Annotated in this window: 48 protein-coding genes (2 of these 48 only partly in view); 31 read left to right on the top strand and 17 right to left on the bottom strand. The window is 74.9% G+C overall.

Annotated features, from left to right (window positions below):
- A protein-coding gene (locus ACH4B3_RS24080) for a hydroxyacid dehydrogenase (RefSeq protein ID WP_398465894.1) crosses the window boundary here: on the top strand, positions 1-674 show its 3' portion. It extends 334 nt beyond the left edge of the window; only the last 674 of its 1,008 coding nucleotides appear in the window; the start codon falls outside the window, past its left edge; the stop codon is at positions 672-674.
- A gap of 186 nt (positions 675-860) precedes the next feature.
- Positions 861-2,039, top strand: coding sequence for a CaiB/BaiF CoA transferase family protein (locus tag ACH4B3_RS24085; RefSeq protein ID WP_398465896.1), 1,179 nt, complete (start codon positions 861-863; stop codon positions 2,037-2,039).
- Positions 2,040-2,177: 138 nt separating this feature from the next.
- On the opposite strand, the gene ACH4B3_RS24090 is transcribed toward ACH4B3_RS24085, so the two are convergent.
- Positions 2,178-2,660, bottom strand: a complete 483-nt coding sequence (locus ACH4B3_RS24090) for an SRPBCC family protein (RefSeq protein ID WP_398465898.1) — start codon at positions 2,658-2,660, stop codon at positions 2,178-2,180.
- Positions 2,661-2,757: 97 nt separating this feature from the next.
- Between ACH4B3_RS24090 and ACH4B3_RS24095 the strand changes: the two genes are divergently transcribed.
- Entirely contained in the window at positions 2,758-3,381 is a 624-nt protein-coding gene (locus ACH4B3_RS24095) for a TetR/AcrR family transcriptional regulator (protein ID WP_398465900.1), read from the top strand.
- 51 nt (positions 3,382-3,432) lie between these two features.
- Here ACH4B3_RS24095 and ACH4B3_RS24100 read toward each other — a convergent pair whose 3' ends face one another.
- Positions 3,433-5,271, bottom strand: a complete 1,839-nt coding sequence (locus ACH4B3_RS24100; protein ID WP_398465902.1) for an ABC transporter ATP-binding protein — start codon at positions 5,269-5,271, stop codon at positions 3,433-3,435.
- Positions 5,272-5,379: 108 nt separating this feature from the next.
- On the opposite strand from ACH4B3_RS24100, the gene ACH4B3_RS24105 reads away from it, so the two are divergent.
- Together ACH4B3_RS24105 and ACH4B3_RS24110 are read left to right on the top strand one after the other, a co-directional pair.
- The gene (locus tag ACH4B3_RS24105; RefSeq protein ID WP_398465904.1) at positions 5,380-5,838 is read left to right on the top strand and encodes a MarR family transcriptional regulator; all 459 of its coding nucleotides are present in this window, start codon (positions 5,380-5,382) and stop codon (positions 5,836-5,838) included.
- A 214-nt stretch (positions 5,839-6,052) separates the two neighbouring features.
- The gene (locus tag ACH4B3_RS24110; protein ID WP_398465906.1) at positions 6,053-7,459 is read left to right on the top strand and encodes a Gfo/Idh/MocA family protein; all 1,407 of its coding nucleotides are present in this window, start codon (positions 6,053-6,055) and stop codon (positions 7,457-7,459) included.
- 244 nt (positions 7,460-7,703) lie between these two features.
- On the opposite strand, the gene ACH4B3_RS24115 is transcribed toward ACH4B3_RS24110, so the two are convergent.
- On the bottom strand, positions 7,704-7,934 hold the full coding sequence (locus ACH4B3_RS24115) for a hypothetical protein (protein WP_398465908.1): 231 nt from the start codon (positions 7,932-7,934) through the stop codon (positions 7,704-7,706).
- A 386-nt stretch (positions 7,935-8,320) separates the two neighbouring features.
- On the opposite strand from ACH4B3_RS24115, the gene ACH4B3_RS24120 reads away from it, so the two are divergent.
- Positions 8,321-9,163, top strand: coding sequence for an endonuclease I family protein (locus tag ACH4B3_RS24120; RefSeq protein ID WP_398465909.1), 843 nt, complete (start codon positions 8,321-8,323; stop codon positions 9,161-9,163).
- A 276-nt stretch (positions 9,164-9,439) separates the two neighbouring features.
- Here the strand turns inward: ACH4B3_RS24120 and ACH4B3_RS24125 are convergent, their stop codons facing one another.
- A complete protein-coding gene (locus tag ACH4B3_RS24125; protein ID WP_398465911.1) occupies positions 9,440-10,186 on the bottom strand; it encodes a hypothetical protein in 747 nt (248 codons plus the stop codon).
- 245 nt (positions 10,187-10,431) lie between these two features.
- On the opposite strand from ACH4B3_RS24125, the gene ACH4B3_RS24130 reads away from it, so the two are divergent.
- Together ACH4B3_RS24130 and ACH4B3_RS24135 are read left to right on the top strand one after the other, a co-directional pair.
- Positions 10,432-12,285, top strand: a complete 1,854-nt coding sequence (locus tag ACH4B3_RS24130; RefSeq protein WP_398466145.1) for an ABC transporter transmembrane domain-containing protein — start codon at positions 10,432-10,434, stop codon at positions 12,283-12,285.
- A complete protein-coding gene (locus ACH4B3_RS24135) occupies positions 12,282-14,063 on the top strand; it encodes an ABC transporter ATP-binding protein (protein WP_398465913.1) in 1,782 nt (593 codons plus the stop codon). Before ACH4B3_RS24130 ends, ACH4B3_RS24135 begins: the two co-directional genes overlap by 4 nt.
- Positions 14,064-14,163: 100 nt before the next feature.
- Here the strand turns inward: ACH4B3_RS24135 and ACH4B3_RS24140 are convergent, their stop codons facing one another.
- Positions 14,164-14,955, bottom strand: coding sequence for a metal-dependent hydrolase (locus ACH4B3_RS24140; protein ID WP_398465915.1), 792 nt, complete (start codon positions 14,953-14,955; stop codon positions 14,164-14,166).
- A gap of 136 nt (positions 14,956-15,091) precedes the next feature.
- Between ACH4B3_RS24140 and ACH4B3_RS24145 the strand changes: the two genes are divergently transcribed.
- Positions 15,092-17,608, top strand: coding sequence for a DEAD/DEAH box helicase (locus tag ACH4B3_RS24145; protein ID WP_398465917.1), 2,517 nt, complete (start codon positions 15,092-15,094; stop codon positions 17,606-17,608).
- Positions 17,609-17,755: 147 nt separating this feature from the next.
- On the top strand, positions 17,756-18,619 hold the full coding sequence (locus tag ACH4B3_RS24150) for an acyl-CoA thioesterase (protein WP_398465919.1): 864 nt from the start codon (positions 17,756-17,758) through the stop codon (positions 18,617-18,619).
- Between the two features lie 170 nt (positions 18,620-18,789).
- Here ACH4B3_RS24150 and ACH4B3_RS24155 read toward each other — a convergent pair whose 3' ends face one another.
- Positions 18,790-20,334: a S8 family serine peptidase gene (locus ACH4B3_RS24155; protein WP_398466147.1), complete on the bottom strand. Its 1,545-nt coding sequence runs from the start codon at positions 20,332-20,334 to the stop codon at positions 18,790-18,792.
- Between the two features lie 316 nt (positions 20,335-20,650).
- On the opposite strand from ACH4B3_RS24155, the gene ACH4B3_RS24160 reads away from it, so the two are divergent.
- From ACH4B3_RS24160 to ACH4B3_RS24170, 3 genes are all read left to right on the top strand, one after another.
- Positions 20,651-21,523 (top strand): leishmanolysin-related zinc metalloendopeptidase, encoded by an 873-nt coding sequence (locus ACH4B3_RS24160; RefSeq protein WP_398465920.1) that lies wholly within the window; start codon positions 20,651-20,653, stop codon positions 21,521-21,523.
- 150 nt (positions 21,524-21,673) lie between these two features.
- On the top strand, positions 21,674-22,162 hold the full coding sequence (locus ACH4B3_RS24165; RefSeq protein WP_398465922.1) for an isochorismatase family protein: 489 nt from the start codon (positions 21,674-21,676) through the stop codon (positions 22,160-22,162).
- A 237-nt stretch (positions 22,163-22,399) separates the two neighbouring features.
- Positions 22,400-22,804 (top strand): VOC family protein, encoded by a 405-nt coding sequence (locus ACH4B3_RS24170; protein ID WP_398465924.1) that lies wholly within the window; start codon positions 22,400-22,402, stop codon positions 22,802-22,804.
- Positions 22,805-22,995: 191 nt separating this feature from the next.
- On the opposite strand, the gene ACH4B3_RS24175 is transcribed toward ACH4B3_RS24170, so the two are convergent.
- Complete coding sequence (locus ACH4B3_RS24175; RefSeq protein ID WP_398465926.1) at positions 22,996-24,108, bottom strand: ABC transporter substrate-binding protein; 1,113 nt, start codon at positions 24,106-24,108, stop codon at positions 22,996-22,998.
- Between the two features lie 405 nt (positions 24,109-24,513).
- On the bottom strand, positions 24,514-24,924 hold the full coding sequence (locus tag ACH4B3_RS24180) for a roadblock/LC7 domain-containing protein (protein ID WP_398465928.1): 411 nt from the start codon (positions 24,922-24,924) through the stop codon (positions 24,514-24,516).
- Between the two features lie 130 nt (positions 24,925-25,054).
- Between ACH4B3_RS24180 and ACH4B3_RS24185 the strand changes: the two genes are divergently transcribed.
- Both ACH4B3_RS24185 and ACH4B3_RS24190 read left to right on the top strand, forming a co-directional pair.
- The gene (locus tag ACH4B3_RS24185; RefSeq protein ID WP_398465929.1) at positions 25,055-25,483 is read left to right on the top strand and encodes a PPOX class F420-dependent oxidoreductase; all 429 of its coding nucleotides are present in this window, start codon (positions 25,055-25,057) and stop codon (positions 25,481-25,483) included.
- Positions 25,484-25,787: 304 nt separating this feature from the next.
- Complete coding sequence (locus tag ACH4B3_RS24190) at positions 25,788-26,459, top strand: class I SAM-dependent methyltransferase (RefSeq protein ID WP_398465931.1); 672 nt, start codon at positions 25,788-25,790, stop codon at positions 26,457-26,459.
- Here the strand turns inward: ACH4B3_RS24190 and ACH4B3_RS24195 are convergent.
- Complete coding sequence (locus ACH4B3_RS24195; RefSeq protein WP_398465933.1) at positions 26,450-27,205, bottom strand: alpha/beta fold hydrolase; 756 nt, start codon at positions 27,203-27,205, stop codon at positions 26,450-26,452. The genes ACH4B3_RS24190 and ACH4B3_RS24195 overlap by 10 nt on opposite strands.
- Positions 27,206-27,303: 98 nt before the next feature.
- On the opposite strand from ACH4B3_RS24195, the gene ACH4B3_RS24200 reads away from it, so the two are divergent.
- Positions 27,304-27,840: a PadR family transcriptional regulator gene (locus ACH4B3_RS24200; protein WP_398465935.1), complete on the top strand. Its 537-nt coding sequence runs from the start codon at positions 27,304-27,306 to the stop codon at positions 27,838-27,840.
- A gap of 175 nt (positions 27,841-28,015) precedes the next feature.
- Here the strand turns inward: ACH4B3_RS24200 and ACH4B3_RS24205 are convergent, their stop codons facing one another.
- Positions 28,016-28,909 carry an NAD(P)-dependent oxidoreductase gene (locus ACH4B3_RS24205; protein ID WP_398465937.1) on the bottom strand — a complete coding sequence of 298 codons (894 nt, stop codon included), beginning with the start codon at positions 28,907-28,909 and terminating at the stop codon, positions 28,016-28,018.
- A 75-nt stretch (positions 28,910-28,984) separates the two neighbouring features.
- Here ACH4B3_RS24205 and ACH4B3_RS24210 point away from each other — a divergent pair, with 75 nt between their 5' ends.
- Positions 28,985-32,227 carry a BTAD domain-containing putative transcriptional regulator gene (locus tag ACH4B3_RS24210; protein WP_398465939.1) on the top strand — a complete coding sequence of 1,081 codons (3,243 nt, stop codon included), beginning with the start codon at positions 28,985-28,987 and terminating at the stop codon, positions 32,225-32,227.
- A gap of 51 nt (positions 32,228-32,278) precedes the next feature.
- Here the strand turns inward: ACH4B3_RS24210 and ACH4B3_RS24215 are convergent, their stop codons facing one another.
- Entirely contained in the window at positions 32,279-33,004 is a 726-nt protein-coding gene (locus ACH4B3_RS24215; protein WP_398465941.1) for a hypothetical protein, read from the bottom strand.
- A 193-nt stretch (positions 33,005-33,197) separates the two neighbouring features.
- On the opposite strand from ACH4B3_RS24215, the gene ACH4B3_RS24220 reads away from it, so the two are divergent.
- The 4 genes from ACH4B3_RS24220 (at position 33,198) to ACH4B3_RS24235 (ending at position 36,325) form a co-directional block, all read left to right on the top strand.
- On the top strand, positions 33,198-34,013 hold the full coding sequence (locus tag ACH4B3_RS24220; protein WP_398465942.1) for a hypothetical protein: 816 nt from the start codon (positions 33,198-33,200) through the stop codon (positions 34,011-34,013).
- 139 nt (positions 34,014-34,152) lie between these two features.
- The gene (locus tag ACH4B3_RS24225) at positions 34,153-34,650 is read left to right on the top strand and encodes an SAM-dependent methyltransferase (RefSeq protein WP_398465944.1); all 498 of its coding nucleotides are present in this window, start codon (positions 34,153-34,155) and stop codon (positions 34,648-34,650) included.
- A 103-nt stretch (positions 34,651-34,753) separates the two neighbouring features.
- Positions 34,754-35,500 (top strand): SDR family NAD(P)-dependent oxidoreductase, encoded by a 747-nt coding sequence (locus ACH4B3_RS24230; RefSeq protein ID WP_398465946.1) that lies wholly within the window; start codon positions 34,754-34,756, stop codon positions 35,498-35,500.
- A 63-nt stretch (positions 35,501-35,563) separates the two neighbouring features.
- Positions 35,564-36,325: an aminotransferase class IV gene (locus ACH4B3_RS24235; protein WP_398465948.1), complete on the top strand. Its 762-nt coding sequence runs from the start codon at positions 35,564-35,566 to the stop codon at positions 36,323-36,325.
- A 157-nt stretch (positions 36,326-36,482) separates the two neighbouring features.
- On the opposite strand, the gene ACH4B3_RS24240 is transcribed toward ACH4B3_RS24235, so the two are convergent.
- The gene (locus ACH4B3_RS24240; RefSeq protein WP_398465950.1) at positions 36,483-36,914 is read right to left on the bottom strand and encodes a GNAT family N-acetyltransferase; all 432 of its coding nucleotides are present in this window, start codon (positions 36,912-36,914) and stop codon (positions 36,483-36,485) included.
- 272 nt (positions 36,915-37,186) lie between these two features.
- Here ACH4B3_RS24240 and ACH4B3_RS24245 point away from each other — a divergent pair, with 272 nt between their 5' ends.
- From ACH4B3_RS24245 to xylB, 3 genes are all read left to right on the top strand, one after another.
- A complete protein-coding gene (locus ACH4B3_RS24245) occupies positions 37,187-40,096 on the top strand; it encodes a DEAD/DEAH box helicase (protein ID WP_398465951.1) in 2,910 nt (969 codons plus the stop codon).
- Positions 40,093-41,436 carry an SWF or SNF family helicase gene (locus ACH4B3_RS24250; RefSeq protein WP_398465953.1) on the top strand — a complete coding sequence of 448 codons (1,344 nt, stop codon included), beginning with the start codon at positions 40,093-40,095 and terminating at the stop codon, positions 41,434-41,436. The genes ACH4B3_RS24245 and ACH4B3_RS24250 overlap by 4 nt, the downstream gene beginning before the upstream one ends.
- Positions 41,437-41,666: 230 nt before the next feature.
- On the top strand, positions 41,667-43,118 hold the full coding sequence (gene xylB / locus ACH4B3_RS24255) for a xylulokinase (protein WP_398465955.1): 1,452 nt from the start codon (positions 41,667-41,669) through the stop codon (positions 43,116-43,118).
- Positions 43,119-43,153: 35 nt separating this feature from the next.
- Here the strand turns inward: xylB and ACH4B3_RS24260 are convergent, their stop codons facing one another.
- Together ACH4B3_RS24260 and ACH4B3_RS24265 are read right to left on the bottom strand one after the other, a co-directional pair.
- A complete protein-coding gene (locus ACH4B3_RS24260) occupies positions 43,154-43,645 on the bottom strand; it encodes a GNAT family N-acetyltransferase (protein ID WP_398465957.1) in 492 nt (163 codons plus the stop codon).
- A gap of 63 nt (positions 43,646-43,708) precedes the next feature.
- Positions 43,709-44,563, bottom strand: coding sequence for a phosphatidylinositol-specific phospholipase C/glycerophosphodiester phosphodiesterase family protein (locus tag ACH4B3_RS24265; protein ID WP_398465959.1), 855 nt, complete (start codon positions 44,561-44,563; stop codon positions 43,709-43,711).
- A 218-nt stretch (positions 44,564-44,781) separates the two neighbouring features.
- Here ACH4B3_RS24265 and ACH4B3_RS24270 point away from each other — a divergent pair, with 218 nt between their 5' ends.
- The 3 genes from ACH4B3_RS24270 to ACH4B3_RS24280 all read left to right on the top strand — a co-directional run bounded on the left by ACH4B3_RS24270 (position 44,782) and on the right by ACH4B3_RS24280 (position 49,111).
- A complete protein-coding gene (locus ACH4B3_RS24270; RefSeq protein ID WP_398465961.1) occupies positions 44,782-46,056 on the top strand; it encodes a phosphodiester glycosidase family protein in 1,275 nt (424 codons plus the stop codon).
- A gap of 119 nt (positions 46,057-46,175) precedes the next feature.
- Positions 46,176-47,588, top strand: a complete 1,413-nt coding sequence (locus ACH4B3_RS24275) for a family 2B encapsulin nanocompartment shell protein (RefSeq protein ID WP_398465963.1) — start codon at positions 46,176-46,178, stop codon at positions 47,586-47,588.
- 134 nt (positions 47,589-47,722) lie between these two features.
- Entirely contained in the window at positions 47,723-49,111 is a 1,389-nt protein-coding gene (locus tag ACH4B3_RS24280; RefSeq protein ID WP_398465965.1) for a family 2B encapsulin nanocompartment shell protein, read from the top strand.
- Between the two features lie 45 nt (positions 49,112-49,156).
- On the opposite strand, the gene ACH4B3_RS24285 is transcribed toward ACH4B3_RS24280, so the two are convergent.
- A complete protein-coding gene (locus ACH4B3_RS24285) occupies positions 49,157-49,351 on the bottom strand; it encodes a hypothetical protein (RefSeq protein WP_398465967.1) in 195 nt (64 codons plus the stop codon).
- Positions 49,352-49,733: 382 nt separating this feature from the next.
- Positions 49,734-50,735 (bottom strand): NADPH:quinone oxidoreductase family protein, encoded by a 1,002-nt coding sequence (locus tag ACH4B3_RS24290; RefSeq protein ID WP_398465969.1) that lies wholly within the window; start codon positions 50,733-50,735, stop codon positions 49,734-49,736.
- Positions 50,736-51,103: 368 nt separating this feature from the next.
- Between ACH4B3_RS24290 and egtA the strand changes: the two genes are divergently transcribed.
- The 4 genes from egtA to egtD are packed head-to-tail and all read left to right on the top strand — an operon-like array spanning position 51,104 to position 55,557.
- Positions 51,104-52,390 (top strand): ergothioneine biosynthesis glutamate--cysteine ligase EgtA, encoded by a 1,287-nt coding sequence (gene egtA, locus ACH4B3_RS24295; RefSeq protein ID WP_398465971.1) that lies wholly within the window; start codon positions 51,104-51,106, stop codon positions 52,388-52,390.
- A complete protein-coding gene (egtB, locus tag ACH4B3_RS24300) occupies positions 52,387-53,748 on the top strand; it encodes an ergothioneine biosynthesis protein EgtB (protein ID WP_398465973.1) in 1,362 nt (453 codons plus the stop codon). Before egtA ends, egtB begins: the two co-directional genes overlap by 4 nt.
- A gap of 55 nt (positions 53,749-53,803) precedes the next feature.
- Positions 53,804-54,559, top strand: a complete 756-nt coding sequence (egtC, locus tag ACH4B3_RS24305) for an ergothioneine biosynthesis protein EgtC (RefSeq protein ID WP_398465975.1) — start codon at positions 53,804-53,806, stop codon at positions 54,557-54,559.
- Positions 54,556-55,557, top strand: a complete 1,002-nt coding sequence (gene egtD / locus ACH4B3_RS24310; RefSeq protein WP_398465977.1) for an L-histidine N(alpha)-methyltransferase — start codon at positions 54,556-54,558, stop codon at positions 55,555-55,557. The genes egtC and egtD overlap by 4 nt, the downstream gene beginning before the upstream one ends.
- A gap of 196 nt (positions 55,558-55,753) precedes the next feature.
- On the opposite strand, the gene ACH4B3_RS24315 is transcribed toward egtD, so the two are convergent.
- Positions 55,754-56,074: the 3' portion of a hypothetical protein gene (locus ACH4B3_RS24315; RefSeq protein WP_398465979.1), read on the bottom strand. It continues 48 nt past the right edge of the window; only the last 321 of its 369 coding nucleotides appear in the window; its start codon lies beyond the right edge, outside the window; the stop codon is at positions 55,754-55,756.

Genomic DNA, 56,074 nt, shown 5'->3' on the forward strand with positions numbered 1-56,074 from the left:
TGCCGGTCGCCGAGTACGCCCTCGCGGCGATCCTGCTGTGCGGCAAGGACGCGCTGCGGATGCGGGGGACGTACGCGGCCGAAAACCGGCTGCCGGACCCCGCGGCGACCGGTCGGCTGGGGAACCTGGGCCGCCGGGTCGGGATCGTGGGCGCCTCCCGGATCGGGCGGCGGGTGATCGAACTGCTGCGGCCGTTCGACGTGGAGGTCTCCGTGTACGACCCGCATCTGCCGCGGCCGGAGGCCCGCGGGCTCGGCGTGCGCCCGCTGCCGCTGGACGAACTGGTCGCCACCAGCGAGGTGCTGAGCCTGCACGCGCCGCTGCTGCCGGAGACCCGGCATCTGCTGGACGCGCGCCGCCTGGCACTGCTGCCGGACGGCGCCGCCGTGGTGAACACCGCCCGCGGCGCGCTGGTGGACACCGCCGCGCTCACCCGGGAACTGGAGTCCGGCCGCCTCTCGGCGGTGCTCGACGTCACCGACCCCGAGCCGCTGCCCGCCGGATCGCCGCTGTACCGGCTGCCCAACGTGCTGCTCACCCCGCACATCGCGGGGGCGCTCGGCAACGAGCTGCGGCGGCTGGGGCTCGCGGTGACCGAGGAGGTGGAGCGGCTGGTGGCCGGGGAACCGCTGCGGCACCGGGTGCTGCCCGGCGATCTGGACCGGATCGCCTGACCGGGCGGGCGGGGCCGGCGGCCCTCTTGACCGGGGGTGGCATGATCGTGCTGAGCGGACCGGCCGCCTCGTATCGCACCATGAGGAGCTCACCGTGTGGTCCTTCCACGGTCATCGGGACGGCGACGTCCACCGGCGAACGGGACCGGTCCGCCCCCGTGGCGGCCGGCCGGGCGTGGAGGCGGCGTGCAACCGCTGACCGGTGTCACGGTGGTCGCCCTGGAGCAGGCCGTCGCCGCCCCCTACGCCACCCGCCAGCTCGCCGACCTCGGCGCGCGGGTGATCAAGGTGGAGCGCCCCGGCGGCGGTGACTTCGCCCGGGACTACGACCGTACGGTCAAGGGCATGTCGGCCTACTTCGTGTGGGTCAACCGGGGCAAGGAGAGCGTCGTGCTCGATCTGCGCCGGGACGCGGACCGGGCGCTGCTGGACGCGGTCCTCGCCCGGGCCGACGTGTTCGTGCAGAACCTCCGGCCGGGCGCCTGCGAGCGGCTCGGGCTCGGCGCCGAGGCGCTGCGCGCCCGCCACCCGCGGCTGATCACCTGCGCGATAACCGGCTACGGCGCCACCGGCCCGTACCGCGACAAGAAGGCCTACGACCTGCTGGTGCAGTGCGAGACCGGCCTGGTGTCCATCACCGGGGGGCCCGAGGCGCCGGCCCGCGCCGGCATCTCGATCGCCGACATCGCGGGCGGCATGTACGCCTACAGCGGCATCCTCTCCGCGCTGTACGAACGCACCCGCACCGGACGGGGGTCGGCGCTGTCGGTCTCCCTGCTCGACGCGCTCGGCGAGTGGATGGGCCACCCGTACTACACGCAGGCCTACGGGGGCGCTCCGGTCCGGCGCAGCGGCGCCCGGCACCCGTCGATCTCCCCGTACGGGGCGTACCGCTGCGGGGACGGCGCCCGGGTCTTCCTCAGCGTGCAGAACGACCGCGAGTGGGTGGCCCTGTGCGAGCGGGTGCTGCGCCGCCCGGAGCTGGCCCGGGACCCGCGGTTCGCGGAGAACCCGCTGCGGCACGCGCACGACGAGGAGCTGACCCGGGTCCTGGAGGAGTGTTTCGCCGGGCACACCGCGGACGGGCTGATCGCGCTGCTGGACGGGGTGGGGATCGCCAGTGCGCGGCTGCGGACGGTCGGTGAGTTCGCCGACCACCCGCAGCTCGCGGCGCGCGACCGGTGGCAGGACTTCGGCTCGCCGGTGGGGCCGCTGCGCGGTCTGCTGCCGCCGGTCGAGGTGCGCGGGCGGCAGGCGCCGATGCGGCCGGTGCCGGGCCTGGGCGAGCACACCGAGGCGATCCGCGCGGAGTTCGGCGGGCCGGGGCGCGCGCCGCAGCGCGGTGACGGTCCCAACGGAAGCTGAACAAGCCCGTGGCGCCACGTCAGGTCATGGCGCCACCGGCGCCGGAGGGGCGGCCGGACCGGGCCGGGCGCGTGTGTCACCGCGCGCCCGCGCCGCATTCCCCGGTGATGCGGCGCGGGCGCGGGCGGGTCGCGGGGCTCAGCGGACGAGCCGGCGCAGCAGCGTCACGTACCGGCCGCGAACCGCCGGCCGGGCCACCGCGCCGGTGCAGGCCAGTTCGGCCCGGTCCAGGCTCTCCTCCAGGCACGCGTCGTGCAGCGGGCGCCAGACCAGCGGCCAGCCGAGGCGGGCCGGGCCCCGGGCGCGCATGGCCAGGGTGTGGCGGAGCAGGGTGTGCCCCTCGTCCACGGCGAGGACGGTGAACTCGTGGAACCCGTCGAAGCCGCGCGGGCCGGTGAAGGTGAAACGCACCCGGGTGGCGGGGGTGTAGGCGGTGACGGTGTAGCGGACCGGTCCGTGGCCGCCGACCGCGCCTTCGCCCAGCGGGCGGTCGAAGCGCATGGGCGGCCAGCCGTGGTGCGGCCAGAGCCGGTCGTCGTCGCCCGACAGCGAGTCGAGCAGCGCGCCCACCCGGCCGGCCGTCGCGGCCAGCAGGCGCTCGTGCACGTTGTGGACGGCCATGTCGGTCTCCTCCGCGTTGTTCCGGCATCATTCCAGAGGCTTCTCTCCAATATTCTAGAGGAGTGCCTCCAATACTGTCCCGGGTACCCTCCACTCCATGGCCAGACCCGCCCGGTTCGACATCGACCAGCTGCTCGACGCCGCCGTGCGGCTGGGCGCGGCGGCCGGACCGGCCGGGGTGACGATGTCCGCCGTGGCGACCGAGGTCGGCGCCCCGAGCGGCTCGGTGTACCACCGCTTCCCGGGCCGTCCGGCACTCCTCGCCGAGGTGTGGCTGCGCACCGTCGAGCGGTTCCAGGGAGGCTACTTCCGGGCCCTGGAGGCCGAGCCGGACCCGCTGCGGGCCGGGTGCGCGGCGGCGCGGCACGTCGTCGCCTGGAGCCGGGCCCACCCCGAGGAAGCCGCCCTGCTGCTGCACGGCGCCCGGAACTTCGGCCGCGCCACCTGGTCCGAGGAGCACCGCGAGCGGGCGGACCGGGGCAATCAGCGAGTGCTGGACTCCGTCGCCGCGCTCGGCAGCGCGCTGGGCGCGCACCGGCCCAAGGACGCCGAGCGGGTCGCCCTCGCCGTCATCGAGCTGCCCCTCTCCCTGGTGCGCCGGCACCTGGGACCGGGCACGCCGCTCCCGCCGCACGCCGAGGACCTGGTGGCGGAGTGCGCCGCGGAACTGCTCGCCCCGCACCCCGGCGGCCCGGCCCCGCAGGCGCCGGGCCGGGACTGAGGCCGCGGCCGGACCGGGACCGAGGCGGCGGCCGGACCGCCGCCGGAGGGGTCACCCGACGGGGTCGGGGGCGCGCAGCGGATCGGCCGCCGACACGCCGCGGGCGTCGCGCCGCACCAGGGCGGCGTAGCGCCCGCCCCGGCGCAGCAGCTCGTCGTGGGTGCCCTGTTCGGCGATCCGGCCGCCGTCCAGCACGACGATCCGGTCGGCCTGGCGCACCGTGGAGAGCCGGTGCGCGATGGTGATGGTGGTCCGGCCCGCCGAGAGGGCGTCGATGGCCTGCTGGACGGCGTGTTCGGTACGGGTGTCCAGAGCGCTGGTGGCCTCGTCGAGGATGAGGACCGGCGGGTCGCGCAGGATGGTCCGGGCGATGGCCAGCCGCTGCTTCTCGCCGCCGGAGAAGCGGTGGCCGCGCTCGCCGACGAGGGTGTCGTAGCCGTCGGGCAGCGAGGCGATGTGGTCGTGTATCTGGGCCGCCCGGGCCGCCTCGACGATCTCCTCCTCGGTCGCGTCGGGCTTGGCGAACCGCAGGTTGTCGGCGACCGACGCGTGGAAGAGGTAGGTCTCCTGGGAGACCACTCCGACACCGCGGGCGAGGGAGTCGAAGTCCAGGTCGCGCACGTCGACGCCGTCGAGCAGGACCCGGCCGCCGGTCACGTCGTACAGCCGCGGCACCAGGTGGCCCAGCGTGCTCTTGCCGGACCCGGTGGGGCCGACGACGGCGAGGCTGCCGCCCGCCGGGACGGTCAGGTCGATGCCGCCGAGGGTGGGGCGCACCCCGGTCGCGCCCGGATCGTAGGCGAAGTCGACGTTCTCGAAGCGGACCTCACCGCGGATCTTCGCCAGCCGGACCGGCTCCGCGGGTTCGGTGATGTCCACCGGCATGTCGAGGTACTCGAAGATGCGCTGGAACAGGGCGAGGCTGGTCTGCATCTGCACTCCGGTGGAGAGCAGGCTCACGGTCGGCCGGAACAGCCCCTGCTGGAGCGAGACGAAGGCGACCAGGGTGCCGAGGGAGACGGCGGGGCCACCGGCCTGCAGGGCCAGCCCCGCGGTCCAGTAGATGAGGGCGGGCATCGCCGCCATCACCACGCCGATGGTGGCCATCCGCCAGCGGCCCGCCATGCTGGCGCGCACCTCCAGCCCGACCAGCCGGTCCGACTCCCGGGCGAACGCCTCGGTGAGCGAGTCGGAGCGGCCCATGGTCCGGCCGAGCAGGATGCCGCTCACCGACAGCGACTCGGTGACCATGGCCGACATCGCCGCCATCTGCTTCTGCCGCTGCGAGGTGATCTTCTTCCGCTCCTGTCCGACCCGGCGGCTGATCCACACGAACAGCGGCAGCAGGAGCAGCGAGACGACGGTGAGCCGCCAGTCCAGGGCGAGCATCGCGACGACGGTGGCGACCACACTGGTCAGATTGGAGACCAGCGAGGTGGCGGTGGAGGTGACGGTGGCCTGCATGCCGCCGATGTCGTTGGCGATCCGGGACTGCACCTCGCCGGTGCGGGTCCGGGTGAAGAAGGCCAGCGGCATGCGTTGCAGGCGGTCGTACACCGCGGTACGCAGGTCGTGCATCACCCGCTGTCCGACGGTGGTGGAGATCAGGGTCTGCACCACACCGAACACACCGCCCAGCACGGCGGCCGCGATCATGCCGAGGGCGAGCAGGCTCAGCAGCCCGGTGCGGCCCTGCGGGATGGCGGTGTCCAGGATCTCGCGGAGCAGGAACGGTGAGGCCACCGAGACCAGCGAGGCGGCGGCGACCAGCAGCCCGACCAGGGCCAGCCGGCCGCGGTAGGGACGGAACAGGCGCAGGATCCGGCGCAGCTGGGCCGGTTGTTCGGAGTCGGCGGGCGGCGGGGTCCACTCGGGTCCGTCGTGATGCATGGGCCCCTTCCGGGTCGGCGGGCGGCGGATAGGCGGATGGCGGTCCTGACGAGCCTAGCTCATTGTTACCTATACTCACAATGAACGTGGTCCTGATAGAGTCGGGTCATGTCCTCGCCCGCCCCGGCCGCCGACGCCTCCGGCCACCTCGCCGAACAGCTGCTCCGCCTGACCCGCCGGCTCCACCGCGCCCAGCGCCGGTACCTCGAACCACTGGGTGTCACGCCGGCCCAGGCACGGCTGCTGCGGACCGTCGCCCACCTCGACGGCGACGGCCGGCCGCCGCGGATGGCGGACCTCGCCCAGCGGCTGGAGGTCGTCCCGCGCGCGGTCACCACGCTGGTGGACGCCCTGGAGCAGCACGGCTCGGTGCGCCGGGAGCCGGATCCGGCCAACCGCCGGGTGATCCGCATCGAGCTGACCGACACCGGCCGGGAGACCCTGCGTGCCCTGCGGGACGCCCGCCGGGCCGCCGCCGAGGACGTCCTGGCGCCGCTCACCGGGGAGCAGCGACTGCTGCTGGGCGGACTGCTGGACGCGCTGGCCGGCGACCCGGGCGCCTGCTGACGTCAGACGCACCGGGCACCTGCCGACACCACAGGCACCTGCCGGCGACCCGGGCGCCTGCTGACACCACCGGAACCGCGGGCGGAACCGCGGTTCCGTCCAACCATTCGTGACGAGAGTCCAAACGGCTCTCTTGTGCCCCCTCGGCCCCACCCGTCAGGGTCTGACGTCGAATCACCACCGGCCGGATACGTCAGTCTTCCCGGGAGGATCGATGCACGAGGCAACACCGCAGCAGCCGAGCCGCCGTTCCGTGCTGTGGGGCGCGAGCGCCGCCGGAGCCGGGATCGGCCTGGGCGCGCTCGGCTCGGAGACCGCCGCCGCCGCGCCGGGCCCCCGCACCGCCCCGGCGGCCCCCGCCGCTCCCCCGCGGCAGGGCGCCACCATGATCGGCGTGCCCTTCGAACGGCGCGAGACGGTACGCGTGGGCATCATCGGTCTCGGCCAGCGCGGCGGCAGCATGATCGACCTGTTCCTGGCGCTGCCCGGGGTGCGGGTCACCGCGCTGTGCGACCCGGTCCGGGAGAAGACCGCGGCCGCCGCGGCCAAGGTCACCGCCGCCGGACAGCCCGCCCCGGCCGTCTACACCAAGGGCGAGCACGACTTCGTGAAGCTCTGCGAACGCGGGGACGTGGACTTCGTCTACGTCGCCACGCCCTGGGACTGGCACTTCGAGATGTGCCGGACCGCCATGACGCACGGCAAGCACGTCGGCGTGGAGTGTCCGCTCGCCCTCGAACTGGGCCAGCTGTGGGAGCTGGTCGACGTCTCGGAGCGGACCCGGCGCCACTGCCTGCAACTGGAGAACTGCTGCTACGGCAGGAACGAGATGCGCGTGCTGCGGATGGCGCACGCCGGGCTCTTCGGCGACCTGCTGCACGGCGCCGGCGCGTACATCCACGACCTGCGCGGGCTGATGTTCGACCCGGACTACTACGAGGGCCCCTGGCGCCGCCTGTGGCACACCCGGCTCAAGGGCGACCTGTACCCCAACCACGGGTTCGGCCCGGTGGCCAACTACATGGACGTCAACCGCGGGGACCGCGCGGTGCGGATCTCCACGTTCGGCTCCCCCGCGCTCGGCCTGGCCGCCTACCGCGAGCAGCACATGCCGCCCGGCCACCCGAGCTGGAAGGAGACCTACATCGAGAGCGACATGTCGATCAGTCTGGTGCAGACGGCGAAGGGCCGGGTGATCCGGCTGGAGCACGCCGTGTCCAACCCGCACCCCTACAGCCGTCTCAACGCCCTGGGCGGCACCAAGGGCGTCTTCGAGGACTATCCGGCCCGGATCTATCTGGAGCCGGAGATGAACGACGACACCTGGGGCGACTTCGGGGCCTACGCGCAGTGGGACCACTGGCTGTGGAAGGAGCACAGCAACCCGCCCGGCGGCCACGGCGGCATGGACTACATCATGCTGTTCCGCCTGGTCCAGTGCATGCGGCTGGGGCTGGTGCCCGACTTCGACGTCTACGACGCCGCGACCTGGACCGCCCCGGTGCCGCTGAGCCATCTGTCGATCAAGGCGAAGGGCGCCCCGCAGGAGATCCCGGACTTCACCCGGGGGCTGTGGCGCAAGGAGCGGCCCGGGGTGGACTCCGCAAGGCCCGCCGGCTGACGCGGGGACGGGGCCGGCCGGCTGCCGCGGAAGCGGGGCCGGCCGGCGACCGGCGCGCGGGCCGCACCGGGCCCGGCTCCCGACGTCCGGCCCCGCGCCGCGTCCGGGCTGCCGTCGGTTGATTCGGGCCGTCTGCTTCGCCCCGCCGATCGTTGGATCGGCGGGGCGAATTGCTGCGAATCTCGAAGGCCCGCGACTTGGCGGCAGACCTGGCACGAGCGGTGGCCCGGGCGATCCGCCACCTCTACCTCAGCGCCGGTATCGCCCGCGATCGCGCCCACATCCTCGCCTTGAAGGCCCGCAACGGCTCGGTGGCCCAGTCGATGCGCCGGCTGTGGAGGAGTCGGTTCCAACCGCCCTGGCGGTAGAGCAGCACCCAGGGCCCCGGGCTGGGCGACATGCCGCGGTCCGGCGGTCCCAGGGCGGTCACCGACGGGCGGGTCGACGGGGTGGTGCGAGGGACCCCGAAGGTCATCGAAGCCGCTGTTCAGCGGCCTGGCCCAGCGGCACCGTGCGGTGTTCACGTACCGGATCGCGGTCTTCTCCCACCCAGACCGAAGGCCTGGGTGGGGTGGAAGGCCAGGCGTCCGAGAGCAGCCACCCGGCCGGGCCCTCGTCGCTCTTCCGGTCGGCTGAGGCCGGGTGGCGGAACGGCGGAGACCCGTCGCGGGGCGTCGGCACAGGCGGACGCGGCTTGCCGGGCACGGGGTCGTCACACGATGGTTGCGACATGTACACGTCGTACCGTGCGGATCGTGTCATGCTCCGGGTGTTCGAGTGACCGTCACTTCGCGTGCCCGCCGCTTCGATCGCGATGGCGAGGGGTGCGCGCCGGCTGTGGAGAGAGGACACCCCCCACATATGTCCGTCTTCCGTGCACATCATGGGAAGCCGCTGTCCGTGATCGCCGTGGTGGCGGCGATCGGCGGGCTTACCGCCCCGGCCACCGCGATCGCCACCGGATCTCCCTCCCCGGCCCCTGTGGCTGACCGCACGCCCGCTGGGACGGGTGCGTATGACGACACGTACTACAGGGACGCCATCGGCAAGACCGGGCCGGAGCTGAAGCAGGCCCTGCACACCATCATCAGCGACCAGACCAAGCTCTCCTACGACGACGTGTGGGAGGCCCTGAAGGTCACCGACGAAGACCCGAGCAACCCGGCGAACGTGATCCTGCTGTACACCGGCCGGTCGCAGAGCAAGGAGTCCAACGGGACCGGGGACGACGACTGGAACCGCGAGCACGTGTGGGCCAAGTCCCATGGAGACTTCGGCACCGCCACCGGCCCCGGCACCGACATCCACCACCTACGCCCCACCGATCTGACGGTCAACAGCACCCGCGGCAGTAAGGACTTCGACGCCGGCGGCGACGAGCTCCAGGAGGCGCCGGGCAACTACACCGACGATGACTCCTTCGAACCACGGGACGCGGTCAAGGGCGACGTCGCCCGCATGATCCTCTACATGGCCGTCCGCTACGACGGCGACGACGGCTTCCCGGACCTCGAACCCAACGACCAGGTCGGCAACGGGAGCGCTCCGCACATCGGCCGTCTGTCGGTACTGAAGAAGTGGAACGACGAAGACCCACCGGACGACTTCGAGAGCAAGCGCAACCAGGTCATCTTCGACCAGTACCAGCACAACCGGAACCCGTTCATCGACCACCCCGAATGGGTCAACGAGATCTGGAAGTAGCCCACTCCCCCATCGGGGACTCCTCCCGGGGGCCGGGCCGCGGGGGTCCGTCTCGGACAGGAAGCTCCGCACGGTCAACGCCACCGCCGGCACCCGGCTGCCTGCGTCACGCCGGCCACCCAGACCGAGACCTCGGGACGCCTTGGCCCCTCCGGACAGGGCGTCCCTTACGACAAGGTGGACCGTCAAGACCGCACCCGAGTCCTGACGACCGACGTCACGCGAGGCCCCGAATCAACCAACGGCATCCGTCCGGGCTGCCGGGACCGGCCCCGCTCACGCCGCCAGATGCTTCCGGTCGCCCATCACCACCACCGGGTGGAGGGCCGGGTCGAGCGTGGTGAGCAGGTACTCCATCGCGGACTTGGGCAGGCTCACACAGGCCGACGTGCCGCTGCCGTGGTCCAGGTGCAGCCAGATGCTGCCGCCCTTCCGCCGCCCCTCGGGGCGTGTCGGGTCCAGCGGGCTGTGCCCCTTCACCCGGTTGTAGTCGATGGCGATGACGTAGTCGAAGTCGTGCCAGTGGGTCCTGGGCCAGTAGTGCGGCGCGGCGAAGGCGGGGTCCGCGGTGTACGGCAGCCGGGCGCCGGGGTCGGGCAGCACGCCGCCGGCGTCGCTCAGGGTGAAGACCCCGACCGGGCTGCGCTTGTCGTCCTCCCGGTGCCGGGGAGTCCAGCCGCGCTTGCCGTTGTGGCCGGCCCACTGCCGGGTCCGCTGCCAGGTGTCACCCCGTTTGGTGTAGAGCACCACGGTCGCCTCGGCGGAGTTCACCCCCTTGCCGTAGACGGCCACCACCTGGCGGGATCCGGCCGGGATCCGGGAGTGCAGGGCGTCACCCACACCGGGGATGCGGGTGGTGCCCGCGGTGCGGGAACCACCGGGCGCGGCCTCGGGGGTGGCGGTTCGGCTCCGGCCGCCACCCGGGTCGCCCTGGTCGCCGGAGCCGCCGCAACCGGCGATCAGCAGGGCGGCCACCGTGGACAGGGCGGCCGTTCGCAGGGACGAGGTGCCGGACATACGCATGCCCACCATCGTCGCACTCCCGGCCGGCCGCCGTCCGGGCGGCCGTGGCCTGATCCCGCTTCGGCGCCGTAAAACCAGTTGAGTCGGGCCTCCTGACGAGGTGAACCTTGCACGGCCCGGCCGCGCGGGGCCCCGCTCACGGCTCACGCGCCATGCCGCCCTGCCCGTCCACCGCCGTTCGCCACCGGCCCCGCGCCGGCCGGCCCTCCCGTCCCCCGCCCGTGAACTCCAAGCCCTGGGACGTCATGCAGATTCACCAACTCCCCTACCCCGACCCCGGCCGGCCCGACGTACGGTCCGGCTCCCGTCTGCTGGTCTGGCTGATCAGAGGCCAGCTGCGCGGCCAGCTCACGGCCCTGCTGTGGGGGCTGGTGCACCTGACGGCGGTCGCGTCCTTCCCGGTCGCCGTCGGGCTCGCCGTCCAGGCGGTGGTGGACCGCTCCGGGACACGGCTGGCCCTGGTCGGCGGGCTGATGCTGCTGCTCGGGGTGTTGTCCGCGCTCGGCGACACCATGCTGCACCGCGCGTCGGTGACCAACTGGATCACCTGCGCCGCCCGGGTCCAGCAGCTGCTGGCCCGGAAGACCGCCGAGCTGGGGTCCACGCTGACCCGGCGGGTGGCGGCCGGGGAGGTCGTGGCGGTGTCGACCGCTGACGTGGAGAAGATCGGCTGGTTCGTCGAGGCGCTGTCCCGCTTCACCGCGGCGCTGGTCACCGCGGTGACGGTGTGTGTGGCCCTGGCCCTCTACCAGCCCGCGCTGGGGGGCGTGGTGGCGCTCGCCGTGCCGGCGCTGGCCCTGGCCGTGCTGCCGCTGCTGCCGCGGGCCACCCGGCGCGCCGACGAGCAGCGGGAGAAGGCGGGCCGGGCGACCGAGCTGGCCTCCGACACCGTCGCCGGGCTGCGCGTGCTGCGCGGCATCGGTGGTGAGGAGCTGTTCCTGGACCGGTACCGGCGGGCGTCCCAGGAGGTGCGAACCGCGGCGGTGCGCAGCGCCCGCAGCTGGGCGCTGATCGCCGCGGTGCAGGTGGCGCTGCCGGGTCTGCTGATGATCGGCGTGGTGGGATACGGGGCGGTACTGGCCCGGGACGGCCGGATCGCGGTCGGCGAACTGGTCACCGTGTACGGCGCGGTCACCTTCCTGCTCTTCCCGCTCCGGCACTTCGAGGAGATCGCCCAGGCGTACTCCTTCTCGCGCCCGTCGGCGCGGCGTGCGGCGCGGGTGCTGGCCCTGCGGCGGACGGCGCCGGCGGCCGGGCAGACGGGGGCCGGCGCGGCGGACGGCGTGCCGCCGGACGGCGATCTGCACGACCCGGGCAGCGGGCTGCTCGCGCCCGCCGGGCTGCTCACCGCGGTGGTGTGCGGCGATCCGGACGCGGCGGGGCGGCTGGCGGAACGGCTCGGCGGGCACGCCGCCACCGGCGGCCTGGAGCCGGCCGCCCCGTCCGTGCGGCTCGGCGGGGTGGCGCTGGACGAGCTGCCGCTGGAGACGGCGCGCACCGCGGTGCTGGTGCAGGACAAGGACCCGGTGCTGCTGTCCGGGACGCTCGCCGAACTGCTGGACGTCCCCCGCTCCGGCGCGGTGCCGGTGGCCGCCGCCCTGGCGGCCGCCCAGTGCGGCGACGTGCTGGACGCCCTGGGCCGGACCGCCCCGGCGGCGGACGGGGCGGCGTCCGACCCGATGGCCGCCCGGATCACCGAGCGCGGGCGGTCGCTGTCCGGGGGGCAGCGGCAGCGGCTGGCGCTGGCCCGCTCGCTCGTCACCGACCCGCGGGTGCTGGTGCTGGACGAGCCCACCTCGGCGGTGGACTCGCACACCGAGGCGCGGATCGCGGAAGGGCTGGCCCGGCTCCGCGAGGGGCGCACCACGGTCGTGTTCACCGCCAGCCCGCCGCTGCTGGACCGCGCCGACCGGGTGGTGTTCGTCCGGGACGGGCTGGCGGCGGGCGCGGGGACGCACCGGGAGCTGCTGCGCTCGGCCCCCGGCTACCGGGCGGTCGTCACCCGGGAGACCGACCCGCCGGACGGTACCGGCGGCCCGGACCGGCCGGGCGCCCGGAGCCGGAGCGACCGCGGCGAGAAGATCGGGGAATCGGCATGATCGGTGTGGCACGACCGGAGTACGACCCTGCGGCGCCCGACTCCGCCACCACCCTGCCGGTCGCCGGCCCGGCGACGGTCCGGGCCTACGTGCGGGAGCTGCTGCGCCGCCACCGGGCCGCGTTCGCGGTCCTGGTGGCGGTGAACACCACGGCGGTGGTGGCGTCGATGGTGGGCCCGTACCTGCTGGGCGGGCTGGTGCAGGACATGGCGGACGGCGCCGAGGACCTCCACGTCGGCCGCACCGTCGCGCTGTTCGCGGTGGCGCTCGCCGTCCAGACCGTCTTCGTGCGGGAGGTGCGGCTGCGCGGCGCGATGCTCGGCGAGCGGATCCTCGCCGACCTGCGGGAGGACTTCCTGGTGCGGTCGGTCCGGTTGCCGCCGGGGGTGCTGGAGCGGGCCGGCACCGGGGACCTGCTGTCCCGGATCACCACCGACGTGGACCGGCTCGCGGAGGCGATGCGGGAGGCGGTGCCGCAGCTGGCCATCGGCGTGGTGTGGGCCGGTCTGCTGCTGGGCGCGCTGACCGCGACCGCGCCGGAGCTGGCGCCGGCGGTGCTGGTCGCGGTGCCCGGTCTGGTGCTCGGCTGCCGCTGGTACTTCCGCCGGGCGCCGAGCGCGTACCGCGCCGAGTCGGCGGGCTACGCCGCGGTGGCCGCCGCGATCACCGAGACCGTGGACGCCGGGCACACCGTCGAGACGCACCGGCTGGGGCGGCGCCGGGTCGCGCTGTCCGACCGGCGGGTGCGGGAATGGGTCCAGTGGGAGCGGTACACCCTGTGGCTGCGCTGTGTGCTCTTCCCGGTGGTCAACGGCAGCTACACGGTGATCACCGGCTCGGTGCTGGTGATCGGCGGCGGTTTCGTGCTGCGGGGCTGGATCACGGTGGGCGAGCTGACCACCGGGGCGCTGCTGGCCCAGATGCTGGTGGAGCCGATCGGCCTGATCCTGCGCTGGTACGACGAGCTGCAGATCGCCCAGGTCTCGCTGGCGCGGCTGGTGGGGGTCAGGGAGATCGAGCCCGGCGGCGGCGACGGCACGGTGGTGCCGGACGGCCGGGACGTCCGGGCCGACCGGGTGCGGTTCGGGTACCGGCCGGGCGGCGACGTGCTGCACGGGGTGACCGTGCGGGTGCCGCCCGGCACCCGGATGGCACTGGTCGGGCCGTCCGGGGCGGGCAAGTCCACCCTGGGCAGGCTGCTCGCCGGGATCTACGCGCCGCGCACCGGCGAGGTGACGCTGGGCGGCGCGGAACTCTCCCGGATGCCGGCGGAGCAGGTGCGCCGCCATGTGGCGCTGGTCAACCAGGAGCACCATGTGTTCGTGGGTTCGCTCCGCGACAACCTGCTGCTGGCCCGCACCTCGGCCCGGGACGCCGAGCTGTGGGCGGCGCTGGCGGCGGTGGACGCCGACGGCTGGGCGCGGGCGCTGGCCGGGGGGCTGGACACCGAGGTCGGGTCGGGCGGGACGTCGCTGACGCCCGCGCAGGCGCAGCAGATCGCGCTGGCCCGGCTGGTCCTCGCCGATCCGCACACGCTCGTCCTGGACGAGGCCACCTCGCTGCTCGACCCGCGCGCCGCCCGGCAGCTGGAGCGGTCCCTGGCGCGGGTGCTGGAGGGGCGGACGGTGGTGGCGATCGCGCACCGGCTGCACACCGCGCACGACGCGGACGTGATCGCGGTGGTGGCGGACGGCCGGATCAGCGAACTGGGCAGCCATGCGGAACTGGTCGCGGCGGACGGGGCGTACGCGGCGCTGTGGCGGTCCTGGCAGCAGTGAGGCGGCACCCGCCGGGCCTCGGGCGGCACCCGGCCCCGGCGGGTGCGCCCGACGACCGGCCGGGGGCGCCCGGCCGGGTCACGGCGACCGCCCGGCCGGGTCACAGATAGCCGAGCGCGCCCAGTCCGCCGAGTGCGCCGAGCACCATGAAGACGGGGGTGAGCAGTTTCAGCTCCACCCAGCTGCCCGCGCGGAACCGCAGGCCGCGGGGCGGCCCGACCGGGTACCAGCGCTTGCGGCCGATCGGGATGGGCCACAGGATCGGGCAGCCGGAGACGGTCAGGGCGTCGCCGATGTCGTGCACCAGCGCGCCGAGCACGATGGGCAGGCCGAGCCAGAGGTACTCCTGCCCGGCGCCGCTGAACAGCCAGTCCGATCCGTTGCCCGGCTCGTTCAGGACGTCGGCGAGGATCCAGGCGCTGGTGGCGCCGAGCAGCCACACCAGGACGTCGCTGGAAACCCGTGCCATGCGCCACAGCAGGCCCTCGACGGCGAGCACCATGTGCACGAAGAGGATGCCGAGCACCGCCCAGCGGCCTCCGGTGACGGCCAGCAGCGAGGCTCCGGCGCCGATCATCACCGCCCACACCCAGGTGTGGGTGAGCGTGCGGTGACCACCGGAGCGGCGCGGGTCGCCCTGCTTCCTGGTCGCCTTGTAGACCGCGTGCGACAGTTTGTCGATCACCTCGCACAGGGCGCGCGAGATGGGTCCGAAGGCCCGCGATATCGTCGCCGACCTGTGGTCCAGGTCGGGTGCGAGGGCCGCCCCGGCACAGATCAGCGCGCCGACGACGAGCACCGGCCAGGGCATCCGGTGGCCGGTCGCCCCGGCCGCCGCGCCCACCCCCAGCCACGCGGCCGCCCCGGACAGCGAGTGCGCCGGTCCCATCATGGTGTCTTCCCCGCCCCTGGTCGTCCCGCTGCCGTGCGGGAGTTGCCTGTCTCGGCCCGGCACAGCCTAACGGCGGACGATCTTCGTCCGCGCAGCCAGGTCCCGGGCGAGGCGGAAGACCAGGCAGTATAGGAGCGTGAACACTCTTATCGATCAGCTGCCCAGCGACGCCGACCCCGATGCGCTCTTCGAGGCGTTCTCGACCTGGGTCGAGGAGCGGGGGATCTCCCTGTACCCCGCGCAGGAGGAAGCGCTGATCGAAGTGGTGTCGGGGGCGAACGTCATCCTGTCGACGCCCACCGGCTCCGGCAAGAGCCTGGTGGCGGCCGGCGCGCACTTCACCGCCCTCGCGAACGACCAGGTGACCTTCTACACCGCGCCCATCAAGGCGCTGGTGTCGGAGAAGTTCTTCGAGCTGTGCAAGATGTTCGGCACCGAGAACGTCGGCATGCTCACCGGCGACGCCTCGGTCAACGCGGACGCGCCGGTCATCTGCTGCACCGCCGAGGTGCTGGCGTCCATCGCGCTGCGCGACGGCAGGGACGCCGACATCGGCCAGGTCGTGATGGACGAGTTCCACTTCTACGCCGAGCCGGACCGCGGCTGGGCGTGGCAGATCCCGCTGCTGGAACTGCCGCAGGCGCAGTTCATCCTGATGTCGGCCACTTTGGGCGATGTGTCGCGGTTCAAGGAGGACCTGACCCGGCGGACCGGCCGGCCCACCGCGGTGGTCCGCTCCGCGACCCGTCCGGTCCCGCTCAGCTACGAGTACCGCACCACACCGCTCACCGAGACGCTCACCGAGCTGCTGGAGACGCGCCAGGCGCCGGTGTACATCGTGCACTTCACCCAGGCGGCCGCGGTGGAGCGGGCCCAGGCGCTGATGAGCATCAACATGTGCACCCGCGCCGAGAAGGACGAGATCGCCGAGCTCATCGGCAACTTCCGGTTCACCACCAAGTTCGGCCGCAACCTGTCCCGTTACGTGCGGCACGGCATCGGGGTGCACCACGCCGGCATGCTGCCGAAGTACCGGCGGCTGGTGGAGAAGCTGGCGCAGGCCGGGTTGCTGAAGGTCATCTGCGGCACGGACACCCTGGGCGTGGGGGTCAACGTGCCGATCCGCACGGTGCTGTTCACCGCGCTGACGAAGTACGACGGGCAGCGGGTGCGGACCCTGCGGGCCCGGGAGTTCCACCAGATCGCCGGGCGGGCGGGACGGGCCGGCTTCGACACCGCCGGATTCGTCGTGGCCCAGGCGCCGGAGCACGTCGTCGAGAACGAGAAGGCCCTCGCGAAGGCCGGCGACGACCCGAAGAAGCGCCGCAAGGTGGTGCGCAAGAAGGCCCCCGAGGGGTTCGTCAACTGGGGCCAGAACACCTTCGAGAAGCTCATCGCCTCCGAACCGGAGCCGCTGACCTCGCGGTTCCGGGTGACCCACGCCATGCTGCTGTCGGTCATCGCCCGCCCGGGCAACGCGTTCGAGGCGATGCGGCGGCTGCTGGAGGACAACCACGAGCCGCGCCGGAACCAGCTGCGGCACATCCGGCGCGCCATCGCCATCTACCGCTCGCTGCTGGGCGGCGGCATCGTGGAGCAGCTGGCCTCCCCGGACGCGGAGGGCCGCACGGTACGGCTGACGGTCGACCTCCAGCAGGACTTCGCCCTCAACCAGCCGCTGTCCACCTTCGCCCTGGCCGCCTTCGAGCTGCTGGACCCGGAGTCGCCGTCCTACGCGCTGGACATGGTGTCGGTCGTGGAGTCCACCCTGGACGACCCCCGGCAGATCCTGGCCGCGCAGCAGAACAAGGCGCGCGGCGAGGCGGTGGCCGCGATGAAGTCGGACGGGGTGGAGTACGAGGAGCGGATGGAGCGGCTCCAGGAGGTGTCCTACCCCAAGCCGCTGGAGGAGCTGCTGTTCCACGCGTACGGGCTGTACCGCAGGAGCCACCCGTGGGTGGGCGACCACCCGCTCTCCCCCAAGTCCGTGATCCGGGACATGTACGAGCGGGCGATGACCTTCACGGAGTTCACCTCGTTCTACGACCTGGCGCGCACCGAGGGCATCGTGCTGCGCTATCTGGCCGGCGCCTACAAGGCGCTGGACCACAACGTCCCGGACGACCTGAAGTCGGACGACTTCGAGGACCTGATCGCCTGGCTGGGCGAGATGGTGCGCCAGGTGGACTCCAGCCTGCTGGACGAGTGGGAGCAGCTGGCCAACCCCGAGGAGGAGTCGGCGGAGCAGGCCCAGGAGCGGGCCGACCAGGTCAAGCCGGTCACCGCCAACGCCCGGGCGTTCCGGGTGCTGGTGCGCAACGCGATGTTCCGCCGGGTGGAGCTGGCCGCCCTGGACAAGGTGGCGGAGCTGGGCGAGATGGACCAGGAGGCGGGCTGGGACGAGGCGCGCTGGTCCGAGGCGATGGACGGGTACTGGGAGGAGTACGAGGACCTGGGCACCGGTCCGGAGGCGCGCGGCCCGAAGCTGCTGCGCATCGAGGAGCAGCCGGAGCACGGGCTGTGGCAGGTCCGGCAGACCTTCGCCGATCCCAAGGGCGACCACGACTGGGGGATCTCCGCCGAGGTGGACCTGGCCGCCTCCGACGAGGAGGGCCGCGCGGTCGTGCGGCTCACCGGGGTCGGTCCGCTGTAGCCGTCGCGCCCCGGGCACCGGGGCGACGGGGCGTCCGGGGCGGCGGCGCCTCGACGGCCGCGGTCGTCCCGGCTCCCGGAACGGGTCGGCGGTAGTCTCCCGAACGCCCCCACGGCGAGCACCACCACCGGCAGAAAGGCACCAGCCATGACCACTCCCGCCGAGCGTCTGGTCGATCTGCTCGACCTCGAACGGATCGAGCAGAACATCTTCCGCGGGCACAGTCCCGACGAGTCGTTGCAGCGGGTGTTCGGCGGGCAGGTGGCGGGTCAGGCGCTGGTCGCGGCCGGACGGACCACCGACGGGCAGCGGCCGGTGCACTCGCTGCACGCCTACTTCCTGCGGCCGGGGATCCCCGGGGTGCCGATCGTGTACCAGGTGGAGCGGGTGCGGGACGGGAAGTCGTTCACCACCCGGCGGGTGGTGGCGGTCCAGGAGGGCCGCACCATCTTCAACCTGACGGCCTCCTTCCACCAGGCGGAACCGGGCATCGAGCAGCAGGTGCCGATGCCGGACGTGCCGGCCCCGGAGAGTCTGCCGCGGATCGGGGAGGAGCTGCGCGCGCACCTCGGCGAGCTGCCCGAGGCGTTGCAGCGCATGGAGCGGCGCCAGGCCTTCGACATCCGCTACGTGGAGCGGCTGCGGTGGTCCGCGGCGGAGCTGGCGGGGGCCGAGCCGCGCAGCGGGGTGTGGATGCGGGCGGTCGGCCCGCTCGGTGACGATCCGCTGGTGCACACCTGTGCGCTCACCTACGCCAGCGACATGACCCTGCTGGACGCGGTGCGCATCCCCGTCGAGCCGCTGTGGGGGCCGCGCGGGTTCGACATGGCGTCACTGGACCACGCGATGTGGTTCCACCGCCCGTTCCGCGCCGACGAGTGGTTCCTCTACCAGCAGGAGTCCCCGGTCGCCACCGGCGGCCGCGGGCTGGCCCGCGGGCTGATCTTCGACCGGGACGGGCGGCTGCTGGTGTCCGTGGTGCAGGAGGGCTTGTTCCGCAAGCTCTCCTGACCCGCGGCCCGCCGCCGGCCACCGGCCGGACCGGGCGGTGACCGGCGCCGCGCCCGGCCGTGGACGCGGCGGCCCGGGGCCCGGCGGGGGCCGCCGGGGCGCCCGGCGGCCGTCCCGCCACCGGTGGGCCCCGGCGAGGCCCGGACCGCCGCGGCACCCGGGCGGTGCGGTCACGGCAGGCTGTCGGCGAGCGCCACGGCCCGGTCGGCGTTCACCCGGCCGAAGCCGTAGTCGTCGTGGTGGCCGGCCGCGTCGTAGACCACTCCCGGTCCGCCGACCTTGTCGGCCGAATCATGCAGCACGGCACGGAGTTGGTCGCGGGTCAGCCCGGGGTTCACCGACAGCGCCAGGGCGGCGCACCCGGCGGCGCAGGGCGCCGCGTAGCTGGTGCCGGTGTCGGTGCCGTAGCCGCCGCCGGAGGTGGTGCTGAAGACGTCGACACCGGGGGCGATCAGCTCGACCTCCGGTCCGCGTGCCGCGTTGTCCTCCCGGTCCCGGTTGGTCGACCGCACCACCGCGATCACGTCCGGGTGGGAGACCACCTCGTCCAGGCTGATGTCGACGTTCTCGCCGTTGCTCGCCGCCCAGAAGACCGGCAGTCCCCTGCCCTGCCGGCCGCGGGTGGCTGCGGCCTCCAGGGCACGGTCCAGGACGCTGCTCAGATCCCACTCCGCGCCGTTCGGGCCCAGGCTGCTGACCAGGATGTCCGCGCCGTCCGCCGGGTCGGCGCCGGGCACCAGCGTCGAGGGGTCGGCCGCGTAGCCCACGGCCCGGGCGAGCGTCGTCTGGGTGCCGACCTGGTCGTCCAGGCACGCCACCAGCATCAGCTCGCAGTCGGGGGCGGCGCCCACACCGCCCAGCCCGTTGCCCCGCCGGGCCCCGGCCATCCCGGCACAGAAGGTGCCGTGGTTCCCGCCGGGCATCCCGGCGGTGTTCTGGGTGAACGTCGTGCCGACCACTCCGTCGCTGAAGAAGCCGGACCCCCCGCCCACGCCGTCGGCCAGGTCCTCGTGGTCCGGGTCGAAGCCGTTGTCGATGACGGCGAGCCGGATGCCGTCCCCGAAGGTGCGGTCCCAGGCCGGCTCGATGTGGACGTCGGCCCCCGCGGTACCGCCGGCGGCGCCGGTGTTCTTCCACTGCCACTGCTTCTTGTACCGGGGGTCGGAGGGCTTGAACCGCGCGGGGACGTGCTCGATGAACGACGGTTCGGCGAAGACGAAGCGGTCGTTCCCGTGCAGCCGCACGGACGCCGCCAGGGCGTCCTCCGCCGCGGCGCGCACCTCGTAGAGGTTGTCCGCGAAGCCGAGCTTGTTGACGACGCCCAGCCCGGCCGCCGCGAGCTCGCGCTCGGCCTCCTCCTCGGAGAGCGCCGACTCCAGTTGAACGGTCAACACATCCGTCGCGACACCGATCCTTCCGTTGGGCCGCCGGATGACCTTGCCGGTCGCCTCCGCCCCGGAGATCCCCTCGCCGGTGGCCAGCGCCTCCCGGGTCTGCCGGTCCGGGGTGACGAACACCCATCGCGCACGGGCGAACGCGTCGGTGGTCTCGTCGTCGACCCCGGCCTCGCGTATCGCCCGCCGGGCGCTGGTGCCCAGCCGCTCCGCCTCGGTGGTCCTCCTGTCCTGGTCGTCCGCCCCTAGCCTGACCGCGACGACATCGTCGAGTTCTTCCGCCTCGACGAGACGGCCACGCTGGTAGTACTGCCGTGACATCGCCACTCGCCTCTTCTCGCCGGCACGCCGGCTCCGGCCGGGGACGGCCCGGCCCGAGTCCGCACCGGAGGAGTGTGAAATCCCCTTTATCCCAGTTTCTCCGCACCCCCCACCCCACATCAAGCCCTCTCGCGCCCCGGAACCACCCCCGGCGCCCCCACGGAAGATGCCCGCTGCACGCAACGTGGTGCACCGCGGGGGGGGAGGGCCAAGCAGGCGAACGTTCAACCACACAGGGGCACTTGGCCTGGACCACCAAGGTGTCTACCGTGGATAAGAGGGACAAACCCGGCTACCTGCGATGGGAGTAGTAGCCATGGGTAGGCAATCCACCTATGCCTTCGAGACGTACCGCGCGGTCGCGGACAGCGCCCGCGCCGCGGAGCTCGCGGCGACCACCTCCCCGTTCCAGATCGAGGTGCGGTTCGTCCGCGGACTGACGAACAGCCAGAAGAGCGTCTTCGCCAAGGCGGCGAGGCGCTGGACCCGCGTCATCGTGGGTGACCTGGAGACCGTGGTCATCAACGACTTCAGCGGTGAGGTCGTGATCGACGACCTGCTGATCGATGCCGAGGGCGTGCCGATGGACGGCGTCAACAACATCCCGAACATCCTGGGGGAGGCCGGCCCGACCCGGCTCCGCAGGGACGACGCGGCCAGCGGAGCGGGGCTCCCGGCGAAGGGCCGGATGAGGTTCGACAGCGCCGACCTGGCCCAGATGGAGGAGGAGGGCACGCTGCTCGACGTCATCACCCACGAGATGGGACACGTCCTCGGGATCGGAACCATCTGGCCCATGCTCGGGCTCCTGAAGGACTTCCCCGGCCCCGACCCGACCTTCGTCGGCCCCGGCGCCATGGCGGAGTTCGGCGACCTGCTCGGGGAAGAGCCCGGCCCGGTCCCGGTGGCGAACGTCGGCGGCCCGGGAAGCGCGGGCGGCCACTGGCGCGAGAGCGTCTTCGACAACGAGCTGATGTCGCCGAACATCAACGGCCGGGGCAACCCCCTCAGCCGGCTGACGGCGGCGAGCCTGGGCGATCTCGGGTACATCGTCGACCTGGCGGCCGCCGAGGACTACGAACTGCCCGACCTGCTCGCGATCGCGCGCTCGGGCGAGTCCCGGCCGTCGGTGCCGCAGCACGTGGTGCTCCCGACCATCCCGACCCGCATCCCGGCGGAGCGGCCCTGACCGGTCCGGCCCGGGCCGCCTCCGGGCGCGGACGTCACCGGCGGGCCGGCGAGCCGGCGTCGGGCGCGGCCCGGTGCGCACCCCGGCTCCGGTGAGCCGTGTTCCGCCGTCCCGGGCCCCGCACGCGCGGCGGCCCCTTACGATCACCCCATGAATCCGGCGCTGATCCTGATCGACCTGATGCCCCGCATCGTCGCCCTGCCCCTGGCACCGCACTCGGGTGAGGAGGTCGAGCGGCGCTGCCGCCGGCTGGCCGGCGCGTTCCGGGCGAAGAGCCTGCCGGTGGCCGTGGTCCGGGTGGAGCGCCCGGGCGTCCCGGAACAGCCGCCCGGCAGCGACCTGGTCGACCAACTGCTGCACCCGGACGACATCGCGGTCGTCAAGCGGACCATCGGCGCCTTCCACGGAACCGACCTGGACGCGCGGCTGCGTGCCCGGGGCGTGGACACCGTCGTCGTCGCGGGTCTGGTCACCACGATGGGCGTGGAGTCCACCGCCCGGGCCGCCGTCGACCACGGCTACCAGGTCGAGTTCGTCGCGGACGCCATGTCCGGCTTCGCGGCCGACGAGCACGATTTCACCGTCGAGCGCGTCTTCCCCCGGCTCGGCAGCGTCCGGCACACCGCCAACTACGTCTGAACCCGCGTCCGGAGCGGCCGCGGCGCCCCGGCGGAGCCGGCCCGGCGCCGGCGGCCGTCGCCCCGCCACGCCCGGTGCGGCGCGTCGGTGAGCGGTTGCGGTCGGCACCGGCGACCGGGGCGGCCTCGACGCCATCAGCGGGGTTGCCTAGGATCATGGACACGGCATCGCGTGTCGGTCACCGACCGGGTGAGGCATGGAGGTGCCCGTGAGTTTGCCTTACGGAGGCATTCACACATGTCAGTCGAGTTGAACCACACCATCATCCATGCCCGGGACAACCGGGAGTCGGCCGAGTTCCTGGCGCACATCCTGGGGCTCGAGGTCGGCGCCGAGTGGGGCCCGTTCATTCCGGTGACCACCGCCAACGGGGTCACCCTGGACTTCGCCGCCATCCCGCCGGAGTCGATCACCATGCAGCACTACGCGTTCCTCCTCTCCGACGAGGAGTTCGACGCGTCCTTCGCGCGCATCCGGCAGGCCGGGATCGACTACTACGCCGATCCGCATCTGAAGCAGCCCGGAGAGATCAACCACCACTACGGTGGGCGCGGCCTGTACTTCATGGATCCGGCCGGGCACGGCATGGAGATCATCACGCGGCCCTACGACAGCCACGAGGAGCCGCCGACCGCATCGTGAGGCGGTGGCGGGCCAGGGTGCGCCCTGGCCCGCCACCCCGCGGCGGAGTCCGGCCGCCGTGCTTCCCCGCGGAGTCCGGCCGCCGGGTGGCCGCGGCCGACCCCGGCGGCGCGGCCGCTCCGGCACCCGCGCCGGGGCCGGTGAGCGGTCCCGGTGCGGACGGATCCGGGCGGTCCGGGCTCCGCGCCCGCTCAGCCGGTGTGGCGGACCCGGAAGTGATCGGGTCGCTCCGGATCCCGGTCGACGACCTGTACCGGCGGCCCGGCCCATTGCCAGGCACTGACACCCGGCGTACGGGAGAACCGGACCTCCCCGCGGGTTCCTTCGACCGCGACGCGGGGCCAGGACGCGGCGATGCCCGCCCGGTCCGTGCCGTGGGCCCGCAGCACATCGGCGAGGACGGCGATCGTGTCGTAGCCCTCGAAGGCCACGAAGGAGGGCGCTCCGGCCAGCCGCTCCCGCAGGTCCGTCGCCACTCGTGCCCCCAGGGGGGTGGGGCTCTCGGGCAGGTAGCGCAGGAAGGGGACGCCGGCGCCGTCGCCGCCCAGCAGGTCCGCCCATTCGGCGAACTCCGGTTGACCGGCCGGGGCACCGATCGTGACCTCGGCGAGGCGCCGGTCGCGGCGCACGGACCTGACGATCGGCACGGCCGGCTCCGGGTGGCCGACCAGGAGGAGAAGGGCCGTCGCGCGATGGGCGACGAGTTCGTCGCACACGGCCTCCGGGGTCAGCGCGCCCATGTCGAGTTCGACGACGGTGCCGCCGCGGGGATCGAGATGGTCCCGCAGGATACGGGTCCCGGATTCCCAGTAGACACTCGGCTGGGCGGCGACGGCGATGCGGCGGTGGCCCTCGCCGAGGAGGAAGTCCGCATAGATCCGCCAGCCGCGGGACTGCGGCGGGCAGAGGCGCGCGACCCATTCCGTCGGCTGCTCGGTGAGCGCGTCGAGCACCGCCGAGGAGCAGAGGAACGGCACGCCGAGTGCGTCGGCCCGGGCGGCGGCGGCGCGCGCGACGACGCTGTGGTACTCCCCCGCCACGGCGGCCACGCCCAGGCGGGCCAGTTCGTCCACGGCCGCCGCGGCCTTCCCGGGATCGGCCGCGGTGTCCCGGACCACCAGTTCCAGTGGCCTTCCGCCGATCCCGCCGGCGTCGTTGACGTCGCGGACGGCCAGTTCGAGGCCGGCGAGCAGGTGCCGGCCGGCCTCGGCCCAGCCCGGCCGGGTCAGCGGTGCGAGGGCGCCGATCAGGACGGCCGAACCGTCGGTCCGCTCGGCTGCCGGTGGCGATGGTGGCGTGTTCATGGGTGGGCGTCTCCCGTGTGGCGAATCGGTTGCGGTTCGCCCGGATCGCCAAGTGGCAAGGCCCGGTCGTACGCGTTCGTCTCATCTCGCCGCGGCGGGCGCACCCGGGTGACCATGCCGGACATTGCATCCACCACCGCCGCCGGCGGGCAACCGATTATTCGTCCGCCACGCTACCGGGGCTTCAGGAGACCGCCGTTCGTCCGTTCGTCCGGGATCGCCTGCGGGCGGCCACCGCATCGCCGCCGGTGCCCGCGGCGCCCGGGAGGCCGTCCCGGCGCGTCCGGCGGCGGGGCCCCGGCCTCCCGGGCGTGCCGTGCCCGGTAGGCAGTCTCCGGTCGCTCCGGGTACCGCCTCCCGCACCACCGGAGCCGTGGACCCCCGCGGCCGGGTGGGGCGGCCCGCTCACAGGTGGCTGGTCGTACCGCCCTGCTGCCTGGCCTCGACACCCAGGTGCTCGCCCACCCGGTTCACCATCAGCGCCATCTCGTAGGCGATCTGGCCCACATCGCTCTCCGGGCCGCCGAGCACGCACAGACAGCTGCCGTCGCCCGCGGCGGTCACGAAGAGCACCCCCTCCTCGTACTCCACCATGGTCTGCCGCACCTGGCCGGTGCGGAAGTGCGCTCCCGACCCCTTGGCGAGGCTGTGCAGACCGGACGACACGGCGGCGAGGTGCTCGGCGTCCTGCCGCGCCAGCGAGGCGGACGCCCCGGTCACCAGCCCGTCGTTGGACAGCACCAAGGCGTGCCGTACGTGCTCGATCCGCTCCGTCAGGTCGTCCAGCAGCCAGTCGAGCCCCTTGCTGGGTGTCATACCGTTCGCCTCCCCGTCCCCGGCCGTCTCCCCGCAGCACTGCGGACCAGCCTTTCTCACTGGCGCCCGCCGGGCAACCCGACAGGCCCGTCGCCCTCGACTTGTCGGCGGGTTGACGCAGGATGGAGACATGGCGAAGAAAATGACCAAGGACGAGTGGCAGGCGTTCGTCTCGGAGGGTACGCGTACCGCGAAGCTGTCGACCGTCCGAGCCGACGGAAGTCCGCACATCGCTCCGGTGTGGTTCCTCCTCGACGGGGACGACGTGGTCTTCAATACGGGCCACAACACCGTCAAGGGGAGGAATCTGGCACGGGACGGCCGAGTCGCGCTCTGCGTCGACGACGACCGGCCGCCGTTTGCGTTCGTAACGCTGCGGGGCCGCGCGGAGCTCAGCGACGACCTGGCCGCCGTGCGGTCCTGGGCCACCCGGATCGCCGCCCGCTACATGGGCGAGGACCGCGCACAGGAGTTCGGGGACCGCAACGGCGTGCCCGGCGAACTGCTGGTCAGGGTGCGGATCGAGCAGGCGGTCGCGATGGCGGAGGTCAGCGACTAGGCACGGTTCACCCCCGGAGCCACCGGATCCGGTCCGACGGCGGTTATTCGGCCGAAATGCATCGCCCACCGATCGGGCCGGCCCGGCGGAAACGCCGGCGGCCGGCCGGTGACCGCGGCCGGCGGTGGCGCCGCGCGGCCACCGCGGGCCGGTCGCCGGGCGGACCGGGCCCCCGCGGCGGACCCGGCCGCCGCCCGGCTCGTAGGCTTCCGGTCACCGGCGACGCCGGGCCCGGCGGGCGGGAGCCGCGCACCCGGCGTGGCGGTGGCGCCGCCACCGGCCGTACCACCCCCGAAGGAGTGCAGTGAGCAGCGAGCGTTCCCCCCGGCAGGACGGCGGGCGGGCCGACGACCCGGCCGGGGTCAGGGAGTTCTTCACCGCGCGTGCCGCCGGCTGGGACGCCCGGTTCCCCGACGACGGGCCCGGTTACGCCTCGGCGGTCGCCGACCTCGGGCTTCGGGCCGGCGACGCGGTGCTCGACGCGGGGTGCGGGACGGGCCGGGCGCTGCCGGCGCTGCGCGCCGCGGTGGGCCCGGGCGGCACCGTCCTCGGCGCCGACCTCACGCCCGCCATGCTCGACGCCGCGGTGCGGGCCGGCCGGCGCGCCGACGGGGTGCTGCTGACCGCGGACGTGTCCCGGCTGCCGCTGCGCGACGGGGCGCTGGACGCGGTGTTCGCCGCCGGGCTGGTGTCGCACCTGCCCGATCCCGCGGCCGGGCTGCGGGAGCTGGCCCGCTGCACACGGCCCGGAGGCCGGCTCGCGCTCTTCCATCCGGTCGGCCGGGCGGCTCTGGCGGCCCGGCAGGGGCGTCAGCTCGCCCCCGGGGACCTGCGGGCCGAGCCCAACCTGGGCCCGTTGCTGGCGGACACGGGCTGGGCCCTGGTCTCCTACACCGACCGGGACACGCGGTTCCTGGCCCTGGCGGAGCGTGCGGGCGGGGCGCGGCACCCGGGGCGGGCCGGCGGTCAGGGCTGAGCGGCGATCGCGGCGGCGTACGCCGCCGGGTTGTCGAACATGATGTTGTGTCCCGCCCGGTCCACGGTGACCACCCGCACCCCGGCGGCCTCCAGTTCCTCCCGCCCGTCCGGTTGCGCGCTGTGCGCGCCCACCAGATAGGTGCGCGGCACCGCGAGACCGACCAGCATCCGGCGCATGGTGGGCCGGGTGCCGCGGACCAGCGCGCGGGCGCTGCGGTGGAGGGCGATGGGGTCGGCCAGCCGCATGGTCGCCCGCCACACCGGGCCGACCCGCTCCAGGGTGCGCTCCCGTCCGCCGGCGAGGAACTCCTCCTCGGTGTGGCCGGCGATCCCGCTGCTGCCCGCCGTGACCGGCGGATCCGGGTCGAGGTTCGCCTCGGCGAGGACCAGCCGGGACACCAGGTCGGGGCGGCGATGGGCGAGGACGATGGCGACCGCGCCGCCCATGCTGTGGCCGATGATCTCGCTGCCTCCGGCGCCGGCCGCGTCCAGTACCCGGGCGAGCGCGTCCGCGTGGTCTTCGAGGGTGTAGCCGAAGTCCCGCGGGCGGTCGCTGAGTCCGTGGCCGGGCAGGTCGACGAAGAGTGAGCGGCGGCCCACGAGCCGGGGGTCGGCCGCGATGTGCGCGTGGTACGGGGCGCTGGCGGCGCCCAGGCCGTGCACATAGACCCGGGCCGGCCCCTCCCCCGCCGTCTCGGTCCAGGCGATGAGATCCCCGGCGGGGGTGAACGCGGTCTGCTGCATGGCCTCTCCAGCGCCTCGGTGGGTCGTTCCGGCCACATTACATCGCATACGATGTATTGCCGATACGAGGTACACCGTGAGTGCGGCAGAATGCGGGCATGCTGGAACTCGCCATCCTCGGTTTCCTCTGTGACGCCCCGCTGCACGGCTATGAGCTGCGCAAGCGCATCACCGCGCTGACCGGGCACGTCAAACCGGTGGCGGAGAGCACCCTCTACCCCGCCATCAAACGGCTGGAGCGCGCGGGGCTGCTGGCCCGGGAGACGCAGCCGGGCGCCGGGGCGGCCCCCCGGCACGTGCTGACCCTGACCGCGGCCGGGCGCACCGAGCTGCACCGCCGCCTCGCCGAGCCCGCGCGGACCGACATCACCGACGAGAACCGCTGGTTCACCGTGCTGGCGTTCCTCCGGCACCTGGCGGACCCCGGCGCCCAGGCGGCCGTACTGGAAAGGCGGCTGGCGTTCCTGCGGGAACCCGCGAGCTTCTTCTACGAGGGCGACCGGCCGCTGCGGGCGGAGGAGGTCACCGACCCGTTCCGCCGGGGCGTGCTCTCCATCGCGCGGGCCACCAGCACCGCGGAACTGGCCTGGCTGCGGGACACCCTGGAGTCGCTGCGCGCCGCGGCGGACGGCTGACCCCGCCGCCGCGGCGATCACCCGGTCACCCGGTCCGGTACCGGACGGCCGGCCTGCCGGCGAACCCTGCGGTGGGGCGGCCCGCGCGGGGCGCGGGCGGACGGCCGGCGTCTCCCGGCCGCCGGGGCCGGCGGTGGGCGGCCCTCCCCGCCACCCCGCCGGCCGCGGCGTTCGGCTACGCCTTGCCCCGGAAGACCTCGATCAGGCCGGCGTAACCGGCCCCGGCGTGGCCGGCCTCGATGGCCCGCTCGGTGAGGGCCTGGATCCGGGCCGGCCACTCGGTGTCGATGCCCGCCGCCGCGCTCTCCCGCACCAGGTACTTCATGGTGGCCAGGTGCGTCTCCAGGGAGACGTCGTCGGCCGGGTACTCGCCGCGGTCCAGCTGTTCGGCGTAGGCCCCGATGAACTGGGTGACGCTGCCCACCCACTGGTTGGCGAACGGAGCGAACGCGGTCGCGTCGACCCCGGCCGCGCCCAGCAGCGCGGCGCCGTGCAGGAACGCGTTGAGGGTGCCCCACATCAGGCCGAGCAGGGCCACGTCGTAGAGGGACGCCAGGCCGGGGTCCTCGCCGAAGAAGGTGGCGCTGCCCAGCCGGTCCAGGCTGTCGCGGTGCTGCGCGAACACCTCCGGCGCTCCGCTGAACAGCAAGAACGCCTCCGGTCGGCCGATGACCTCGGGGATCGCCATGATCGCGCCGTCCAGGTAGTCGCCGGTCCAGGTGGACAGCTCGCGCGCCTCCTCGGAGGTGCCCGAGGTCAGGTTGACCAGGGCCCGGCCGGCCAGGTCGGCCCGGTGCGGCCCGAGTGCGGCCCGTACCGCGGCGGCGTCGGTGAGGCAGACCACGACCAGCGGGCTCGCCCGCACCGCGTCGGCCACGGACGGTGCGAGCACGGCCCCCCGGGCCACCAACTCGTCCGCCCTGGCGGCGGTGCGGTTCCACACCGTCGTCGGGTGGCCCGCCTCGAGGAAGGCGGCGGCGAGGGCCTTGCCCATCAGGCCGAGGCCGATGACCGTGACGGGGGCGTTGCGGGGGTCGGTGGTGACTGCGGTGTTCGGTGTGTTCGTCATGGGAGGACTGTGCGCGAGGGGGGTTGTGGCCGGTCTCCGGAAAGGTTGCGGCCGGGTTGTGGGTACCGTGGTCCGGTGCGATTCGGAGTGCTGGGCCCCCTGGAGGTATGGACGTCGGACGGTCGGCCCGTCCGGGTGCCGGAGACCAGGATCCGCACCGTCCTGTCCGTGCTGCTGGTGCACCGGGGCGAGGCCGTCTCGGTGGACCGGCTCATCGACGCGCTGTGGGGCGCCGCGCCGCCGGCGAACGACGTCCGCACGCTGCGGTCCAAGGTCTCGCTGCTGCGGCGCACCCTGGAGGAGGCCGAGCCCGGCGGCCGCGACCTGATCGAGTCCGGGCCGGCCGGCTACCTGCTGCGGGTGGACGACGACGCGGTCGACGCCGGGCGCTTCGCGGAATTGCTGCGCCGCGCGCGGGCGGTGACCGGTGACCCGCGGGCCAGGGCCCGGCTGCTGGACGCGGCAGCGGGTCTGTGGCGGGGCGCCACGGCCTTCGCCGACCACGCCGACGAGGAGTTCGCCCGGGCCGAGGCCCGGCGGCTGGAGGAGCAGCGGCTGGCCGCCCTCGAGGAACTCGCCGAGGCACGACTCGAACTCGGCGAACACGCGCCGCTCGCCGCGGAACTGGGGGAACTCGTCGCCGCGCATCCGCTCCGCGAACGGCTGCGGTCCGCGCACGTGCGGGCGCTGTACCTGGCCGGCCGGCAGGACGAGGCGCTGGCGAGTCTGGGCGAGCTGCGCGACCGGCTCCGGGACGACCTCGGCATCGACCCGGGCCGTGAACTGACCGGACTGCACGAGGCGATCCTGCGGCAGGACGCCGCGCTGGCCCCCGCAGCCGCGCCCGGGCCCCGAGCCGGGCCGTGCGGCAACCTGCCCGCGCCGCTGACGGACCTGGTCGGCCGGGCCGAGGAAGTGCGGCGGGTCCGTGAACTGCTCGCCGCGGCGCGCCTGGTGACGCTGACCGGGCCCGGCGGCGTCGGCAAGACGCGGCTGGCGCTGGAGGCGGCCGCGCGCCACGCCGGGGAACTCCCGGACGGCGCCTGGCTGGTGGAGCTGGCGTCGGCGCGGACCACCGCCGAGGTGTACGAGGCGGTCGCGGCGGTGCTCGGGGTGCGGGACGAGCCGGGCGCCCCCGCCCGCTCCCCGTCCGGGCAGCTGGCCGACGCCCTCGCCGGCCGGGAGATGCTGCTCGTGCTGGACAACTGCGAGCACGTGGTGGAACCGGTGGCCGAGCTGAGCGCGCGGCTGCTGCGCGCCGCGCCCGCGCTGCGGGTCCTGGCCACCAGTCAGGAACCGCTCGCGGTCGCCGGCGAACGGCTGTGGACCGTCGCGCCGCTGTCCCTGCCCGGCCCGGGGGCGGACCGGCCGGAGCAGTCGGACGCGGTGCGGCTGTTCGTCAACCGGGCCACCGCCGCCGCCCCCGGCTTCCGGCTCGGACCGGGCGACGCGGAGGCCGTCGCCACCATCTGCCGTCGACTGGACGGCATCCCGCTGGCGCTGGAGATGGCGGCGGCCCGGGTGCGCGTGATGCCCGTGGCCGACCTCGCCGCCCGCCTCGACGACCGCTTCCGGGTGCTCACCGCGACGCTGCGCGCCGCCCCGACCCGGCAGCGCACGCTGCGGGCCACCATCGACTGGAGCTGGAGCCTGCTCGGCGAGCCGGAGCGGATCGTGCTGCGCCGCCTGTCGGTGGGCGCCGACGGCTGGACCCTGGAGGCCGCCGAGGCGGTCTGCGCCGGCGGGCGGGTGGACCGGGACGACGTCCTCGACCTGCTCGGACGGCTGGTGGACCGGTCCCTGGTGGTGCAGCACGACGGCCGGTACCGGCTGCTGGAGTCGGTCGCCGCCTACGGTGCGGAGCGGCTCGCCGGGGCGGAGGACGAGGACGACCGGCGCACCCGCGACCGTCACCTGGCGTACTACGCCGACCTCGCCGAGCGGGCCGACGCCCGGCTCCGGGGCCGCGAGCAGGGGCCGTGGCTGGCCCGGTTGGAGGCCGAGGCCGCCAATCTGCGGGCCGCCCTCGCCCACGCCGTGCGCCACGGCGCGGCCGACACGGCGCTGCGGCTGGTCTGCGCCCTGGCGTGGTTCTGGTTCCTGCGCGGCCGGTTCGCCGAGGCACGCCGCTCGTTCGACCTCGCGCTGTCGGTCGGCGGCAGCCCGGGGCGGAAGGCCGCGGCCCGCGCCTGGCGGGCCGGCATGTCGCTGCTGCTGCGCGACGGGCACGGGGCGGACGCCCGGCCGGTGGCGAAGGCGTACGACACCATCGGGGACCCGGCCGGGCGGGCCCGGGCCCGCTGGTTCCTGGCGCTGGGCCGGACCGGGTTCGGCGACCCGGCGGCCACCTTCGGGCTGGCCGACCGGGCGTACGCCGATCTCGACGCCCTGGGCGACCGCTGGGGTGCCGCCGCGGCCCTGGTGGTCCGCGCGGAGGTCTTGCTCTACCAGGGCGAACAGGACCGGGCGCGGGCGGACGCCCGGCGGGCGCAGGCGGTGTTCGAGGAACTCGGCGACGGCTGGGGCCGGTTGCAGGCCGCGTACGTGCTGGGGGACCTGGCCGAGATGACCGGGGACTACGGCACCGCGGAGCGGCTGCGCGCGGAGGGCCACCGGCTCGCCCACGACCTGGCGCTGTGGAACGACGCCTCGAAGATGCTGGCCCGGCTGGGCCGCACCGCCCTGCTCACCGGCGACCTCGAACGCGCCGTGGACCTCCACGAGCGGGCCAGGCGGCTGGCCGCGGCGCACGGCTTCCGGCGGGGCGAGGAGTTCGCCGAGGTCGGCCTGGGCCTGGTGGCCCGCCGCCAGGGCAGGCTGGACGACGCCGAGGCGCACCTGCGCGCCTGGCTCGACTGGTGCCGCCGGTGGGAAGGCGACCACGGGGTGGCGTTCATCCTGGCCGAGCTCGGCTTCGTCGCCGAGCAGCGCGGGGACGCCGGTACGGCCCGCGGGCTGCACCTGGAAGGGCTGGACCACGCCCGCCGCACCGGCGATCCGCGCGCGGTCGCCCTCGCCCACGAGGGCCTGGCCGGGGCCGCGGCCCTCGGCGGCGACCACGCGCTGGCCGCCCGGCTGCTGGGCACGGCCGCCGCCGCCCGGGACGCGGTCCGCACGCCGTTGCCCGCCGCCGAGCGCGGGGACGTGGACCGGATCGCCGCGGCGGTCCGCGCCGAACTGCCGCCGCGGGCCTACGACCTCGCCTTCGAGGAGGGCGTCGCGGCCTTCTCCGCGGTGGCCCCGGCGCCCGGCCCCCGCGGCACCGGCGACCCGGCCGTTCCCGCCGGGCCGGCCGGCCGCGCGGTGCCCGCGGGCTGACCCCGGAGCGCCGCGCGGACCCGGGCACGCCGCCCGGCCGGTGCCGCCGGGTCAGTCGACCGCGGCCGTGGCGCGGACCTCGTACGCCTCCAGGCCCGGGGTGGCGAGGAGTTCCGCGACACAGGCCGCCGAACCGCCGACGTAGGTGCTCACCAGGTCCACGTCGCCGCCCACGCACCAGGCGCGGTCCTGCGGCCACCACAGGTCGGGGAGTTCCGGCGGCACCCCGCCGGTGTCCCGCGCGGGCGAGTCCGCGTCCTCGAGCGCACCGGCGAGCAGGATCTCGTCGCGGCCGGGGGTGGCGAAGACCGGGACACCGTCCCAGTCGTAGTGCCCGTAGCCCTCCCACAGCCCGAACCAGCAGCGGTCGGCGGTTCCGGTGTGCCGGGACAGCACCGGGACGAGGGCGCGGGCGACGTCCGGTGGGGTCGGGCCCTCGTCCGGGTGCTCGTCCCAGACGCCGGGGACGGCCGGGGTGTCGTCGTTGCGGTACATGAGGCGGTCGGTGAGTCCGATCAGCTCGTGCCAGCGGGTGGCCGCGGACACCGTCCGGCCGTGCAGCGGGGCGACCCGGTCCCAGCGCACCGGTTCGGTACCGAGCCGGGCGGGGTGGAGGATCCGGGCGTACGCCTCGAAGCCGGGCGCGCAGACCGCCGCCACGGTGCCGAACCGGCCGTCGCGGGACAGCCGCCGTACCAGCCAGCGGGCGGGGGTGAGGTGCCGCTGGACGCGGAGCCGGCCGTAGACGGACGGGGGCGGATCCCGGTGGACGAACATCCGCCCAGTATCGCCCCCGCCGGGTCCGGCCCGCCGCGGGGTGCGCCGGCCGGACCGCCGCCGCCGGCCCCGGCAGCGGATCGGGGCGCCCGGGGCCGTCCGGAACACCGCGCCGCGGCCCTCTCGACGCCGCGGCTACTCGCTGGTTAAGGTGCGCCCGCACGACGGAACGGTTCGGGAAGAGGAGGCCGCCGTGGCCACGACGGAGGGGACGCCCCCGACGGAGCCGGAGGAGTCCGGCGGAGACGCGCTGTATGTGCTGACCGCGGTTCTGCTGACACCGGCCCAGTTCCCCAGTGTGCTGGGCGACGACTTCCCCGAGGCGTGCGCGGCCCTCGGCCTGGCGCCGTACGAGGCGGGTTACGGGCTGGTGCTCGGCCAGGACGGTGCCGGGGCGCGGTGGACGGTGGTGACCGACGACGTCTCGCTGGTCGCCTGTGCGGTCGCCGCCTGGGACTGCGGCATGGAGTACGAACTGGCCGTCGCCCCGCGCTCGGTGCTGGTCTCGCTGCCGGGTTGGCCGCTGGCGGTGGCGGTGGCCGCGCCGGGGGTGCCCGCCCCGCACGACCCGGTCCCGGCGGAGGCCCGGGAGGCGGCCCCGCGGGCGCTCGCCCCGCCGGACTCCGGGGAGTGGGGGCCGGCCCAACGGCGGCTGGGGGCGGACGAGATCGCGCTCCAGTGGGCCGCCTGGCGGTCCCGGATCAGCGACGACGACACCTTCGTCCCCTCCGGGCAGCAGCCGCACGGCGGGGTGCGGCGGGTGCTGTCGGAAGCGCGCGCCTATCTGGACTCCCCTCCCCCGCCGGGCCGGGTGCGGTCCGCGTTCGCCTCCGGCGAGGCCCGTACGCTGCGCGCCGACGGGCCGGGCTGGAGCATGGTGGCCCGGACCGACGACATCGCGTTCGTGCTGCTGGACGAGGCGCCCGGCGAGGTGCTGCCGGTCGGCAGGGGGCCGGAACTGCCCGGTCTGCTGACCGCCCTGGACGACCTGGCGGTCCGTCCGCACTGAGCCGGGGTGGTGCCCCGCTCCCGCCCGGCGGGACCGGCCCGGCGCGTCGCGTCCACCACCCGGCTGTCATGATCACCGGGTAGTGATCGACGCGTGCCGGCAGGGCGGAGCGGGGCTCCCGCCCGGTGAGGAGAGGGCCATGGACACGTCCGAGCGGGCGGAGCCGGACCGGATACGGCCGGTGGAGGTGCTGCCGGTGGGCCGGGTGACCGGTGGCCGGACGACGGTGACGGACGACGACTGGGGCCCGGTCACGGCGGTCATCCGGCTGGACGGCTCCCGGTTCGGGCCCGAGGCGCTGTACGGGCTCGCCGACTTCTCCCATCTGGAGGTCGTCTACCACTTCGACCGGGTCGACGAGCGGAAGGTGGAGACCGGGGCGCGGCATCCGCGCGGCAACCCCGACTGGCCGCTCACCGGGGTGTTCGCGCAGCGCGCCAAGAACCGGCCCAACCGGCTGGGCGTCTCGCGCTGCCGGCTGCTGTCGGTCGACGGTCTGGACATCGAGGTGGCGGGCCTGGACGCGGTCGACGGCACTCCGGTGCTCGACATCAAGCCGTACATGGCGGAGTTCGGGCCGCGCGGCGAGGTGGTGCAGCCGCCGTGGTCGGTGGAGCTGATGCGCTCCTACTACTGAGCCGTCGGACCGTCCGCCGGGCCGTCCGGCCCGTGCCGGGCCCTGGCCGGGCCGGACGGCCCGGCCCCGGCTCCGCGGGCACCGCCCGGTTAGCCTCGGGGACATGACACGCACTGTGGTGATCAGCGGGGGTGGCACCGGCATCGGCCTCGCGGCCGCCCGGACCTTCGCTGCCGACGGGGACCGGGTGCTGCTGCTCGGGCGGCGCGCGGAGGTACTGGAACGGGCGGCGGCCGGGGTACCGGGCGCGCGGTGGTACGCGGCCGACCTCGGCGAGCCCGACGGCGCCCGGGGCGCGGCCGCGTTCGCCGCCGAAGCGCTGGGCCGCGTCGATGTGCTGCTCAACTGCGCGGGCGGCAACGGCGGTCTGGAGCCGGACGCCGGCACGGCCGACCCGCTGGCGGCAGTCGCCCACGACTGGACGGTCAACTTCCGGATCAACGTACTGACCGCCGCCCTGCTCACCGAGGCGCTGCGCGACCGGCTCACCGCTCCCGGCGGGCGGGTGCTGTTCGTCAGTTCCATCGCGGCCTACCGGGGTTCGGGGACGGGCGCCTACGCGGGGGCCAAGGCGGCCCTCCATCCGTACGCCTTCGACCTCGCCCGGCAGCTGGGCCCCGGCGGTGTGACGGTGAACGTGGTCGCCCCGGGATACATCGAGGACACCGAGTTCTTCGGCCCGCACATGGCGGAGGAGGACCACCGGGCGCGGGCGGCGCAGAGCGTGACCGGCCGGGCGGGTACCCCCGACGACGTCGCGCGGACCCTGCACTGGCTCGCCTCGGCCGCCGCCGGGCACCTGACGGCACAGGTGGTACAGGTCAACGGCGGTGCGCTCCCCGGACGCTGACGCGCCCCCACCGGGCCGCACGCGGCCGCCGTGGCGCCCCGGCCCCGCCGCTACCGTGAGTTCATGACGCACATAGAGATCAACGGGGCGCCCGCCACCGCGGACGCGTTGCGCCTGCCCGCGCTCACCGGTTACGGGCACTTCACGGCGATGCAGGTCAGGACCGGCCGGGTGCGGGGACTCGAACTCCACCTCGGCCGGCTCCGGTCGGCGACCCGGGAACTGTTCGGCGGCGACCTGGACCCCGAGCGGGTCCGGACCGACGTCCGGCACGCGCTGGACGCGGCCGGGGTGCACGACGCCTCGGTCCGCGTCCACGTCTACTGGCCCGACGGCGACGAGCGGGCCACCCTGATGGTCACGGTACGACCGCCCCGGACGATGCCCGGCCGGCCCCGGAGCCTGCTGCCGGTGCCGTTCGTCCGGGAGGTCGCGCACATCAAGCACCTCGGGGTCTTCGGCCAGAACCACTTCCTGGCGGCCGCCCGCCGCGCCGGACACGACGAGGCGCTGCTGACGGATCCGCGGGGGGTGGTGGCCGAGGGCGCGGTCACCAACATCGCCTTCTGGGACGGCGCCTCGGTGGTGTGGCCGGACGCCCCCGCGCTGCTGGGCATCACCATGGCGCTGCTGGAACCGCGGCTGCCCTCGGAGCGCCGCCGGGTGACCCTGGCCGGCCTGCCGTCCTACCGGGCGGCCTTCGTCACCAACTCGGAGGGGTTCGCCCCGGTGGAGCGGATCGGCGATGTGGCGTACCCGGTCGACGCCGAGGTGATGAAGCGGGTCGCGGCGGCGTACGACGCGGTGGCGTGGGACCCGGTCTGAGCCCGCCGGAGGGGGCGGGCGTACCGCGGCGCGCCCGGCCGCGCACGCGCGCGGGCGGTGCTCGCGCGGGCGCCCGGACATACCCACCCGGCAGACGAACGCACCCGCGGCCGGTGCTCGCCCACCGGGAGCGCCGCCCGGCGGCGGGGCGGGCCCGTCAGTCCAGCGGCTTGTCGAAGTTGAAGGCGGTGACGGCCATCCGCTCGCGGAAGTAGAAGCGGTGGGCGTCCGTGCGGTGGGTGCCGGAGTCCAGGTTGAGGACGCTGCAGCCGGCCCGGCGGGCGTGTTCCTCCAGATGGGCCAGGAGGGCGTGGCCGACGCCGGTGGAGCGTGCGAGGGCCGCGGTCACCAGGTCGTCGACGTAGAGCTTGCGCAGCGTGGCGGTGGTGTCCATCACCCGCCAGCCGGCCACTCCGAGGCAGTCGCCCTCGTCCGAGTACGCCGCGGTGAAGCGCAGCCCCTGGGCGTGGCCGCGCTCGCGGACCGCGCGGAAGGTCTCCTCGGTGAGGTGCGGGCGGAGTTCCCGCAGCACCGGCAGGACGTCGGTGGTCAGCCGGGGATCGCCCGGCTCCAGGTCTTCGATCTTCATAGCGGGAACTGTACGCGGCGCGCCGGCGGTGACCGCCCTGGGTGCCTGCGACGGGCGCCATGGGGCGTCCGGGGGGCGCCGGACGGCGGGGACGGGGCCCCGGGGTCCGCGAGCCGCCCGGGGAGCGGGGCCGGCCGGGCGGTCGGGGTGCCGGCACCGACCGACTCGCCGTGACGCACATCACTCACCGAACGCGCCCATCGGGCGACTTCACCAGGTACCCTCGGCGATCCCTGCTTCCACTAGTCAAATTTGAGGAATGCGTCATCGCTGTGACACCACCCTCCGCGGCAACGCCCTCCGAGATCTCCGAACTCGTCCGCTGCTCCGCGGTGTTCCTCCCCGCCGACCCGGCACGCACCGGCCAGGTCGCCTTCTGGCACCCGGACGGCCCGCCCGCCACCGCCCACGGCCGGGCCGAGGACCTGACCGTCGTCACCCCCGAGGGCTCCGGCGTCACCACCCGGACCGTGCCCGCCCTGCTGCTGCCGGTCCGCACGGCACTGCCGGTGCTCACCCGCGCCCGTGCCACCCGGGCCCACCCGGCGGCGGCCTACTGGGGCTCCGTGGCGGTCCTCGCCCTGCAACTCGCCGCCCGCGGCCGGCTGCTGCCGGGCCTCACCGCGACCGACCACGACGCCTGGCGGATGGGACCGCTCGCCCCCGAGGACCTGCGGCGGGTACGGGAACTGGCCGCCGCGATGCCGCCCGAGGCACGTGCGGTGCCGCTGCCCGGCCCCGGCGCCACGCTGCTCCCGGACGCCGAGCCACTGGTCCGCGCGTTCCTCGACGCCGTCGCGGACGGCCTGCCCCGCTCCCCCGCCGCCGCGCTGGCCGCCGGCGGCCCCGCCTTCGCCGCCCCCGAGCCCCAGCGGCTGCCGGCCCAGCGCGCCTGGGCCGCCGACATCGCCGCCGGACACGACGCGGGCGTGCGGCTCTCGCTGCGTGTGGAGGTCACCGGCCCGCCGGGGGGCCTCGCCACCGACGACGAAACGGGGCCCGGCCTCCGTGCGGTACTCCAGCTGCACAGCCTCGCCGACCCCGCGCTCGTCGCCGACGCCGCCGACGTCTGGGCCGAGGCCACCCCCCTGCTCTCCGCGCTCGGACCGCGCGCCCGGATGGACGCGCTGCTGACCCTGCGCCGGGCCGCCCGCGCCTGGCCCGCCCTCACCCCGCTGCTGGACGCCGCCGTACCCGACGCCATCGACCTCGCCGACGAGGAGGTCGGCGAGCTGCTGGGGTCCGCCACCGGCGCCCTGGAGGCCGCGGGGGTGCAAGTGCACTGGCCCAGGGAGCTGATGCGCCCGCTCACCGCCCGCGCCGTGGTGGGCCCGGCCGGCGACCCGGATCCGGACGGCGACCCGGACCGGGCCGGCCGGCCGGAACCCGGACTCCCCTCCTTCCTCTCCGCCGACGCGCTGCTCGGCTTCGACTGGCGCTTCGCGCTGGGCGACGAGCAGCTCACCCAGGCCGAACTGGACCGGCTGGCCGAAGCCGCCCGCCCCGTCGTCCGGCTCCGCGACCAGTGGGTGGTGATCGATCCGGAGGCGGTCCGCCGGGCCCGCGACCGCGGCCGGGCCGACCACAAGCTCAGCCCCGTCGAGGCACTGGGCGCCGCCCTCACCGGGCGGGCGGAGACCGCCGACGGCACCGTGGAGGTGGAGGCGTCCGGCTGGCTGGCCGCGCTGCGGGACCGTATCGCCCGCCCCGAGGAGCCGGGCCGCCGCCCGGTGGCCCAGCCCGCCGCGCTCGCCGCGACGCTGCGCGACTACCAGCTGCGCGGCCTGGACTGGCTGGACCGGATGACCTCCCTGGGTCTGGGCGGCTGCCTCGCCGACGACATGGGCCTGGGCAAGACCATCACCCTGATCGCCCTCCATCTGCACCGGCAGACCGCGCCGGAGGCCGCCGGCCCGACCCTGGTCGTCTGCCCGGCCTCGCTGATGGGCAACTGGCAGCGGGAGATCGAGCGGTTCGCGCCCGGCACCCCGGTGCGTCGTCACCACGGCCCGGGGCGCACCCTGGAGGGCCTCGCGGACGGCGAGTTCGTCCTGACCACGTACGGCACCATGCGCCTGGACGCGGCGCGGCTGGCCGGCGCCGGCCCCTGGGGGCTGCTCGTCGCCGACGAGGCACAGCACGTCAAGAACCCGTTCTCGGCGACCGCCAAGCAGCTGCGCACCATCGGCGCCAAGGCCCGGGTGGCGCTCTCCGGCACCCCGGTCGAGAACAACCTCACCGAACTGTGGGCGATCCTCGACTGGACCACGCCCGGGCTGCTGGGCACCCTCGGCGCCTTCCGCCGGCGCTACGCCCAGCACATCGAGGGCGGAGCGGCCGCCGGGGCGGCCGACCCGACCGCCGCCGAGCGGCTGGCCCGCCTGATCCGGCCGTTCCTGCTGCGGCGCCGGAAGTCGGACCCGGGCATCGCCCCGGAGCTGCCGCCTAAGACCGAGACCGACCGCGCGGTGTCCCTCACCGCCGAACAGGCCACCCTGTACGAGGCGGTGGTGCGCGAGATGCTGGCGGAGATCTCCGGCGCCGACGCCCTGGCCCGGCGCGGGCTCATCGTCAAGCTGCTCACCGCGCTCAAGCAGATCTGCAACCACCCGGCGCAGTACCTCAAGGAGGACGAACCGCGGATCGCCGGCCGCTCGGGGAAGCTGGAGCTGCTGGACGAACTGCTGGACACCATCCTCGCCGAGGACGCGGGCGTGCTCGTCTTCACGCAGTACGTGCAGATGGCCCGCCTCCTGGAACGGCACCTGGCGGCGCGCGGCGTGCCGACGCTGTTCCTGCACGGCGGCACGCCGGTGGCCCGGCGCGACGCGATGGTGCGGGAGTTCCAGGACGGGGCGGCGCCGGTCTTCCTGCTGTCCCTCAAGGCGGCCGGCACCGGCCTGAACCTCACCCGCGCCGAGCACGTGGTGCACTTCGACCGCTGGTGGAACCCGGCCGTCGAGGCGCAGGCCACCGACCGCGCCTACCGCATCGGCCAGACCCGGCCGGTGCAGGTCCACCGCATGGTCACCGAGGGCACCGTGGAGGACCGCATCGCGGCCCTGCTGGAACGCAAGAGGGAACTGGCGGACGCGGTGCTCGGCTCCGGAGAGGCCGCGCTGACCGAACTGACCGACGCCGAACTGGCCGAGCTCGTGCAGCTGACGGGGAGCACGCGATGACGGGACACCACGACGACGAGCACGCCTTCGGGGAGGAGCCGCTCCCCGCTGCCGAGGAGCGCACCTTCGCCGCGCTGCCGCCCGCCCGCGGGCGCGGTTTCGCCGACAGCTGGTGGGGGCGGGCCTGGCTCAAGGCGCTGGAGGACACGGCGCTCGACGGGCAGCAGCTCAAGCAGGGGCGCAAGCAGGCCCGGGAGGGCGCGGTGGGCGCGGTGTCGGTGCGCCCGGGCCGGATCACCGCCGTGGTCCGGGACCGCGACGGCACCTCGTACCGCTCCGACGTGCTGCTCCAGGAGCTGGACGCGGACGCCTGGGACCGGCTGCTGGAGGTCGTGGCGGACCGCGCCGGGCACATCGCCGCGCTGCTCGACCGGGACATGCCGCCGGACCTGGTGGAGGACGCGGCGGCGGCCGGTGTCGACCTGCTGCCCGGGATCGGCGACCTGGAACCGGAGTGCGCCTGTGACGCCTGGGACCACTGCCCGCACACCGCGGCGCTCTGCTACCAGGTGGCCCGGCTGCTGGACCAGGACCCCTTCGTGCTGCTGCTGATGCGCGGCCGGGGGGAACGGGACCTGCTGGACGAACTCCAGGTGCGCAGCGCCACCCGGGCCGTGCGCACGGCCGGCGAGCGGCCCGCCGTGGACGCCCCTCCGCCGTCGCCCGGCTCGCGGGGCATACCGGCGGCGGAGGTCTTCGCCCTGGCCGGCTCGGTGGCCCCGCTGCCCGCTCCGCCCCCGGCGGTGACCGCCCCGGCCCGCCCGCCGGCGCTCGACGGAGGCACCGAGCCCGCCCCGGGGCTCGACCCGGCGGCGCTGGAGTTCCTCGTCGCGGACGCCGCGGCGCGCGCCCACCGACTGCTGCTGGCGGCGCTGGCACCGGGCCACGCGGACACCCCGCTGCCGGCCGAGCCGACCGTCTGGCAGGACGCGGTCCGCATGATCGCCTCGGCGGACGGGGACTCACCGGTCGGCCGCGCGGCCGGCGACCGGCTGGCCGCGGGCTGCGGACGCGGCCGGACCGACCTGGAGCGCGCGGTGACCGCCTGGCGGCACGGCGGCCCGGTGTCGCTGGCCGTCCTGGAGGAGGAGTGGGTGCCGGACGCGGAGGCACTCACCCGCGCCCGCGCCCAGCTGGCCGGTGCCTGGCAGGACGACGACCGGGCGCCCCGGCTGCGCGCCACCGCGAACCGGTGGACGGTGGTGGGCACCGGGGCGCAGCTGCGCTACGGGCCGGACGGACGCTGGTGGCCGTACCGGAAGGAGCGGGGCGGCTGGTGGCCCGCCGGGCCGGCCGGCCGCGACCCGGCGGTGGCCCTGGCCGCGCTGCTGGACGGGTGACCCGGCGCCCGGCGGGTGCGCCGCGGGGAGCGGGCACCCGCCGGGACCGGTCCGGTCGCCGCGGGGCGGGGACGGAGGGAGACCGCCGGGCGGGCGGCGGTGGCCGGGGCGCGGCGGGCGCGGAGTTGAGGCCGGCGGGAGCTGCCAGCATGCTGGACGGGCCACCGTACCGGTGCGGCGGCAGGCGGCCCGGCCGCACCCGCCGCACCGCCGTACCCGAGGAGAGCGCGATGGCCGCAGCCCCGCTGCCCGCACCGGACGGGCCTCTGGTGGTCGGCGTGGACAGCTCCACGCAGGGCACCAAGGTGCTGCTGGTCGACGCGCCGACCGGGCGGGTGGTGGCCCGCGGCCTGGCACCGCACACCGTCCACGGCCGGGACGGCGGCCGGGAGAGCGAGCCGGAGGAATGGTGGCAGGCGCTGGTCGAGGCGCTCCACCGGTGCGGCCCCTGGGTCCGGCAGACCGCCGCCGTCTCCGTGGCCGCCCAGCAGCACGGGCTGGTCACCCTGGACGCCCGCGGCCGTCCGGTCCGCCCCGCCCTGCTCTGGAACGACGTGCGTTCCGCCCCGCAGCGGGACCGGCTGGTCCGGGAGCTGGGCGGCGCGCGGGCGTGGGCCGAACGGGTCGGCAGCGTGCCCGCCCCGGCGTTCACCGTGACCAAGTGGGCGTGGCTGCGGGAGCGGGAACCGCACGCCGCGCGCGATACGGCCGCCGTGCGGCTGCCGCACGACTATCTGACCGAGCGCCTGACCGGCCGGGGTACCACGGACCGCGGCGACGTGTCCGGCACCGGCTGGTGGAACGCCGGCACCGAGTCCTACGACGAGGAGATCCTCCGTCACGTGGGACTGCCGACGGAGCTGCTGCCGCACGTGGTGCGGCACGGCGAGGCCGTCGGGACGGTACGCGGACTGCCCGGGCAGCCGCTGCCCGAGGGCGCCCTGGTGGCCGTGGGCACCGGTGACAACATGGCCGCCGCGCTCGGGCTGGGCCTGCGCCCCGGGTCGCCGGTCCTCAGCCTCGGCACCTCCGGAACCGTCTACGCCGTCTCCGCGGACCGGCCGGCCGACGCCACCGGGGTGGTCGCCGGCTTCGCGGACGCCCGGGACGCGTGGCTGCCGCTGGCCTGCACCCTCAACTGCACGCTCGCGGTGGACCGGGTGGCGGCGCTGCTCGGCCGGGACCGGGAGGCGGTGGAGCCGGCCGGCCCGGTGGTGGTGCTGCCCTACCTCGACGGCGAGCGGACCCCGGACCTGCCGTTCGCCTCGGGGCTGCTGCACGGGCTGCGGTCCACCACCACCGCGGGCCAGGTCCTCCAGGCGGCTTACGACGGAGCGGTGTTCAGTCTGCTGACCGCGCTCGGCCGGGTCTGCGGCCCGGACCCGGACCCGGACGCCCCGCTGCTGCTCATCGGTGGTGGCGCGCAGGGCGCCGGGTGGCGGGAGACGGTGCGCCGGCTGTCCGGTCGCGCGGTGCGGGTGCCCCGGGCCCGGGACCTGGTGGCCCTCGGCGCCGCCGCCCAGGCCGCGGGGCTGCTGCTGGGCGAGGACCCGGCGGCGGTGGCCCGGCGCTGGGGCACGGCCGACGGACCGCTCCACGAGCCGGTGGCGCGTGACGACGGGACGCTGGAGCGGATCGCCGCCGTGCTGTCCGGCGCCGACGGCCTGCTGCGGCACGGCTGACGTCCGGTCACCGCCGGCCCGACGGCGCGCCGCGGTCAGTGGAACGGGCAGTACATCACGTGCAGGCCGACGTAGCCCAGACTCGGATGGGCGAACGCCCCGGGTACGGTTCCGACCACCTCGAAACCCAGCGAGCGGTAGAGCGCCACCGCGTGCGTGTTGGTCTCGACGACCGCGTTGAACTGCATCCCCCGGTACCCCTCGGCCCGCGCCCAGGCCAGCGCGTGTTCGGCCAGCGCGCGCCCGACGCCGCGTCCCTGGTGGGCGGGGTCGACCATGAAGCTGGCGCTGGAGACGTGCGCGCCCGGGCCCATCTGGTTGGGGTTCATCTTCGCCGAGCCGAGGACCGTTCCGGACGCGTCGACCGCGACCACGGTGCGCCCCGGGGCATCGAGCATCCAGATGTCCCGGGCCAACTCCTCCCCGATGTCCGCCGGATAGGTGAAGGTTTCCCGGTCGCTCACGATGTGGCGGAGGAAAAGCCAGATGGCGGGCCAGTCGCCGGAGGTCGCGTGCCTGATGTGCATGGTGGTCAGCATGGCGGTCGGCGCCCGGCGGCCGCCACCCGATTACGATGCGACCGTGACCGATCAGCGTATTTTACGAAGAAAGTCCTCCAGGCCCGCCAGATCGTCGGTGTTGATGTGATCGACACCCGCGTCGAGCAGCTCGTGCCAGACCGCCGTACGCGCCGGGCCGAGGGCGTCCGGGGTGGCCCAGAACCGGACCCGGCGGCCGCTCCCGTGCGCCGTGGCCACGATCTGCCGCAGCCGCTCCCGCTCCGCCCCCGGCATCGGGCCGAAGCCCTGCCAGTCGAAGCTGTGGTTCCAGTTGCTGCTGACGAGCGGGATGAAGGAGGCCGGGACCCCGGTGTCCAGATCCTCCAGCCGTCCGTCGTAGAAGGCGCGCCGGACCCGCTCCGCCTCCATGGGGCCGCGGGCGGCACGGTCACCGGATATCACGGCCGTCACCGGGCCGCGCCGCACCGCGGTGCCGGACACCGTGCTGAGGACGGGGCCGTACCGGCGCAGCGTCCTGGCCAGGGCGCGGTAGGTGGGGTCACCCGCGGTCTTGAGGTCGATGAGCAGTTGCAGCGAGACGTCGTGCCCGCGGTAGACCCGGCCGTGGTTGGCCTTGATCCGGCGGACCAGCGGGTCGAGGTAGAGGGCCTCCAGGGTACGCGCCGGGTCCAGGTCGGCCGCGTCGTGGGCGACCAGCAGCGCCCCGTCCACGAGCCAGATGTCGGCCTCGACGCTGGTGAAGCCGTGCGAGAGGGCGTCCAGCAGCGGCCTCGGGTGCTCGTAGTCGTTGTGGGCGTGGGCCGCGCGCAGCGGCCGCACCGCGCCCGGGCCGCCGGTTCGGTGCCCGAAGGCCGGGGCGGCCGCGCCGCCCGCCACGGCGGCTCCGAGGGTGACGACGAAGGCACGGCGCGTCTGGCGGGCCATGGGGACCTCCCGGCGGTCGACCCGGCACGCGGCCGGGGTGGGTGCGGATGGCGGCGGTGGACGCCAGAGAGTATCGGGGCCGCCGGGCCCGGTGGGCAGGGAGGTAGCAAGAGTTCCACCGGCCGTCTTCGGCCATTTCCCCCGAGTTCCGGGCGGCCGTGGTGAATTCCCTGGTGCCATGGGACCGTTGCCGGTTGCCGCATCCACCTGGGGGGATCGTGACACGACGTGCACGCAAGGGACACCGCGGCGGGGCCCACCGGCGACGGTGGCGGGCGGTGGTCGCGGGGCTCGGCACCTGGGCGGCGCTGCTCGGCGGCGGGCTCGCCGGCGCGGCTCCGGCCCAGGGCGCCGCGCCCTCGGTCCGGTTCCACGCGGCGGACACCCTCGCCCCGGGCGTGGTCTACCGGGAGTTCTCGCTGTCCTCCTCGCATGGCACCGCCCACGGCCATCTGGTCAGCGTCGACCTGAAGCATCCGCGGGTGGCGATGGACCTGGTCCACCCAGGTGCGGTGGGCGCCCGCGCCCCGCTGTCCCGGCTGGCGGACGCGCGCGGCGCGGTGGCGGCGGTGAACGGCGACTTCTTCAACATCTCCGAGGCCCAGCACCCGGGGGTGGAGGCGACCGGCGCGCCGGTCGGCCCCGCGGTGGCCGGCGGCCGGCGGCTCAAGGCCGCGGTGCCGGCCGGGCAGCGGTTCGGGCCGGCCCTGCCGCCGGGCACCGGCACCGAGGACGTCATCGGGGTGGGTACCGACGGCAGGGGGCGCCTCGACCGGCTCACCCTGCGGGGCGAGGTGGCCGGCCCGCACGGCAAGCTGCCGCTGCGCGGCCTCAACCAGTACGCCGTCGCGGTGGGCGGCGTCGGGGCGTTCACCCCGGACTGGGGCACCGCCTCCCGGGTCCGGGCGACCTGCGGCACCGACACCGACCGCTCGGCCCCGTGCAGCACCGAGACCTACGAGGTGACGGTGCGCAAGGGCCGGGTGGCGGCGGTGGCCGACCGTCCGGGCGCGGGGGCCGTCGCCAAGGGGTCGGTGGTCCTGGTCGGCCGGGAGGCGGGGGCGCGGGAGCTGCGCCGGCTGCGGGTCGGTGATCCGGTGCGGGTCACCCACCGGCTGCTCGGCACCTCCAAGGCCGCGATGCGGTTCGCGATCGGCGGCTTCCCCATCGTCCGGGACAACCGTCCGCTCGCGGGCCTCGACACGGTCACCGCCGCGGTGCGCACCGCGGCCGGGGTGGGCGAGAAGGGCCGCCGGTTCCACCTCCTGGCGCTGGACGGCGCACCGGAGCACCGTTCGGGGCTGACGGTCGGCGAACTGGCCGAGGTGATGCGGGCGGTGGGCGCCGAGGACGCGGTCAACCTGGACGGCGGGGGCTCCTCGACCCTGGTCGCGCGCGGCCCCGGTGAGCAGCGGGTCTCGGTCCGGAACCACCCCTCGGCCGGCGCCGAGCGGGCGGTGCCCAACGGGATCGGCGTATTCACTCGAACATAACCCAAGCGATCATGCCACCCTTTCGAGTGACTGCGCCGCCCAACGGCCGCTGCTAGCTTCGGTGTTGCTCGCGCGGCAATTCCATGTGCAGGTCCGTACAGGGTGGGTGGACATTCTTCATGACGACTTCGGTGGAATCCCTTTCCGGCGACGAGAATCCGTATCCGCAGCTCAGTCTCGGCACGGCCGCCGCCCGGAATCTGGCCACCACGACCAAGTCCGTCCCACAGATGCAGGGCATCACCTCGCGGTGGCTGCTGAAGTTGCTGCCCTGGGTACAGGTGCCCGGCGGGACCTACCGGGTGAACCGCCGGCTCACCCACACCCTCGGCGACGGCCGGGTGGAGTTCGTCTCCACCGGGGCCGAGGTGCGGGTGATCCCGGTCGAACTGCGGGAGCTGCCCCTGCTGCGCGAGGTCGAGGACCCCGAGGTGCTGGGCGCGCTGGCGGACCGTTTCCGCCAGCGCGAGCTGGCGCCCGGCGAGCTGGTGGTCGAGGCGGGCCGGCCGGCCGACGAGCTGGTGCTGATCGCGCACGGCAAGGTGGAGAAGCTGGGGGCGGGGGCCTACGACCAGCCCACGGTGCTGGGCACGCTCGCCGACGGCGACCACCTGGGTGAGCCGGAGCTGGCCCGGGCCGACGGCGGCAGTTGGTCCTACACCGCGCGGGCGGCGACCTCCGTCATCGTGCTGTCGCTGGCCAGGTCCGAGTTCGAGGCGCTGCTGGCCCGGGACCGGGGGCTGCGGGAGCACGTGGCGGCGTTCCGGGCGGCACCGCGGCCGGCGCAGAACGAGCACGGCGAGGCGGCGATCGAGGTCGCCTCCGGGCACGTCGGCGAGCCGGCCCTGCCGGGGGTCTTCGCGGACTACGAGACCGCGCCGCGCGAGTACGGGCTGAGCGTCGCGCAGACCGTGCTGCGGGTCCACACCCGCGTCGCCGACCTGTACAACGAGCCGATGAACCAGGTCGAACAGCAGCTCCGGCTGACCGTGGAAGCGCTGCGCGAACGCCAGGAGCACGAACTGGTCAACAACCGCGAGTTCGGTCTGCTGCACAACGCCGACCTGGGCCGGCGCATCCCCACCCGCAGTGGCCCGCCGACCCCGGACGACCTCGACGAACTGCTGGCGACCGTCTGGAAGGACCCGGGGCTGATCCTGGCGCATCCGCGGGCCATCGCGGCGATCGGCCGGGAGTTCAACCGACGGGGCCTGGTGCCGCAGAGCGCCCAGGTCGGAGGGCATTCCGTGCCCGCCTGGCGCGGCGTGCCGATCTTCCCGTGCAACAAGATCCCGGTCACCGCCAGCGGCACCAGTTCGGTGCTGGTGCTGCGCACCGGCGAGGAGAACCAGGGCGTCATCGGCCTGCACCGGACCGGGCTCCCCGACGAGTACCAGCCGGGAGTCTCGGTCCGCTTCATGGGGATCAGCGAAAAGGCGATCATCTCCTATCTGGTGAGCACCTACTATTCGGCGGCCGTCCTGGTGCCCGACGCGTTGGGAATTCTGGAGAACGTCGAAATCGGACACTGATACGGCGGCTGGAAAACCGGCCCGCGGTTCCGCGGACCGCCCGCGCCCCGGTTTTCCGTGGCCCGCCTCTCCCTTTGTCCGCTCCAGGTGTCCGCGCCGACCTGTCCGTGCAGAGAAATGGGTGAATTTCGTTCATGACGACGTCAGTGGAGTCCGGCGAACCGCAGTCGAGCCTCGGTACGCCGGCGGCCCGGAATCTGGCGACGACGACCAAGTCCGTCCCGCAGATGCAGGGCATCTCCTCGCGGTGGCTGCTGCGGGTGCTCCCGTGGGTGCAGGTGTCGGCCGGCACCTACCGGGTGAACCGGCGGCTCACCCACACCCTCGGCGACGGGCGGGTGGAGTTCGTCTCCACCGGCACGGACGTCCGGGTCATCCCGCTGGAGCTGACCGAGCTTCCGCTGCTGCGCGGCTTCGCCGACTCCGAGGTGCTGGAGGACCTCGCGGACCGCTTCGTCCAGCGGCAGTACGCGCCGGGCGACGTCATCGTGGAGGCCGGGCGGCCGGCCGGCGAGGTGGTCCTCGTGGCGCACGGCAAGGTGGACCGGCTGACCTCCGGCGCGTACGACGAGACCGCCTCGCTGGGGCTGCTCACGGACGGCGACTACTTCGGCGAGGACTGTGTGACCGGCCCCGACCGGGACTGGGGGTTCACCGTGAGGGCGGTCACCCGCACCACGGTGCTGGCCCTGTCCCGGAGCGCCTTCCAGGAGCTGGCCGACCGCTCGGCGACGCTCCGCGCCCACCTCGACGAGGCCGCGCGGCGACCGCTGCCCGCGCGGAACCGGCGGGGGGAGGCCGACATCGCCATCGCCTCCGGCCATGCGGGGGAACCCACCCTGCCCGGCACCTTCGTGGACTACGAGCCGAAACCCCGCGAGTACGAGCTGAGCGTCGCGCAGACCGTGCTGCGGGTCCACACCCGCGTCGCCGACCTGTACAACGAACCGATGAACCAGGTCGAACAGCAGCTCCGGCTGACCGTGGAGGCCCTGCGCGAACGCCAGGAGCACGAGATGGTCAACAACCGCGAGTTCGGTCTGCTGCACAACGCCGACCTGACCCAGCGCATCCCCACCCGCAGCGGCCCGCCCACCCCCGACGACCTCGACGAACTGCTCTCCCGGCGCCGCAAGACGCAGTACCTGCTGGCGCATCCGCGTACGATCGCGGCGTTCGGCCGGGAGTGCAACAGCCGCGGCCTCTACCCGCCGGGTGCGGAGGTGCTGGGAGTGCCGGTGCGTGCCTGGCGGGGTGTGCCGCTGCTGCCGTGCAACAAGATCCCGGTGAGCGAGAGCGGCACCAGCTCGATCCTCGCGCTGCGCACCGGCGAGGAGAGCCAGGGCGTCATCGGCCTCCACCAGACCGGGATCCCGGACGAGTTCGAGCCGAGCCTCAACGTCCGGTTCATGGGGATCAACGAGCAGGCCGTCACGTCCTACCTGGTGAGCGCCTACTTCTCGGCCGCCGTGCTGGTGCCGGACGCGCTCGGTGTCCTGGAGGACGTCGAGATCGGCCGCTGACCGGCGGCCGAGCGTCCGCGGCGGTGTGCGCCCCGGCCTTCCGGGTCAGGGGCGCACGCTGCCGACGACGTCCGCCGTGGCGGCGATGCCCTCGGAGATGGTGGGCGCGATGCTGCTGCCGGCGAGGGTGAACCCCAGCAGACCGCAGACGATGGCGTGACTGAGCTTCAGTCCGCTGTTGCGCAGGAAGAGCACGGCCAGAATCAGGAGCAGTAGGACCACGGAGATCGACATGACCACGGCGGAGCCTCCTCGGGCCGCTTCGGCGGATCGGGGTCGGGCCGCCAGTCTCACCCACCGCACGCCGGTGACCTGGGCAGGCGGGATGCTCCGGACGGGTGGAGATCGCCGGTTCGAAACCCGCACGGATGCCGTACCGCTCCCCCGGCCGGCCGGGCCGGGGCACCGCGGGACCGTGCCGGGTCCGGGCGGCGGCCGGGCACCGCGGGACCGTGCCGCGGCCCTGCCGGGCGCCTCGGCCGTCCGGGCCGGGCTGCTTCACCCGCCGGGCCGGGTGTCTCCGGTGGCGCCCGGAGTGCCCGGCGCGGTCCCGGAGCCCCCGGTCCGGTCGGGCTACCGGCGCGCCGGGGGCTGCCGGGTCATGCCGGTGCCGCGGCCCCGCTCACCGTCCGTCCCCGTCCCCGCCGGGGACGACCACCAGGCGCCCGGTGGTGCGGCCGCCGGCCACCCGTTGCACCGCGTCCGCCGCCCCCGCGAGCGGGACGCGTTCGCTGATCAGGGGGGTGATCGCGCCCTTGGCGGCGAGCGCGGTCAGTTCCCGGTGGCAGGCCCGCACCGCGTCCGGGTCGTGGGTGTTGTACAGCCCCCAGTGCAGGCCGAGCACGGAGTAGTTCTTGACCAGGGCGTGGTTGAGGGCCGCCCGGGGGATGACGCCGCTGGCGAAGCCCACCACCACGATGCGACCCTCGAAGGCGACGCACTTGGTGGACTTGGCGAAGGCGTCCCCGCCGACCGGGTCGTAGACCACGTCCGCGCCGTGCCCCCCGGTGGCGTCCTTGACGGCGGTGGCGATGTCGTCGGTGTGCCGGTCGATCACCACGTCGCAGCCGAGCCGCTCGGCGGTCCGGGCCTTGTCCGCGCCGCCGACCACGCCGATGACGGTGGCACCGGCGGCCTTGCCGAGCTGGACGGCGGCGCTGCCGACGCCGCCCGCCGCGGCGTGCACCAGCAGTACCTCCCCGGAGCGCAGCCGGGCCCGGCGGTGGAGCCCGAACCAGCCGGTCTGGTAGCCGATGTGCAGGACGGCGGCCTCGGCGTCGTCGAGGGCGTCCGGGGCGGGCAGGACGGCGGTGGCGGGCACCACGGTGCGCTCCGCGAAGCCGCCGGCCGGGAGGGCGGCGGTCGCCAGCACCCGGGTGCCGGGTTCGCCCGACGCGCCCTCGCCGGCCGCGAGGATCTCCCCGCACAGCTCCAGCCCGGGGGTGAACGGCAGCGGGGGCCGCACCTGGTACTCGCCGCGGCACAGCAGCGCGTCCGGGAAGTTGACGCCCGCCGCGCGCACCCGGAGCAGGAGCTCGCCGGGCCCGGGTGCCGGATCCGGCACCTCCTCCAGGCGCATCACCCGGTTCGGTTCGCCCGTCTCGTGCACTCGCCATGCCTGCATCCGGTGGCCTCCCACAAGCGTCGTGAGGTGGGGTGAGGGGTCTCACCCCAGCGGCATACTAAGCGGTCGGTCGGCGCCGGGGGAACCTCGTCCGCCCGGCCCGGCCCGCTCCCGGGCCGACCGCCCGCCGCGGCCCGTTCACCCCCGGGGCGGAACGGGCCGCGACCGCCGCCGGCCCGGGAGCGGGCGCGGGCCCGCCGCCGCCGGCCACCCCGCGTGTACCGAGCGTCACCCGGCCGCCCTGCGGGGCGGGTGGCGGTGTGCAAGGCTGTAGGCACCCTTGAGACCGGCGACCGCCGCCCGTGACAGTGGTGGACGACAGCCCGGTCCGCGTCACCGCGGACCGACCACCGGGAACGGGACAGGAGATGACAGCTGTGCCCGAACGCAAGGCGCCCGAGCGGGACGCGGCGGCCGAGGCCGACCACGAGGCCCACCTGCGCGGCATCTGTTTCAAGAACGGACCACCCCGGCTCATCGGAGTCGAGCTGGAATGGTTCGTCCACGACCTGCACGACCCGGCGACCCCCGTCGCCCCCGACCGGCTGGACGCCGCCGTAGGCGCCCTGCGCGAACTGCCCCTGCGGTCCGCGCTCACCCTCGAACCCGGCGGACAGGTGGAGCTCAGTTCGCGGCCCGCGGACTCCCTGACCGCCTGTGTGGAGACCACCTCCGCCGACCTCGCCCTCGTCCGCGAGCTGCTCGCCCGCTCCGGCCTCGGACTCGCCGGGCACGGCCACAACCCCTGGCATCCGCCCCGCCGGTTCCTCGACGACCACCGCTACTCCGCGATGGAGCGTTACTTCGACCGCCTGGGTCCCGCCGGGCGCTCCATGATGTGCTGCACCGCGTCGGTGCAGGTGTGCGTGGACGCCGGGTACGCGGAACCCGGCCCGCTGGGCATCGGCCGCCGCTGGCGGCTGGCCCATCTGCTGGGGGCGGTGCTCAGCGCGGCGTTCGCCAACTCCCCGCTCAGCGAGGGCGCCCCCACCGGCTACCGCTCCACCCGGCAGGCCCTGTGGTCCGCGATGGACCCCGGCCGGACCCTGGCACCGGCCGACGGCCCCGACCCGCGGGCCGCCTGGGCCGGGTACGTACTGGACGCGCCGGTGATGGTGATCCGGTCCGAGGACGGCGGCCCCTGGCGGATACCCGACGGGCTCACCTTCCGGGACTGGATCCGCGGCGGCGGGGACTGCCGCAGACCCACCCGTGCGGACCTCGACTACCACCTGACCACGCTCTTCCCGCCGGTCCGACCGCGAGGCCACCTCGAACTGCGCATGATCGACGCCCAGGCGGGGGAAGAGGGCTGGGTGGTTCCGCTCGCCGTCACCGCGGCGCTCTTCGACGACCAGCAGGCCGCCGAGAGCGTCTACCGCGCCGTCAAGCCGCTGGCCGAGACGGCCGGGTCCGGGCCCGCGCCGCGCAACCCGCTGTGGCACAACGCCGCCCGGTACGGACTGGCGGACCCGGAGCTGCGCGCCGCGGCCGCGCTGTGCTTCGCCGCGGCGCTGGACGCGCTGCCCCGGATCGGCGCCTCTCCCGGCATCGTCTCCGCGGTGGCGGAGTTCACCGACCGGTACGTCGCCCGGGGCCGATGTCCGGCCGACGACCTGCTCAGCCACGCCACCGGGAAGGAGCGCACCCGATGACCACCCACGACGCCTCCCTCGACCCGTGGACCGGCCCGGCCGACCCCGAGATCCTGCGCCGCCGCGCCGAGCGGGTGCTGCGCACCGCGCGGGACCGCACCCATGCGCTGACCGGCTGCGTGGACGACCACGACCTGACCGCGCAGCACTCCCCGCTGATGTCACCGCTCGTCTGGGACCTGGCCCACATCGGCAACCAGGAGGAGCAGTGGCTGCTGCGCGCGGTGGCCGGGCAGCAGGCGCTGCGCCCGGAGATCGACAAGGTCTACGACGCGTTCGAACACCCGCGGGCGGAGCGGCCCTCGCTGCCGCTGCTGCCGCCCGCCGAGGCCCGTCGCTACGTGGCCGAGGTGCGCGGCCGGGTGCTGGACGTACTGGACCGGTCGCCGCTGCACGGCACGCCGCTGGTCGACGCCGGGTTCGCGTTCGGCATGATCGCCCAGCACGAGCAGCAGCACGACGAGACGATGCTCATCACCCACCAGCTGCGCCGCGGCCCGGCCGTGCTGACCGCACCCGCACCGCCGGGGCCGCCGGCCGGGGCGGGCCTGCTGCCCGCGGAGGTGCTGGTCCCCGCCGGCCCGTTCACCATGGGCACCTCCACCGAACCGTGGGCACTGGACAACGAACGACCGGCGCACCGCCGGGACACGCCCGCCTACTTCATCGACACGGTGCCGGTGAGCAACGGCGCCTATCTGCGGTTCATCGAGGACGGCGGCTACCGGGACCGCCGGTGGTGGACCGCCGCCGGCTGGGACCTCGTACGCGAGCACGACCTGCGGGCCCCGCTGTTCTGGCGGCCGGACGGACGGCAGTGGCTGCGCCGGCGCTTCGGGGTGGTCGAGCCGGTACCCGAGGAGGAGCCGGTGCTGCACGTCTCCTGGTACGAGGCCGACGCCTACGCCCGCTGGGCGGGGCGGCGCCTGCCCACCGAGGCGGAGTGGGAAAAGGCGGCCCGGTACGACCCGTCGTCCGGGCGGTCGCTCCGCTACCCCTGGGGTGACGCCGAGCCCGGCCCGGCACACGCCAACCTCGGCCAGCGGCACCTACGGCCGGCGCCGGTGGGCAGCTACCCCGAGGGCGCCTCGCCGCTGGGCGTCCGGCAGCTGATCGGTGATGTGTGGGAGTGGACGGGCGACGACTTCCTGCCGTACCCGGGTTTCGCCGCGTTCCCGTACCGGGAGTACTCGGAGGTGTTCTTCGGCAGCGACCACAAGGTGCTGCGCGGTGGTTCGTTCGCCGTCGACCCGGTGGTCTGCCGGGGCACCTTCCGCAACTGGGACCTGCCGGTGCGGCGGCAGATCTTCGCCGGCTTCCGCACCGCGCGGGACGCCGGCCCGGAGGTGGCCCGATGACGGCCCGCGGCGCGGGGCGGGGCCCGGACACGGTCGCGGCGCGGAGGTGGTCCTGATGTGCCGGCACCTGGCGTACCTCGGCCCGGCGGTGCCGCTGGGGGAGATCCTGGTGCGTCCCGAGCACAGCCTGTACCGGCAGTCGTGGGCACCGCGCCGGCAGCGGCACGGGACGGTCAACGCCGACGGCTTCGGTGTCGGCTGGTACGCGCCGGAGGACCCGGTGCCGGCGCGCTACCGGCGGGCCGGACCCGTGTGGGGGGACGGCTCCTTCGCCGACCTCACACGGGTGGTGCGCAGCGGCGCGCTGCTGGCGGCGGTGCGCTCGGCGACGGTGGCCGACCCGGACGGGGAGGCGGCGGCGGCGCCGTTCGCCATGGGAACGTACCTGTTCAGCCATAACGGGGCGGTCCTGGGCTGGCCGCGGTCGGTCGCGCCGCTGGCCGGCCGGCTGCCACCGGCCGATCTGCTGGACCTGGCGGCGCGTTGCGACTCCGCACTGGTGTGGGCGCTGGTGCAGCGCGGGCTCCGGGACGGCTATCCGGCGCCCGAGGCGCTGTCGGGCGCCGTGGCGGACGTCGCCGCCGCGGCGCCGGGGTCCCGGCTGAACCTGCTGCTGACCGATGGTGCGTCGATCTCCGCGACCGCCTGGGGCGACACCCTGTGGTACCGCCTGGATCCGGCGGCGGGGACGGTCGTGGCCTCCGAGCCGTACGACGACGATCCGCTGTGGACGGAGGTCCCCGACCACACCCTGCTGACCGCCACCCGCACCGATGTCCTCCTCACCCCGCTCAAGGAGCCTGCCCCGTGAGCCCGTTCACCCTCTCCCGCACCCTGCCCGCCGACGCCACGGCCGCGGCGCTGCGCGCCGACGTGGCCCGCGGGCTGGCCCTCCCCGCGGATCCCGGCCCGGCCGGGACCGCGGGCGTCCCCGCCCTCAAGCAGCTGCCGCCCAAGTGGTTCTACGACGCCCGGGGCAGCGAGCTGTTCGAGCGGATCACCGAACTCCCCGAGTACTACCCGACCCGCGCCGAACGCGAGATCCTGGAGCACCGGGCCGCCGAGATCGCGGAGGTCACCGGCGCCCGGACCCTGGTGGAGCTGGGCTCGGGGTCCTCGGAGAAGACCCGCCACCTGCTGCGTGCCCTGCCCGAGCTGGCCGCGTACATCCCGGTGGACGTCAGCGAGAGCGCGCTGACCCAGGCCGGGCAGGCGCTGCTGGCCGAACACCCGGGGCTGACCGTGCACGCGCTGGTGGCCGACTTCCAGTCCGGGCTCACCCTGCCGTCCACTCCGGGGCCGCGGCTGGTGGCGTTCCTCGGCGGCACGATCGGCAACCTGCTGCCGGACGAGCGGGCCGGCTTCCTCTCCTCGGTGGCGCGGATGCTCTCCCCGGGTGACGCGCTGCTGCTCGGCACCGATCTGGTCAAGGACGAAGCGACCCTGGTGGCCGCGTACGACGACGCCCAAGGCGTCACGGCCCAGTTCAACAAAAACGTTCTTGCAGTGATCAACCGGGAACTCGGAGCCGACTTCGACCCGGCGGACTTCGACCATGTCGCGCTCTGGGACCGCGACCGCGAGTGGATCGAGATGCGGCTGCGGGCGCGGACCGAGCTCACCGTGAAGATCCCGATGCTGGACCTGCTGGTCCACTTCACCGCCGGAGAGGAACTGCGCACCGAGGTGTCGGCGAAGTTCCGCTGGGAGCGGGTGCGCGGCGAACTGGCCGCGGCCGGGCTCGACCTGCGGCACTGGTGGACCGACGAGGCGGGCCGGTTCGCCCTCTCCCTGGCGGTGCGGGACTGAACCACCGGGCCGGGGCCGGGTCCGGGAGGGCTCGGCCCCGGCCCCGGTCACCTGACCCGGTCACCGGCCCCAGCCCCGGTCACCGGTCGCGGTCAGGGGCCGGGCCACCGGTCGCGGTCAGGGGCCGGGCCACCGGTCGCGGTGGCCCGGCGCCCGCCGGGCCCGGCCCGCCTGCCTCGGGCCGGCCGGCCTCGGGTCAGCAGGCGGCGTCCAGCCCGAGCAGCAGGCCGGCGTAGAGGGCGGCGACCGACAGCAGCGCGGCGGCGGTGGCGCACAGCAGCCGGTACCGCAGCCGCTCGTAGCGGGCGGTGTACTCCGCCCGCAGCTCGGCGCAGCGGCCGCGCACCGTGCGCAGCGCGGCCTTGGTGACCTCCAGGTGCGCCTGGGTGAAGTGGCGGGCCACCTCCTCGCTCTGCGCGGAGGTCAGCCACGGCATCCGGGCCGCGAACGCCTGGCCCTCGGTACGGGCGGTGCGCAGCGCGGCCTGCGCCAGCAGATACCCCTCCACCTGGGCGAT

It is taken from the genome of Streptomyces sp. NPDC018031 (assembly GCF_044327625.1).
GTDB lineage: Bacteria > Actinomycetota > Actinomycetes > Streptomycetales > Streptomycetaceae > Streptomyces.

Coding starts and splice junctions, on each gene's coding strand:
- ACH4B3_RS24205 (WP_398465937.1), bottom strand. CDS start 28,909: ATGACGAACACACCGAACACCGCAGTCACCACCGACCCCCGCAACGCC.
- ACH4B3_RS24095 (WP_398465900.1), top strand. CDS start 2,758: ATGGCCAGACCCGCCCGGTTCGACATCGACCAGCTGCTCGACGCCGCC.
- ACH4B3_RS24135 (WP_398465913.1), top strand. CDS start 12,282: ATGATCGGTGTGGCACGACCGGAGTACGACCCTGCGGCGCCCGACTCC.
- ACH4B3_RS24265 (WP_398465959.1), bottom strand. CDS start 44,563: ATGGCCCGCCAGACGCGCCGTGCCTTCGTCGTCACCCTCGGAGCCGCC.
- ACH4B3_RS24150 (WP_398465919.1), top strand. CDS start 17,756: ATGACCACTCCCGCCGAGCGTCTGGTCGATCTGCTCGACCTCGAACGG.
- ACH4B3_RS24090 (WP_398465898.1), bottom strand. CDS start 2,660: ATGGCCGTCCACAACGTGCACGAGCGCCTGCTGGCCGCGACGGCCGGC.
- egtC (WP_398465975.1), top strand. CDS start 53,804: ATGTGCCGGCACCTGGCGTACCTCGGCCCGGCGGTGCCGCTGGGGGAG.
- egtA (WP_398465971.1), top strand. CDS start 51,104: ATGACAGCTGTGCCCGAACGCAAGGCGCCCGAGCGGGACGCGGCGGCC.
- ACH4B3_RS24230 (WP_398465946.1), top strand. CDS start 34,754: ATGACACGCACTGTGGTGATCAGCGGGGGTGGCACCGGCATCGGCCTC.
- ACH4B3_RS24215 (WP_398465941.1), bottom strand. CDS start 33,004: ATGTTCGTCCACCGGGATCCGCCCCCGTCCGTCTACGGCCGGCTCCGC.
- ACH4B3_RS24275 (WP_398465963.1), top strand. CDS start 46,176: ATGACGACTTCGGTGGAATCCCTTTCCGGCGACGAGAATCCGTATCCG.
- ACH4B3_RS24180 (WP_398465928.1), bottom strand. CDS start 24,924: ATGACACCCAGCAAGGGGCTCGACTGGCTGCTGGACGACCTGACGGAG.
- ACH4B3_RS24235 (WP_398465948.1), top strand. CDS start 35,564: ATGACGCACATAGAGATCAACGGGGCGCCCGCCACCGCGGACGCGTTG.
- ACH4B3_RS24170 (WP_398465924.1), top strand. CDS start 22,400: ATGTCAGTCGAGTTGAACCACACCATCATCCATGCCCGGGACAACCGG.
- ACH4B3_RS24110 (WP_398465906.1), top strand. CDS start 6,053: ATGCACGAGGCAACACCGCAGCAGCCGAGCCGCCGTTCCGTGCTGTGG.
- ACH4B3_RS24195 (WP_398465933.1), bottom strand. CDS start 27,205: ATGCAGCAGACCGCGTTCACCCCCGCCGGGGATCTCATCGCCTGGACC.
- ACH4B3_RS24200 (WP_398465935.1), top strand. CDS start 27,304: ATGCTGGAACTCGCCATCCTCGGTTTCCTCTGTGACGCCCCGCTGCAC.
- xylB (WP_398465955.1), top strand. CDS start 41,667: ATGGCCGCAGCCCCGCTGCCCGCACCGGACGGGCCTCTGGTGGTCGGC.
- ACH4B3_RS24130 (WP_398466145.1), top strand. CDS start 10,432: ATGCAGATTCACCAACTCCCCTACCCCGACCCCGGCCGGCCCGACGTA.
- ACH4B3_RS24290 (WP_398465969.1), bottom strand. CDS start 50,735: ATGCAGGCATGGCGAGTGCACGAGACGGGCGAACCGAACCGGGTGATG.
- ACH4B3_RS24260 (WP_398465957.1), bottom strand. CDS start 43,645: ATGCACATCAGGCACGCGACCTCCGGCGACTGGCCCGCCATCTGGCTT.
- ACH4B3_RS24100 (WP_398465902.1), bottom strand. CDS start 5,271: ATGCATCACGACGGACCCGAGTGGACCCCGCCGCCCGCCGACTCCGAA.
- ACH4B3_RS24120 (WP_398465909.1), top strand. CDS start 8,321: ATGTCCGTCTTCCGTGCACATCATGGGAAGCCGCTGTCCGTGATCGCC.
- ACH4B3_RS24105 (WP_398465904.1), top strand. CDS start 5,380: ATGTCCTCGCCCGCCCCGGCCGCCGACGCCTCCGGCCACCTCGCCGAA.
- ACH4B3_RS24185 (WP_398465929.1), top strand. CDS start 25,055: ATGGCGAAGAAAATGACCAAGGACGAGTGGCAGGCGTTCGTCTCGGAG.
- ACH4B3_RS24250 (WP_398465953.1), top strand. CDS start 40,093: ATGACGGGACACCACGACGACGAGCACGCCTTCGGGGAGGAGCCGCTC.
- ACH4B3_RS24125 (WP_398465911.1), bottom strand. CDS start 10,186: ATGCGTATGTCCGGCACCTCGTCCCTGCGAACGGCCGCCCTGTCCACG.
- ACH4B3_RS24280 (WP_398465965.1), top strand. CDS start 47,723: ATGACGACGTCAGTGGAGTCCGGCGAACCGCAGTCGAGCCTCGGTACG.
- ACH4B3_RS24175 (WP_398465926.1), bottom strand. CDS start 24,108: ATGAACACGCCACCATCGCCACCGGCAGCCGAGCGGACCGACGGTTCG.
- ACH4B3_RS24225 (WP_398465944.1), top strand. CDS start 34,153: ATGGACACGTCCGAGCGGGCGGAGCCGGACCGGATACGGCCGGTGGAG.
- ACH4B3_RS24115 (WP_398465908.1), bottom strand. CDS start 7,934: ATGACCTTCGGGGTCCCTCGCACCACCCCGTCGACCCGCCCGTCGGTG.
- ACH4B3_RS24240 (WP_398465950.1), bottom strand. CDS start 36,914: ATGAAGATCGAAGACCTGGAGCCGGGCGATCCCCGGCTGACCACCGAC.
- ACH4B3_RS24155 (WP_398466147.1), bottom strand. CDS start 20,334: ATGTCACGGCAGTACTACCAGCGTGGCCGTCTCGTCGAGGCGGAAGAA.
- ACH4B3_RS24160 (WP_398465920.1), top strand. CDS start 20,651: ATGGGTAGGCAATCCACCTATGCCTTCGAGACGTACCGCGCGGTCGCG.
- ACH4B3_RS24165 (WP_398465922.1), top strand. CDS start 21,674: ATGAATCCGGCGCTGATCCTGATCGACCTGATGCCCCGCATCGTCGCC.
- ACH4B3_RS24140 (WP_398465915.1), bottom strand. CDS start 14,955: ATGATGGGACCGGCGCACTCGCTGTCCGGGGCGGCCGCGTGGCTGGGG.
- egtB (WP_398465973.1), top strand. CDS start 52,387: ATGACCACCCACGACGCCTCCCTCGACCCGTGGACCGGCCCGGCCGAC.